Source organism: Burkholderia alba (assembly GCF_034721475.1).
In the GTDB taxonomy this organism is placed as follows: Bacteria; Pseudomonadota; Gammaproteobacteria; order Burkholderiales; family Burkholderiaceae; genus Burkholderia; species Burkholderia alba.
Map to the genome: position 1 here is coordinate 93,163 of NZ_JAWJWL010000002.1, position 54,607 is coordinate 147,769.

Annotated in this window: 59 protein-coding genes and 2 tRNA genes (1 of these 61 cut by a window edge); 35 read left to right on the forward strand and 26 right to left on the reverse strand. The window is 66.4% G+C overall.

Annotated elements, in window-relative coordinates; all coding sequences use genetic code 11:
- Positions 1 to 254: 254 nt before the first annotated feature.
- The 4 genes from aat to RZR99_RS02235 all read right to left on the reverse strand — a co-directional run bounded on the left by aat (position 255) and on the right by RZR99_RS02235 (position 2,963).
- Positions 255 to 1,022, reverse strand: coding sequence for a leucyl/phenylalanyl-tRNA--protein transferase (aat, locus tag RZR99_RS02220; protein ID WP_323118106.1), 768 nt, complete (start codon positions 1,020 to 1,022; stop codon positions 255 to 257).
- Positions 1,023 to 1,034: 12 nt separating this feature from the next.
- The gene (locus RZR99_RS02225; RefSeq protein WP_323118107.1) at positions 1,035 to 1,580 is read right to left on the reverse strand and encodes an NUDIX hydrolase; all 546 of its coding nucleotides are present in this window, start codon (positions 1,578 to 1,580) and stop codon (positions 1,035 to 1,037) included.
- Positions 1,581 to 1,693: 113 nt separating this feature from the next.
- Positions 1,694 to 2,557: a glycosyltransferase family 25 protein gene (locus RZR99_RS02230; protein ID WP_323118108.1), complete on the reverse strand. Its 864-nt coding sequence runs from the start codon at positions 2,555 to 2,557 to the stop codon at positions 1,694 to 1,696.
- A 329-nt stretch (positions 2,558 to 2,886) separates the two neighbouring features.
- A tRNA-Met gene (locus tag RZR99_RS02235) sits at positions 2,887 to 2,963 on the reverse strand.
- A 207-nt stretch (positions 2,964 to 3,170) separates the two neighbouring features.
- Between RZR99_RS02235 and RZR99_RS02240 the strand changes: the two genes are divergently transcribed.
- The 3 genes from RZR99_RS02240 to RZR99_RS02250 are packed head-to-tail and all read left to right on the forward strand — an operon-like array spanning position 3,171 to position 5,179.
- Positions 3,171 to 3,668, forward strand: coding sequence for a heme-degrading domain-containing protein (locus RZR99_RS02240; RefSeq protein ID WP_323118109.1), 498 nt, complete (start codon positions 3,171 to 3,173; stop codon positions 3,666 to 3,668).
- A 5-nt stretch (positions 3,669 to 3,673) separates the two neighbouring features.
- Positions 3,674 to 4,012 carry a DMT family transporter gene (locus RZR99_RS02245; RefSeq protein ID WP_323118110.1) on the forward strand — a complete coding sequence of 113 codons (339 nt, stop codon included), beginning with the start codon at positions 3,674 to 3,676 and terminating at the stop codon, positions 4,010 to 4,012.
- Positions 4,013 to 4,039: 27 nt separating this feature from the next.
- Complete coding sequence (locus RZR99_RS02250; RefSeq protein WP_323118111.1) at positions 4,040 to 5,179, forward strand: enoyl-CoA hydratase/isomerase family protein; 1,140 nt, start codon at positions 4,040 to 4,042, stop codon at positions 5,177 to 5,179.
- 61 nt (positions 5,180 to 5,240) lie between these two features.
- Here RZR99_RS02250 and RZR99_RS02255 read toward each other — a convergent pair whose 3' ends face one another.
- Entirely contained in the window at positions 5,241 to 5,669 is a 429-nt protein-coding gene (locus tag RZR99_RS02255) for a hypothetical protein (RefSeq protein ID WP_323118112.1), read from the reverse strand.
- A 354-nt stretch (positions 5,670 to 6,023) separates the two neighbouring features.
- Here RZR99_RS02255 and ssuD point away from each other — a divergent pair, with 354 nt between their 5' ends.
- From ssuD to RZR99_RS02285, 6 genes are all read left to right on the forward strand, one after another.
- Positions 6,024 to 7,181, forward strand: a complete 1,158-nt coding sequence (gene ssuD, locus RZR99_RS02260) for an FMNH2-dependent alkanesulfonate monooxygenase (RefSeq protein ID WP_323118113.1) — start codon at positions 6,024 to 6,026, stop codon at positions 7,179 to 7,181.
- A 15-nt stretch (positions 7,182 to 7,196) separates the two neighbouring features.
- Positions 7,197 to 8,012 carry an aliphatic sulfonate ABC transporter permease SsuC gene (gene ssuC / locus RZR99_RS02265; protein ID WP_323118114.1) on the forward strand — a complete coding sequence of 272 codons (816 nt, stop codon included), beginning with the start codon at positions 7,197 to 7,199 and terminating at the stop codon, positions 8,010 to 8,012.
- A complete protein-coding gene (locus RZR99_RS02270) occupies positions 8,009 to 8,977 on the forward strand; it encodes an ATP-binding cassette domain-containing protein (RefSeq protein ID WP_323118115.1) in 969 nt (322 codons plus the stop codon). The genes ssuC and RZR99_RS02270 overlap by 4 nt, the downstream gene beginning before the upstream one ends.
- 46 nt (positions 8,978 to 9,023) lie before the next feature.
- Positions 9,024 to 9,239 (forward strand): TOBE domain-containing protein, encoded by a 216-nt coding sequence (locus RZR99_RS02275; protein ID WP_252986520.1) that lies wholly within the window; start codon positions 9,024 to 9,026, stop codon positions 9,237 to 9,239.
- A gap of 107 nt (positions 9,240 to 9,346) precedes the next feature.
- On the forward strand, positions 9,347 to 9,544 hold the full coding sequence (locus RZR99_RS02280) for a hypothetical protein (protein WP_323118116.1): 198 nt from the start codon (positions 9,347 to 9,349) through the stop codon (positions 9,542 to 9,544).
- Positions 9,545 to 9,616: 72 nt separating this feature from the next.
- Positions 9,617 to 9,871 carry a hypothetical protein gene (locus RZR99_RS02285; protein ID WP_323118117.1) on the forward strand — a complete coding sequence of 85 codons (255 nt, stop codon included), beginning with the start codon at positions 9,617 to 9,619 and terminating at the stop codon, positions 9,869 to 9,871.
- A 497-nt stretch (positions 9,872 to 10,368) separates the two neighbouring features.
- Here the strand turns inward: RZR99_RS02285 and RZR99_RS02290 are convergent, their stop codons facing one another.
- From RZR99_RS02290 to RZR99_RS02305, 4 genes are all read right to left on the reverse strand, one after another.
- Positions 10,369 to 10,716: a hypothetical protein gene (locus RZR99_RS02290; protein WP_323118118.1), complete on the reverse strand. Its 348-nt coding sequence runs from the start codon at positions 10,714 to 10,716 to the stop codon at positions 10,369 to 10,371.
- Positions 10,717 to 11,174: 458 nt separating this feature from the next.
- On the reverse strand, positions 11,175 to 11,297 hold the full coding sequence (locus RZR99_RS02295; RefSeq protein WP_323118119.1) for a hypothetical protein: 123 nt from the start codon (positions 11,295 to 11,297) through the stop codon (positions 11,175 to 11,177).
- A gap of 563 nt (positions 11,298 to 11,860) precedes the next feature.
- A complete protein-coding gene (locus RZR99_RS02300; protein ID WP_323118120.1) occupies positions 11,861 to 13,153 on the reverse strand; it encodes an MFS transporter in 1,293 nt (430 codons plus the stop codon).
- 188 nt (positions 13,154 to 13,341) lie between these two features.
- Positions 13,342 to 14,235: a LysR substrate-binding domain-containing protein gene (locus tag RZR99_RS02305; RefSeq protein WP_323118121.1), complete on the reverse strand. Its 894-nt coding sequence runs from the start codon at positions 14,233 to 14,235 to the stop codon at positions 13,342 to 13,344.
- A gap of 565 nt (positions 14,236 to 14,800) precedes the next feature.
- On the opposite strand from RZR99_RS02305, the gene dusA reads away from it, so the two are divergent.
- From dusA to RZR99_RS02320, 3 genes are all read left to right on the forward strand, one after another.
- Positions 14,801 to 15,808: a tRNA dihydrouridine(20/20a) synthase DusA gene (gene dusA, locus RZR99_RS02310; protein WP_323118122.1), complete on the forward strand. Its 1,008-nt coding sequence runs from the start codon at positions 14,801 to 14,803 to the stop codon at positions 15,806 to 15,808.
- Between the two features lie 66 nt (positions 15,809 to 15,874).
- Positions 15,875 to 15,950: transfer RNA gene (locus RZR99_RS02315), tRNA-His, on the forward strand.
- 637 nt (positions 15,951 to 16,587) lie between these two features.
- Positions 16,588 to 17,100 (forward strand): cupin domain-containing protein, encoded by a 513-nt coding sequence (locus RZR99_RS02320; RefSeq protein ID WP_323118123.1) that lies wholly within the window; start codon positions 16,588 to 16,590, stop codon positions 17,098 to 17,100.
- A gap of 166 nt (positions 17,101 to 17,266) precedes the next feature.
- Here the strand turns inward: RZR99_RS02320 and RZR99_RS02325 are convergent, their stop codons facing one another.
- From RZR99_RS02325 to RZR99_RS02350, 6 genes are all read right to left on the reverse strand, one after another.
- A complete protein-coding gene (locus RZR99_RS02325) occupies positions 17,267 to 18,292 on the reverse strand; it encodes an aldo/keto reductase (protein WP_323118124.1) in 1,026 nt (341 codons plus the stop codon).
- A gap of 381 nt (positions 18,293 to 18,673) precedes the next feature.
- Positions 18,674 to 18,961 carry an SGNH/GDSL hydrolase family protein gene (locus RZR99_RS02330; RefSeq protein WP_323118125.1) on the reverse strand — a complete coding sequence of 96 codons (288 nt, stop codon included), beginning with the start codon at positions 18,959 to 18,961 and terminating at the stop codon, positions 18,674 to 18,676.
- The gene (locus RZR99_RS02335) at positions 18,910 to 19,596 is read right to left on the reverse strand and encodes an SGNH/GDSL hydrolase family protein (protein WP_323118126.1); all 687 of its coding nucleotides are present in this window, start codon (positions 19,594 to 19,596) and stop codon (positions 18,910 to 18,912) included. Before RZR99_RS02335 ends, RZR99_RS02330 begins: the two co-directional genes overlap by 52 nt.
- A gap of 272 nt (positions 19,597 to 19,868) precedes the next feature.
- Positions 19,869 to 20,171, reverse strand: a complete 303-nt coding sequence (locus RZR99_RS02340; protein ID WP_323118127.1) for a DUF3331 domain-containing protein — start codon at positions 20,169 to 20,171, stop codon at positions 19,869 to 19,871.
- A gap of 46 nt (positions 20,172 to 20,217) precedes the next feature.
- On the reverse strand, positions 20,218 to 21,513 hold the full coding sequence (locus tag RZR99_RS02345; RefSeq protein WP_323118128.1) for an NAD(P)/FAD-dependent oxidoreductase: 1,296 nt from the start codon (positions 21,511 to 21,513) through the stop codon (positions 20,218 to 20,220).
- Positions 21,514 to 21,545: 32 nt separating this feature from the next.
- Entirely contained in the window at positions 21,546 to 21,740 is a 195-nt protein-coding gene (locus RZR99_RS02350; protein ID WP_323118129.1) for a hypothetical protein, read from the reverse strand.
- Here RZR99_RS02350 and RZR99_RS02355 point away from each other — a divergent pair.
- Positions 21,739 to 22,323 (forward strand): TetR/AcrR family transcriptional regulator, encoded by a 585-nt coding sequence (locus RZR99_RS02355; protein ID WP_323118130.1) that lies wholly within the window; start codon positions 21,739 to 21,741, stop codon positions 22,321 to 22,323. The two genes, RZR99_RS02350 and RZR99_RS02355, sit on opposite strands and share 2 nt — an antisense overlap.
- Positions 22,324 to 22,381: 58 nt before the next feature.
- Here RZR99_RS02355 and RZR99_RS02360 read toward each other — a convergent pair whose 3' ends face one another.
- On the reverse strand, positions 22,382 to 22,576 hold the full coding sequence (locus tag RZR99_RS02360) for a DUF805 domain-containing protein (RefSeq protein ID WP_323118131.1): 195 nt from the start codon (positions 22,574 to 22,576) through the stop codon (positions 22,382 to 22,384).
- A gap of 76 nt (positions 22,577 to 22,652) precedes the next feature.
- A complete protein-coding gene (locus RZR99_RS02365; protein WP_323118132.1) occupies positions 22,653 to 22,994 on the reverse strand; it encodes a hypothetical protein in 342 nt (113 codons plus the stop codon).
- A gap of 436 nt (positions 22,995 to 23,430) precedes the next feature.
- Here RZR99_RS02365 and RZR99_RS02370 point away from each other — a divergent pair, with 436 nt between their 5' ends.
- The 3 genes from RZR99_RS02370 (at position 23,431) to RZR99_RS02380 (ending at position 25,553) form a co-directional block, all read left to right on the forward strand.
- Positions 23,431 to 24,405 carry a CPBP family intramembrane glutamic endopeptidase gene (locus RZR99_RS02370; RefSeq protein ID WP_323118133.1) on the forward strand — a complete coding sequence of 325 codons (975 nt, stop codon included), beginning with the start codon at positions 23,431 to 23,433 and terminating at the stop codon, positions 24,403 to 24,405.
- Positions 24,406 to 24,638: 233 nt separating this feature from the next.
- Positions 24,639 to 24,956 (forward strand): hypothetical protein, encoded by a 318-nt coding sequence (locus tag RZR99_RS02375; protein WP_323118134.1) that lies wholly within the window; start codon positions 24,639 to 24,641, stop codon positions 24,954 to 24,956.
- A 192-nt stretch (positions 24,957 to 25,148) separates the two neighbouring features.
- Entirely contained in the window at positions 25,149 to 25,553 is a 405-nt protein-coding gene (locus tag RZR99_RS02380) for a pyridoxamine 5'-phosphate oxidase family protein (RefSeq protein ID WP_323118135.1), read from the forward strand.
- A 92-nt stretch (positions 25,554 to 25,645) separates the two neighbouring features.
- On the opposite strand, the gene RZR99_RS02385 is transcribed toward RZR99_RS02380, so the two are convergent.
- Complete coding sequence (locus RZR99_RS02385) at positions 25,646 to 25,951, reverse strand: NIPSNAP family protein (RefSeq protein ID WP_323118136.1); 306 nt, start codon at positions 25,949 to 25,951, stop codon at positions 25,646 to 25,648.
- A gap of 269 nt (positions 25,952 to 26,220) precedes the next feature.
- On the opposite strand from RZR99_RS02385, the gene RZR99_RS02390 reads away from it, so the two are divergent.
- A complete protein-coding gene (locus RZR99_RS02390; protein WP_323118137.1) occupies positions 26,221 to 26,655 on the forward strand; it encodes a hypothetical protein in 435 nt (144 codons plus the stop codon).
- Positions 26,656 to 26,733: 78 nt separating this feature from the next.
- Here RZR99_RS02390 and RZR99_RS02395 read toward each other — a convergent pair whose 3' ends face one another.
- Positions 26,734 to 27,201, reverse strand: coding sequence for a winged helix-turn-helix transcriptional regulator (locus tag RZR99_RS02395; RefSeq protein WP_323118138.1), 468 nt, complete (start codon positions 27,199 to 27,201; stop codon positions 26,734 to 26,736).
- Between the two features lie 167 nt (positions 27,202 to 27,368).
- Here RZR99_RS02395 and RZR99_RS02400 point away from each other — a divergent pair, with 167 nt between their 5' ends.
- Together RZR99_RS02400 and RZR99_RS02405 are read left to right on the forward strand one after the other, a co-directional pair.
- A complete protein-coding gene (locus tag RZR99_RS02400; RefSeq protein ID WP_323118139.1) occupies positions 27,369 to 27,806 on the forward strand; it encodes a PaaI family thioesterase in 438 nt (145 codons plus the stop codon).
- A gap of 94 nt (positions 27,807 to 27,900) precedes the next feature.
- Positions 27,901 to 28,953, forward strand: coding sequence for an NADP(H)-dependent aldo-keto reductase (locus tag RZR99_RS02405; RefSeq protein WP_323118140.1), 1,053 nt, complete (start codon positions 27,901 to 27,903; stop codon positions 28,951 to 28,953).
- A 52-nt stretch (positions 28,954 to 29,005) separates the two neighbouring features.
- Here the strand turns inward: RZR99_RS02405 and RZR99_RS02410 are convergent, their stop codons facing one another.
- Together RZR99_RS02410 and RZR99_RS02415 are read right to left on the reverse strand one after the other, a co-directional pair.
- Positions 29,006 to 30,292 carry an MFS transporter gene (locus RZR99_RS02410; protein ID WP_323118141.1) on the reverse strand — a complete coding sequence of 429 codons (1,287 nt, stop codon included), beginning with the start codon at positions 30,290 to 30,292 and terminating at the stop codon, positions 29,006 to 29,008.
- 32 nt (positions 30,293 to 30,324) lie between these two features.
- Entirely contained in the window at positions 30,325 to 31,746 is a 1,422-nt protein-coding gene (locus RZR99_RS02415) for a M20 family metallopeptidase (RefSeq protein ID WP_323118142.1), read from the reverse strand.
- Between the two features lie 153 nt (positions 31,747 to 31,899).
- On the opposite strand from RZR99_RS02415, the gene RZR99_RS02420 reads away from it, so the two are divergent.
- The 3 genes from RZR99_RS02420 (at position 31,900) to RZR99_RS02430 (ending at position 34,642) form a co-directional block, all read left to right on the forward strand.
- A complete protein-coding gene (locus RZR99_RS02420) occupies positions 31,900 to 32,856 on the forward strand; it encodes a LysR family transcriptional regulator (protein WP_323118143.1) in 957 nt (318 codons plus the stop codon).
- 201 nt (positions 32,857 to 33,057) lie between these two features.
- Complete coding sequence (locus tag RZR99_RS02425) at positions 33,058 to 34,116, forward strand: permease (RefSeq protein WP_323118144.1); 1,059 nt, start codon at positions 33,058 to 33,060, stop codon at positions 34,114 to 34,116.
- A 103-nt stretch (positions 34,117 to 34,219) separates the two neighbouring features.
- Positions 34,220 to 34,642 carry a hypothetical protein gene (locus RZR99_RS02430; protein ID WP_323118145.1) on the forward strand — a complete coding sequence of 141 codons (423 nt, stop codon included), beginning with the start codon at positions 34,220 to 34,222 and terminating at the stop codon, positions 34,640 to 34,642.
- Between the two features lie 92 nt (positions 34,643 to 34,734).
- On the opposite strand, the gene RZR99_RS02435 is transcribed toward RZR99_RS02430, so the two are convergent.
- Both RZR99_RS02435 and nodI read right to left on the reverse strand, forming a co-directional pair.
- Positions 34,735 to 35,571: an ABC transporter permease gene (locus RZR99_RS02435; protein WP_323118146.1), complete on the reverse strand. Its 837-nt coding sequence runs from the start codon at positions 35,569 to 35,571 to the stop codon at positions 34,735 to 34,737.
- Positions 35,572 to 35,574: 3 nt separating this feature from the next.
- Positions 35,575 to 36,489 (reverse strand): nodulation factor ABC transporter ATP-binding protein NodI, encoded by a 915-nt coding sequence (gene nodI, locus RZR99_RS02440; protein WP_323118147.1) that lies wholly within the window; start codon positions 36,487 to 36,489, stop codon positions 35,575 to 35,577.
- Between the two features lie 228 nt (positions 36,490 to 36,717).
- Here nodI and RZR99_RS02445 point away from each other — a divergent pair, with 228 nt between their 5' ends.
- Entirely contained in the window at positions 36,718 to 37,206 is a 489-nt protein-coding gene (locus RZR99_RS02445) for a universal stress protein (RefSeq protein WP_323118148.1), read from the forward strand.
- 171 nt (positions 37,207 to 37,377) lie between these two features.
- Here the strand turns inward: RZR99_RS02445 and RZR99_RS02450 are convergent, their stop codons facing one another.
- From RZR99_RS02450 to lexA, 3 genes are read right to left on the reverse strand one after another with little or no spacing between them, the layout of a single operon-like run.
- Positions 37,378 to 38,034 (reverse strand): DUF2939 domain-containing protein, encoded by a 657-nt coding sequence (locus RZR99_RS02450; protein WP_323118149.1) that lies wholly within the window; start codon positions 38,032 to 38,034, stop codon positions 37,378 to 37,380.
- A gap of 28 nt (positions 38,035 to 38,062) precedes the next feature.
- Positions 38,063 to 38,404, reverse strand: a complete 342-nt coding sequence (locus RZR99_RS02455) for a hypothetical protein (protein WP_323118150.1) — start codon at positions 38,402 to 38,404, stop codon at positions 38,063 to 38,065.
- A 43-nt stretch (positions 38,405 to 38,447) separates the two neighbouring features.
- On the reverse strand, positions 38,448 to 39,095 hold the full coding sequence (lexA, locus tag RZR99_RS02460) for a transcriptional repressor LexA (protein ID WP_323118151.1): 648 nt from the start codon (positions 39,093 to 39,095) through the stop codon (positions 38,448 to 38,450).
- Between the two features lie 277 nt (positions 39,096 to 39,372).
- On the opposite strand from lexA, the gene RZR99_RS02465 reads away from it, so the two are divergent.
- From RZR99_RS02465 to RZR99_RS02520, 12 genes are all read left to right on the forward strand, one after another.
- Entirely contained in the window at positions 39,373 to 40,410 is a 1,038-nt protein-coding gene (locus RZR99_RS02465; protein WP_323118152.1) for a sulfate ABC transporter substrate-binding protein, read from the forward strand.
- Between the two features lie 122 nt (positions 40,411 to 40,532).
- The gene (gene cysT / locus RZR99_RS02470; RefSeq protein WP_323118153.1) at positions 40,533 to 41,429 is read left to right on the forward strand and encodes a sulfate ABC transporter permease subunit CysT; all 897 of its coding nucleotides are present in this window, start codon (positions 40,533 to 40,535) and stop codon (positions 41,427 to 41,429) included.
- Entirely contained in the window at positions 41,426 to 42,376 is a 951-nt protein-coding gene (cysW, locus tag RZR99_RS02475; protein ID WP_323118154.1) for a sulfate ABC transporter permease subunit CysW, read from the forward strand. Before cysT ends, cysW begins: the two co-directional genes overlap by 4 nt.
- Positions 42,377 to 42,389: 13 nt before the next feature.
- Positions 42,390 to 43,448, forward strand: coding sequence for a sulfate/molybdate ABC transporter ATP-binding protein (locus tag RZR99_RS02480; protein ID WP_323118155.1), 1,059 nt, complete (start codon positions 42,390 to 42,392; stop codon positions 43,446 to 43,448).
- 57 nt (positions 43,449 to 43,505) lie between these two features.
- Complete coding sequence (locus RZR99_RS02485) at positions 43,506 to 44,432, forward strand: CysB family HTH-type transcriptional regulator (RefSeq protein ID WP_323118156.1); 927 nt, start codon at positions 43,506 to 43,508, stop codon at positions 44,430 to 44,432.
- Between the two features lie 584 nt (positions 44,433 to 45,016).
- Positions 45,017 to 45,976, forward strand: a complete 960-nt coding sequence (locus tag RZR99_RS02490) for a sugar ABC transporter substrate-binding protein (protein WP_323118157.1) — start codon at positions 45,017 to 45,019, stop codon at positions 45,974 to 45,976.
- Between the two features lie 153 nt (positions 45,977 to 46,129).
- Positions 46,130 to 47,734, forward strand: a complete 1,605-nt coding sequence (locus RZR99_RS02495; protein WP_323118158.1) for a sugar ABC transporter ATP-binding protein — start codon at positions 46,130 to 46,132, stop codon at positions 47,732 to 47,734.
- The gene (locus RZR99_RS02500; RefSeq protein ID WP_323118159.1) at positions 47,731 to 48,744 is read left to right on the forward strand and encodes an ABC transporter permease; all 1,014 of its coding nucleotides are present in this window, start codon (positions 47,731 to 47,733) and stop codon (positions 48,742 to 48,744) included. The genes RZR99_RS02495 and RZR99_RS02500 overlap by 4 nt, the downstream gene beginning before the upstream one ends.
- Before the next feature lie 36 nt (positions 48,745 to 48,780).
- Positions 48,781 to 49,812, forward strand: coding sequence for a LacI family DNA-binding transcriptional regulator (locus tag RZR99_RS02505; protein ID WP_323118160.1), 1,032 nt, complete (start codon positions 48,781 to 48,783; stop codon positions 49,810 to 49,812).
- The gene (gene rbsK, locus RZR99_RS02510) at positions 49,809 to 50,753 is read left to right on the forward strand and encodes a ribokinase (RefSeq protein WP_323118161.1); all 945 of its coding nucleotides are present in this window, start codon (positions 49,809 to 49,811) and stop codon (positions 50,751 to 50,753) included. Before RZR99_RS02505 ends, rbsK begins: the two co-directional genes overlap by 4 nt.
- 209 nt (positions 50,754 to 50,962) lie before the next feature.
- A complete protein-coding gene (locus RZR99_RS02515) occupies positions 50,963 to 52,687 on the forward strand; it encodes a methyl-accepting chemotaxis protein (RefSeq protein ID WP_323118162.1) in 1,725 nt (574 codons plus the stop codon).
- A 568-nt stretch (positions 52,688 to 53,255) separates the two neighbouring features.
- On the forward strand, positions 53,256 to 54,607 hold the 5' portion of the coding sequence (locus RZR99_RS02520) for a PrkA family serine protein kinase (RefSeq protein WP_323118163.1). 571 nt of this gene lie beyond the right edge of the window; only the first 1,352 of its 1,923 coding nucleotides appear in the window; the start codon lies at positions 53,256 to 53,258; its stop codon lies beyond the right edge, outside the window.

A 54,607-nucleotide genomic window follows, 5' to 3' on the forward strand; every position in this document is an offset into this window, starting at 1 on the left:
GCCTGTACGTGGCGCCACACTCGACCGCGCCGGCAACGGCGCGGTCGAGTGCGGCGGACAGGGCGCGCAGGGAGCGGTGTGTTTCGCGTGTATCGCCCCGTGAGCCGGGCCCGTGCCGGGGCGATCGCACGAACGTCCGGGCCTCGCACGCCGGCCGGATGGAGCCGTGCCGCGCCGCGTGTCATGCAATCGGGACATCAAGCCTGATGCGGCGCCGGCCACATCGTGCGCGACAGGCGGCTCGCGGATTCGCGCTAGCGCCCGCCGGCGTTCTCCGACGCAACCGTATCCGCATGTCCGAGCAGGCCGGCCAGGGCGCCTTTGTCGAAACGCCACGGGATCGTCGGCTCGGCCACCGCGCGGCGCACGTGCGCGATGAACGCCTTGCGCGCGATTTCCCGGCCGCCGAGCGACGCCAGATGCGACGTGTTTTGCTGGCAGTCGATCATTTCCATCGCGTGCTCGCGAAGGTGTGCGACGAGCGTCGCGAGCGCGATTTTCGACGCATCGCTGATCTCCGCGAACATCGATTCGCCGAAGAACATCCGGCCGAACGAGACGCCGTACAGGCCGCCGACCCGTTCGCCGTCGAACCAGGTTTCGACGCTATGCGCGTCGCCGGTCCGGTACAGCGACGAATACGCGTCGATGATTTCGGCCGTGATCCAGGTGCCGCGCTGGCCGCGTCGCGGCGCCTGCGCGCAGGCGCGCATCACGCCGGCGAAATCATGGTCGACCCGGACTTCCCAGCGCGGTTCGCGCAATACCCTTTTCAGGGTTTTCCTGAGCGACGGCGACACCTTGAATTCGGCGGGCACGAGAATCATCCGCGGATCGGGGCTCCACCACAGCACGGGCTGGCCGTCCGAATACCACGGGAAGATGCCGCGATGGTAGGCGTCGATGAGACGCGACGGCAGCAGATCGGCGCTCGCGGCCAGCAGGCCGGGGGCGCCGCTCGACGGGCCGAGCGCGCGTTCGACCGGAGGGAAGGGATCGTCGGGACCGAGCCAGGGAACCATGCTGGCCGGCGCTCAACCGTTGCGCAGGGAGCGGAAGATGTCGCCCGTGTGTACCCCGTAGCTGCCGGTTTCGCGATCGGCGAAAAAGAAGCGCAGGGTCTGGCTGACCGTCGGGAACGCGATCTCGTCCCACGGAATGTCCGCCTCGTCGAACAGCCGCACCTCGAGGCTTTCCTCGCCGGCCTCGTACGACGGGTCGGTGAGCCGCGCGAGATAGAACAGATGCACCTGGTGCACGTGCGGCACGTTCAGCAGCGAGAACAGATTCTGCACCTCGACACGCGCGCCGGCTTCCTCGAGCGTTTCGCGCGCGGCCGCCTCCGCGGTGGTCTCGCCCATCTCCATGAATCCGGCGGGCAGCGTCCAGTAGCCGTAGCGCGGTTCGATCGCGCGCCGGCACAGCAGCACCTGATCGCCCCAGACGGGAACGGTGCCCACGACATTGCGCGGATTCTGATAATGAATCGTGCCGCAATGGTCGCAGACGAAGCGCTCGCGATTGTCGCCGGGCGGAATGCGCGCAATGACTTCGTGGCCGCAGACGGAGCAGAATTTCATAGGATGGGGAGGGTAAACAGTGATGCGAGTGTATCACCGGGGGCAGGCTTTCTCGAACGGCGATTCGTGCGCGCCCGGGCGCCGCCGCCGCCGGGTCCCGCGTGCGGCCGCGCTCATGTCATCGACCTGAAATGTTCGTAGACGCGCATCCCCAGGCGGTATTCCGACGATGCGCGCGCGGCGCCCAGCACCTGTTCGACCCGGGCGAGATCCAGCGCCGGATTGCCCGCGAAGACGATCCGCCGGAATACGCCGGCCCAGAAACACTCGTTCGGATCGATGACGGACGAATCGGCTTCGCTGCCGATCGTGGACTCGGCGGCGAGCCTCGGCGTCGCGAGAAAGGGCACGAAAATCCGGGCGTTCAGCTCGCCCGAGTGAATCCAGCCGTTGAACAGGGTGTCGACCGGTGTCGCCGGATCCTGCGCCGCCGCGAACAGTTTTCGCAGGGTTTGCTTGCCGGCCGGCGTCACCAGGTAGGCGGCCGCGCAGTACGCGTAGACGTCGCGCGCGTCGATCACGTCGACGGTCACGAGCTGGTGGCGATCGTGGCCGTCGAGGTCGGCCGCCGCGCGGTGCGCCATCCGGGATTCGGTCTTGGCGAGCAGCACCGGCGCGCTGTTCCAGTAGATGCAGCAGTCGAGGAACGCGATGTCGACGTCGGGCGAGTGCGTGACGAAATGCCCGATCGTGTCGGGCTGGATGATCGACGGAAAGTGCGGGCTGATCTCGACGTCGTCTTCGAGGACGACCGTGGCGGAATCGGGCGGCGCGTCGCCGATCGCGGTTTCGTGCGAGCGCCGGCATCCCCAGGTGCCGTTTTTGACCCGCGAGTCGAACGGGCCGCCGGTCAGCCCGTCGATGGCGGGCAAGCGCCGGATGAGGCCGGCGAGCCCCAGCCCGGACAACTGCGCGTCCATCAGCCGGCGGCGGTCGTGGCTTCGGTCGAGATTGATGTAGCAGCCGTCAAGTCTCACGCGATCGCTCGTTGAAATGGAGGTTTTTATGCGCGGGGCGGGGGCCGTGTCGGGGCAGATCGATGGCGACCTTTTCGCTTCCCGGCCACGCGTGGTCTCACGCTCGAAATTACCATTTCGCGATAACGGCTTGTAGAGGGCGGCAGCGGCTGACGACGTCGGGATTTGCCCCGATAGGCGGGGAGGCGCCGTTAGTGCTCGCGCGTGTTGCGCGCTTCGGCGCGGATGAGTTGCCACCTGTGCGGCGCGTCTCGAGAGGGGGCGGACCTGAAGGTTGCCGCAAAGCAAAAGGCCCGATCTCGGAAGAAATCGGGCCTTTCGGGAATGCTTGGTTGCGGGGGTAGGATTTGAACCTACGACCTTCGGGTTATGAGCCCGACGAGCTGCCAGACTGCTCCACCCCGCGTCCGTTGAAGAATTCAATTATACGAGATAACGAGGCGCGATGCAATCATCCGTCCCGAGGCGGAGCCCGGTGCGGGGCGATGCCGCGCCCGGCGGGGGCTGCGCTAGAATCGGACGGTTTCCCGCCGCCGTCAAACGGAGGGTGCCGTCGTGCGCAAACGCGAACCGGGCATCGCGGGCAGTCGTTCAACCCGATTACACAGGCTTCATGGACATCGCTCTCGATCTGCAAACGATCACCGTACAAGAACAGACCCTGGTGTTTCCGCACTTCGACGCCGCCCGCGCCTGGGCGCTCGGCTCGCAGTTGCATGAGCTGGCGCGCGAGCGCGGCCACGCGGTGGCGATCGACGTGCGCACGTTCGGCCAGCCGCTGTTTTACGCCGCGCTCGATGGCACGACGCCCGACAACGCCGACTGGGTGCGCCGCAAGAGCAACGTCGTCGCGCATTTCCGCCGCAGTTCGTACGCGATCGGCCTGCGCATGCAACAGGCGGGCGCGACGCTGGCCGACAAGCACGGCCTGCCGGTCGCGGAGTACGCGACCCACGGCGGCGCGTTTCCGCTGACCGTCTCCGGCGCGGGCGTGATCGGGGCGATCACCGTATCCGGGCTGCCGCAGCGGCTCGATCACGAACTCGTCGTCGAGGCGCTGTGCGCGCAGCTCGGCCACGGCTACGCCGCGCTGGCGCTGACGAGGAGCTGAAGACGATGCAACTTCCGGGTTATGCGTGGCTTGCGATCGCGATCGTCGCCGAGGTGATCGGCACGTCCGCGTTGCGCGCGGCCGAGGGGTTCACGCGGCTGTGGCCGACGCTGATCGTCGCCGTGGGCTACGGCACGGCATTCTATTGCCTGTCACTGACGCTGAAGAGCATGCCGGTCGGCATCGTCTATGCGATCTGGTCGGGTGCGGGGATCGTGCTCATCACGCTCGTCGCGATGGCGCTGTATCGGCAGGTGCCGGATCTGCCGGCGATCATCGGCCTCGCGCTGATCGTCGCGGGCGTGCTCGTTCTCAACCTTTTCTCGAAGATGCAGGCGCACTGAGCGGCGCCGGATATTTCCCCGTTCCCCATGACCGATTCCCTCGACGATGCCGCCCAAGCCGACGTGCGCGCCCATGTGGCGAACCGCATCGGCTTTCTCGAACTGAACCGGCCGAAGGCGCTCAATGCGCTGTCGGGCGGGATGATTCGCGCGCTGCACGCGGCGCTCGACGCGTGGCGCGACGATCCCGACGTGCTCGCCGTGGTCGTCCACAGTCCGCATCCGCGCGCGTTCTGCGCGGGCGGCGACGTGCGCTTCTTTCACGACGCCTACCAGCGCGGCGAGCACGATGCGATCGATGCGTTTTTCATCGCGGAGTATTCGTTGAATCACGCGATCTTCACGTACCCGAAGCCGTATATCGCGCTGATGCACGGCGTCGTGATGGGCGGGGGGATGGGCATTTCGCAGGCGGCGCGGCGCACGGGCGGCCTGCGTGTGGTGACCGGTTCGACCCGGATGGCGATGCCGGAAACGCGTATCGGGCTGTTTCCGGACGTCGGCATGGGCTGGTTTCTCGCCCGCCTGCCCGGCAGGCTCGGGCGCTATCTCGCGGTAACCGGCGCGACGCTCGACGCGGCCGATGCGCTGTATGCGGGGCTTGCCGACACCTACCTGCCCGACGCGGCGCTGCCCGCGCTGCTCGATGCGCTACATGCGGAGCCGTTCGCGGATGGCGCGGCGGTTACCGCACGGGTCGCCGCCGAGGCGCGCCCGCACTCGCCGGCAATGTCCCAGGACGATACCCGGCTCGCGGTCGCGCGCGCGTCGATCGACCGGCATTTCGCTCAGCCGGACATCGCCGCGATCCTGGCGTCGCTCGACGCCGAGCAGGATGGCGCCGCGCTCGAGATGTGGGTCGAGAAGACGCGCGAGACGATGCGCAAGCAACTGTCGCCGTTGTCGATGGCGGTGTCGCTGGAGGTGGTCGAGCGCGCGCGCGATGCGACGATGGCGGGATGCCTGCGCCGCGATCTCGATCTGACCCGGTCGACGTTCGCGCGCGGCGACGTGATCGAGGGCGTCCGGGCGTTGATCGTCGACAAGGATCATGCGCCGCAGTGGCGTTTCGGGACGGTCGCCGATGTCGAGCGGGAAGCGGTGCTGGCGATGTTCGACAGCCCGTGGCAGCCGGATAAGCATCCGCTGAGAGATTTGCGCGACTGACGTCGCGCGCGGGTGTCCGCCGCGCGCGATGCCGACGCGGCGGGTGAACCCCGCCCGCCCGTCATGCGTCGCCGTCGTCGTCCGACATGAAGGCACGCATGAACACCAGCGCGCCCCATCCCCAGATCGCATTCGCGACGAAGCCGACCACGAGCGGCGGCAGCATGTTGCCCGCCGGCCAGATGCCGCGCAGCGGGTCGATCAGGAACAGGCGCGCGGCCGTCAGCGCGATGCCGCCGAACATCAGCGACTGGATCCACGGCGCGCGCCGTTCGGGCGACACGCGCAGCAGCCACGCCATCAGGATCGCCCAGAACGCGCTCATGATCGCGTTGGCGACGAACTCGGGAATACCGAGGGGTACGAACGGATTGGTCGAGAAGCCGGTCAGTTCGATCAGGCCGGCCGTATGCAAAAGCGCGAGCGTCGCTTCGCGGAAGAACAGGGCGGCAAGAAAGCCGGAAAGAAACGGCAGGATCACTTTCTGCATCGAGAGCACCGCGAGAGGGCGCGGCCCCGGACGGGCCGCGCCGAATTAATTGGAATCTGGAGCGACATTATAGGGGGCCATGCCTTCATATTCGCTGCAGCAGCACGCTAATCACGAAAGCGGAAAAACTAAGCTCGAAAAAATCGTTCCTAAACGATACCGCCGACCCTAGACTGATTTCCCAGAGACGGCCCGGCCGTCCGCCGCGCGAAGGCGAGCTCGCCCGCCCCGCGGACCGATCCGGCGAGCGATTCCCAACTTATTCGCAAGCGAAGCGAACGCCGTGTCCGGCGGCGCTCGGGCTGTGTCGTCTTCGCCCATTTCTTTGCACGATCAGTCAGGCAGGAGCAGCAGATGAATGTGTTCTGGTTTATCCCCACGCACGGCGACAGCCGCTATCTCGGCACGGCGGAAGGCGCGCGCGCGGCGGACTACGACTATTTCAAACAGGTCGCCGTCGCGGCCGATACCCTCGGCTACGACGGCGTGCTGCTGCCGACCGGCCGCTCCTGCGAAGACGCTTGGGTGGTCGCGTCGAGCCTTATTCCGGCCACCAAGCGGCTCAAGTTCCTGGTGGCGATCCGCCCCGGCATCGCATCGCCGGGATTGTCCGCGCGGATGGCGTCGACGTTCGACCGCCTGTCGGACGGCCGGCTGCTGATCAACGTGGTGACGGGCGGCGACGCCGCCGAACTCGAAGGCGACGGGCTGTTCGCCGATCACGATACGCGCTACGAGATCACCGACGAATTCCTGCACATCTGGCGCAATCTGCTGAGCGCGTCGCACACCAACGACAGCATCGACTACACCGGCCGGCATCTGCAATCGAAGGGCGGCAAGCTGCTGTACCCGCCGGTCCAGCACCCGCATCCGCCGCTGTGGTTCGGCGGCTCGTCGCCGGCGGCGCACACCATCGCGGCCGATCATATCGACACCTACCTGACCTGGGGCGAGCCGCCCGAAGCGGTCGCGAAGAAGATCACGGACATCCGCGCGCGCGCGGCCGAACGGGGCCGCCGGATCAAGTTTGGCATCCGTCTGCACGTGATCGTGCGCGAGACCGAAGAGGAAGCGTGGCGCGATGCGGAGCGGCTCATCAGTCGCCTCGACGACGACACCGTGGCGCGCGCGCAGCAGGCTTTCTCGAAGATGGATTCGGAAGGGCAGCGCCGGATGGCCGCATTGCACGGCGGCAAGCGCGGCGGGCGCGCCGAGCTGGAAATCTATCCGAACCTGTGGGCGGGCGTCGGCCTGGTGCGCGGCGGCGCGGGCACCGCGCTGGTCGGTAGTCCGGAGCAAGTGGCGGAACGGATGCGCGAGTATGCGGCGCTCGGAATCGAGACCTTCATCCTGTCGGGCTACCCGCATCTCGAGGAATCGTATCGCTTCGCCGAACTGGTGTTCCCGCTGATCAAGGGGAATCAGGGCGCGCGCCGCACGGGCCCGCTGTCCGGGCCGTTCGGCGAGGTCGTCGGCAACAACTATCTGCCGAAAGCCAGCCAGAGCTGAGCGAAGGAGCGAAACATGGCCTCGACTCGCTTCAATCGTGCCGGCGCGGCATCCGCGATCCGCGCATGGCGAGCGCTCGCTCCGTGGCTCGTGCCGGTCGGACTGGTGCTGGCATGGGAACTGGCCGCGCGCGCGGGCGCGCTGTCGACCCGCGTGCTGCCCGAGCCGCTTGCCGTGGTGCGCGCGGCGTGGGCGCTGATCGAGTCCGGCGACATGTGGGCGAACGTGAAGGTGAGCACTTGGCGCGCGCTGTCCGGCTTCGTGGTCGGCGGGGGCGTCGGCCTCGTGCTCGGGCTTGCCACCGGACTGTCGAAATCGGCCGAGGTCGCGCTCGATTCGACCATCCAGATGGTTCGCAACATCCCCGCGCTCGCGATGATTCCGCTCGTGATCCTGTGGTTCGGCATTGACGAGAGCGCGAAGCTTTTTCTGGTCTCGCTCGGCGTGTTCTTTCCGGTCTACATCAACACCTACCACGGTATCCGCTCGGTCGACCCGAACCTGATCGAGATGGCGAAAAGCTACGGCGTCACGGGCTTCGCGCTGTATCGCGACGTGATCCTGCCGGGGGCGTTGCCGTCGATTCTCGTCGGCGTGCGGTTCGCGCTCGGGTTGATGTGGGTGATGCTGATCGTTGCGGAAACCATCTCCGCGCAATCCGGCATCGGCTACATGACGATGAATGCGCGCGAGTTCCTGCAAACCGACGTGGTGGTGGTGGGCATTCTGCTGTACGCGGTGCTCGGCAAGCTGGCCGACGTGATCGCGAAATGGCTCGAGCGGGTGACGCTGCGCTGGCACCCCGCGTATCAACCGGGAGCACAAGCATGACGGGCACGACGCTGGCCGCTTCGTTCGGCTCGATCGTAGGCGCCGACCTGGAAGCCGAACTGGCTCAGGCTCGCATCGCCGACGGCAACGCGAGCGAAGCGGCGGTTCTCGAACGCGATGCGGGCGCGCATGTGCTGCCGCTCGCGCGACGCCACGGCGCGGCGCGCACGGCCGACTCCGCGGTGCGGCTGCAGGGCGTCGGCAAGCATTACGGCGAACGCGCGGTGCTGACGGATGTCGACCTGTCGATCGAACGCGGCAGCTTCGTCGCGATCGTCGGCCGCAGCGGCTGCGGCAAATCCACGTTGCTGCGCCTGATCGCCGGACTCGAACGGCCGGGTGCCGGCACGCTCGTCAAGCAGACGGAGACGGGCGGTCCGCTCGATACCCGGATCATGTATCAGGACGCGCGGCTGCTGCCGTGGAAAACCGTGCTGCAGAACGTGATGCTCGGGCTGGGGCGCGGCGCGAAGGCGGCGGCGCGCGCGGTGCTCGACGAGGTGGGGCTGCTCGAACGCGCGAACGACTGGCCCGCGCAGCTGTCGGGCGGCCAGCGGCAGCGGGTTGCGCTGGCGCGCGCGCTCGTGCACCGGCCGCAGCTGCTGTTGCTCGACGAGCCGCTCGGCGCGCTCGACGCGCTGACGAGGATCGAAATGCATGCGCTGATCGAGCGCGTGTGGCGCGAGCATCGCTTCACGGCGCTGCTCGTCACGCACGATGTGCAGGAGGCGGTCGCGCTCGGCGACCGGATCCTGCTGATCGAGCAGGGCAGGATCGCGCTCGACCAGCCGGTGCCGCTCGACCGGCCGCGTTCGCGCGCGTCGAGCGGGTTCGCCGCGCTGGAAGACCGCGTGCTGCAACGGGTGCTGGCGAACGGCGCCCGCGCGGGCGCGGAACCCGGCGCCGAAGTCATGACCGGGGTGCGCGGACCTGAAGCCGCCGCCCGGATTCGCTGGGCGGTGTGACGCCGTCCATTCTCCTTTATCACTGAAATTTCGGAGCGATCCCCCGATGAGCATTACCGCTATCAATGTACGCAATCAATTCAAGGGCAAGGTGAAGGAAATCATTCGCGGACCGGTCGTATCCGAGGTCGATGTGGATACGCCGTTCGGCATCGTGACGTCCGTCATCACGACGCGCTCGGTTGACGAGCTGGAGTTGAAGGTGGGCGCGGAGGTGGTGGCGCTCGTGAAGTCGACCGAGGTGTCGATCGCGCGCCTCTGAGCGCGTCCGTCACGCGCTTGCGGCAGCGGGTCGTTCTGCGGGTTTTACTTTCTTTCCGGCGACTGGGAAGTGCTAGGATGAAATGAAACCGATGGCGGAGGCGGCCCATGTTTCCCACCCTCACTCCCGAGGCGATCGAAGCGCTGAAGTGGATCGATCAGTTCGGCGCCGGCCGGCCGCTGCCGGCCGGGTTCCGGATCGCCTTCGAGGCGCTGCTCAACGATGGCCTCGTCTACCAGAGCGGGCCGGATCGGGCCGACATCACCGACGACGGCAAGGCCTATTTATCTGAAGAATACGATTGATCCGCACGGCGCGGCGTGACGGCTGCGCCGCAGGCGTGCGTCGTCGGCCCGGTCAGGGCCGGAGGAGGCGGGATGGAACCGAAAGGGAGCGATATCGGCGACTTCGGCGAGTCCTACAAGGGCTACGACATCGAAGCGAAGACGGAGCAGGTCTGGGTCGGCGAGAAGGCTCATTACCGGGTGATGCAGGGCGATACGGTGATGATCGACTGGCGGCTCGTGCATGTGGACGGCCTGCTGCTGAACGAGCGCCGGGTGATCGAGCGCGTGCTCGGGATGGCGCGGACGGCCGTCGATCGTGAGTTGCTGGGGGCCGGGGTGATCTGACTGGGCGTCCCTGCGTTCGAAGGCCGGGCGCCGAGGTATCGTGCTGCCCCGGGGCGGCAGGAGGGCGTGCGTCGATCCCGGCTATCTTCGTAGTCCGCCCGAGGCGATCCCGGCGACGTGCGGGTGTCCGGCGGGGCGTGAATGCGTGCGACGAGCATCGCGGGAGGGCGTCGGTTTATCAAGACGCCGCGACGCCGTAGACGTGCTTCACCGGGGTAGCGGGTTCGCGTGCGCCGCTGCGCTTGGCGCTCTCCGCGTTCGCGCTGGGACGCTGCGCGGCACGGCTCGATTGACCATCGCGCTATCTGCGCGTACACCTCCGCGCCGAGATTGGTTCCGACCCTTCTCCTTCTCCTGCCGTTATTCGAGCGTCACTCGAGGCCGGCGATGAATCGGTCGCGACGGCCGATCCACTCCCCCGTTCACACTGCCTGCTCTGCTCGGAGCAGCGCGGATTCCCCGCGTATTGTCTCTGCCCGGGCCAGTCTTCGCGGAACTCACGCGTACTGGGTCATCAGCATCCAGGGCAGACCGTATCGGCCGCCGTTGTCGCATTCGTAGATGTCGAACAGGGAGCCCGTGAAGGTTCCGATCGGGTAGTCGTCATCGTCGGTTTCGACGATGGTCTGGCGCATCGTGCCGGGTATTTCCCCCCACAGGATGAGCCGGTCGTCCGCATCGAACAGCAGCGGCAAGCGAGCGCCCGTTTTCCTGTCGGCCAAGAGGCTGGCGATGTTCGAGCCTGCCTGGCGGCCGGCTTCCGTGGCGAGATCGTAGATCGATTCGGCGACGAAGATTTCCGACTCGTCGCCGAGCCAGAAAAAACGGATGTGTTGACTGTCCATATGTCTCTCTGTTTGAGGCTGCCCGCTCACGGGCCCGGCGGGCGGTATTCGTCCGTGCTGAAAAGCGGCCGATCGTGTCGGCCGCCGGCGAATCCCGCTACCGGAAGAAACCAAAAAACGGGGCGCTGACCGAGCCGCCCGCTAAATCGTCGCGCCTATCCGAGGGCCACTGCGCGGCGTTGAAACCCCTTTGCTCCCACTGCATCGCGATGTCGATCGATCCGATTCGCGGCATTGTTGCGTTCGACGAAATCCCGTATGGATTTCTTGATGATTCGGAATCCGAAATGGATAATCCGGTCATTGAAAAAATAAAATGTTTCAAACCGGGCTTAATCGCGTGTCGACCTGCGTATCGGCCCGCTGCATTCGCTCGCATCGTCGGCCCGGCACACGCACGGTCATGCCGAGCCGGTTCGCGCCATACTCTTCATCCCGTTTCCTTGCCCGCCGGTCACTCACTCCTCTTCATAGCGCACCACATACTTGCCGAGCGCCACGCCCACGAAGATCGCCAGAGCGGCCGCGAAGATACCCACTGCAAAACCGAAAAAGAAGGTTGTCACCTGATCGAATGACATCTCGGGTTTCCTCGGCGATGCGTTTCTCGCACCCCGGACATCGTTTCCCCATCGGGTGAATCGATGTCGTTGACCGAATCGCGGGTACCGCGGCCTCTTTCCCGAAGGCGAATCGTGCCGGGTCGGATGGGCCGGAATCGAATCGGGTGCGAGACCCGAACGGATCCGTCAGCGTTCGCGCCAGATCTGCCGGAACCGGCCGCGCATGACGGCGGTCTCGCGCCCTGCGTCGTGCTGCCGGCGTGACGGGGACGGCGTCGTGTTCCGGGACGGGATCGTGTTCGGTGGGGTGCTTCGCACGGCGTTCATGGTCAAGTAATGGCGAACGGGAAACCGGGAGTGCTGCTCGTTCGTCTGTTGCAACCTCGTGTCCTTGCTCGGTTACGTCGATATCGGCGCAGCCTCGGCTCTGGTCCGCCGGGAGGCGCCTGCGTCATGTCGGCATGTCCGTATCTATGTCGGGCGCATGCGTTGTCGGCTGCCCGTAAGCGGCCGACGGTGATACGGATGCCGCGAGCGGTTCGGGCTGCGCAAAGGCGCGCCGCGATCGCGTCGCTCGCGGCCTATCTGCTCGCGTAGGCGGGACGCCATGCCAGGGCGGCGATGAGACTGAGCACTGCCGTGACGATGACGTAGAACGCCGGTGCGAGATTGTTATGGGTGGTCGCGATGGCCCACGTGATGATCGTCGCCGAGAAGCCGCCGAAGGTGATCACCGCGAGGTTGTAGGCAATGGAGATGCCGGTCGACAGCACGCGCGTCGGGAACAGTTCGCTGATGGCTGCGAGAATCGGCCCCTCGTAGCACGCGATCACCAGCCCGAAGAACACCTGGAACGCGATCAGCGAACTCAGGCCCGGATGCGTGTTGATGTACGCGAACATCGGATAGGCGAAGATCGCGGCGGCGAGCACCGCTCCGACCAGAAAGCGGCGGCGCCCGTACAGATCGGAAAGATGGCCGACGATCGGCGTTCCGACGAGCACGATCGTCGCGCCGACGAGCACGGCGATGAAGCCGGCCGCCGATTCCAGTTTCAGGACCTTCACCGCGTAGGTCGGGATGTAGAACAGCAGGACGTACGAGCAGACGGTCCAGAAGATCACCAGGCCGAAACCGACGAAGACTTCCTTCGACATGCCGCGGACGATTTCCACCACGGGTGCCGACTCGCGCGCCAGACGGTCCGGCGCGTCCGATTCCGTCAGGCTGCTGCGGATGTACATCCCGACGGGGCCGAGCAGCAGGCCGAGCAGGAACGGAATTCGCCAGCCCCAGGACTCGATTTGGGCCGGCGTCAGATGATTCACGATGAAGGTGCCCAGCGCGGCGCTCAGGATGATCGCGAAACCGATGCTGGCTTGAATCCAGCTCGTGTAATACCCGCGGCGCTCCGTCGGGACGCGATCCATCAGGTAGGCCGTCGCGCCGCCCATTTCGCCGCCGGCGGAAAAACCTTGCAGCAGACGAGCGAGCACGATGATCGCGGGGGCGGCGAGCCCGGCCTGTTCGTAGGTGGGCGCGAAGCCGATGAGCGCGGTGCCGATCGTCATCAGCAGGATCGTGATCGCGAGCGCGGTCTTGCGTCCGGCCTTGTCGGCGAGGCCTCCCAGCACGATGCCGCCGACGGGGCGCATGAAGAAACCGACGCCGATCGTCGAGACGGACAGCAGCAGCGAGATATTGTCGTCCCCGGTCGGGAAGAAAAGCTTCGCGATGATGATCGAGAAAAAGCTGTACGAGATGAAATCGAACCACTCGAAGCCGTTGCCGATAATGACTGCGATGACAGCCCGTTTCCTGGTGGTTTCATCGCTGACGGCGAAGTCGTTCAGCAGCATCGATTCATTTGACATACCCGAATCCCGTTTAGACGATCGATATTGTGGGTCACCTGCTCTCCCAGGTATCTGGTGCTGCGATGGTAGGGTATTTGGGGGATTCCCTACCCAGAAATATTTTCCGTTCACTCTGACAAAATGGAATGCATGCGTGCGAAGCATGCATGCATATCGGGCATTAATTCGACGTGGGGCGAATTTTTCTACGCCAGACTCGCCAGAATCCACTCTTTAAAGGTTTTGACGGCGATGGTTTCGCGTCGATCGGTCGGCCAGAGCACGTGGTATGCGCCGCCGAACGAAGCAGTGGCATCGGAGGCACGGGCGAGTTCGCCCGCGTCGACGAGAGGCGTCACCATCTTGTCCCATCCGAGGATGATGCCTTGCCCGTGCAGCGCCAGATTGAGCAGGAGCGGATAGCTGTTGGCGGTGATGGTTTTCTTCGGCCGGACCGCCTCCGCGCCGGTCAGGCGCAGCCAGTCGTGCCAGTTCATCCACTGGCGCTGCTGCTCGTCGGCGACCAGCATGGTTTTCTCGATTAACTCGTCCGGCATTAACAGCTGTCCGCCGAGATAGCCGGGCGAGCAATATGCGCCGACTATTTCGTCGATGATTTTCGTGCCGGTCATACCTGCCGGCATGACATCGCGGATGTAATAAATGCCAATGTCGAATTCAGCGGTGCTGAGATTGACGAGTCCATCCCGAACGAGGATGCGGACTGAAATTTCCGGATGCTTTGAGCAGAAATCCGAAACTCTCTTCGTCAGGAAGAGGTCGGCGGTGCCGGCCGCGCACGCGATCGTCAAGCCATTGGGCCCGGAGTCTTTCATGAGCGACGAAGTATATTCGGCGCAATCGATCAGCAACTCATGGGTTCGCTGCGCATATTTCTGTCCGGCGATGGTCAGTCGCAGCGTTTTCGCGTCGCGAATGAACAGCGTGGTTCCGAGAAACCGCTCCAGTTTCACGACCTGCTTGCTGACTGCGCCCTGCGTGACGTTGAGTTCCTCGGCCGCGCGCGTGAAGTTGCCGAGCCTCGCGGCGGCATCGAAGAAGACCAGGCATTGAAGCGGGGGAAGGGGGTGAATCCGCATTTCTGTATTTCCACAATGGCGCTGAATCCTCCGATGATGCCGTCGCGATGCGGCGGAGCGTGATTCTGCGATTCAAATATCGAGTGTCCACCGGGCTATTTCCGGTACCGCGGCGCTGCCGGGACGCCCGCCGGACGCCTGGTCCGCGGGCCAGGCGGCGGCCCGCAAGCGTGAGAGACGCGCTTGCCGTGAGCGTCGTGTTCCCGGGGAGCCGTGACTTCCTTCATCGGCCGACGGGATTGCAACTTCGGCTTCGGGCCATCCGGGCACCCGCGAGCGCGGCGGAGGGCGGGTTGGACGACCCGCTCTTCGGGGCATTCTGCCATGTCTTGGTCGGGAGCCTTGTCTTCATTCGTATTTGACTGAGGGGCACGTGGGCTGTGCGGAGGCAATCGTGATCGACGACGCAACCGCTCCCTTGCGACGGATCCAAACGGTGTAGCCTATACTTCGGTCCTCGCATTTTCCCGGCGCCATCGCGCCTATCGTCTCGATACGACAGGAAATGACTCCACATGATGCGGGTCGCATCATCGCTCAAATCATTGAATCAAAAGAGTTTTGAATGAAATCAACGCCTCGTCGCGTGTCGGTCGCTCCCATGATGGACTGGACCGACCGCCATTGCCGCTCGTTGCATCGGGCAATTTCGCACCATACGTGGCTGTACACGGAAATGGTGACGACGGGGGCGCTGATCCACGGCGATGTCGCGCGCCATCTCGCGTTCACCGCGGCCGAGGCCCCCGTGGCGTTGCAACTCGGCGGCAGCGAGCGGGACGACCTCGCGCGTTCGGCGAAGCTCGGCGAGCAATGGGGGTATGACGAAATCAACCTGAACTGCGGCTGTCCTTCCGAGCGGGTGCAGCGCGGCGCATTCGGCGCGTGCCTGATGAACGAGCCGCAACTCGTCGCCGATTGCGTGAAGGCCATGCGGGATGCGGTTTCGGTACCGGTGACCGTCAAGCATCGCATCGGTGTCGATGCGGTTGAAGACTACGCTTTCGTGCGGGACTTCGTGGGTACCGTTGCCGGCGCGGGGTGCGACGTGTTTGTCGTGCATGCGCGCAATGCGATTCTGAAAGGGCTGTCGCCTAAAGAAAACCGCGAGATCCCGCCGCTCAAATACGAGTACGCGTATCAGTTGAAGCGCGATTTCCCGGATCTCGAGATCATCATCAACGGCGGTATCACGACGCTGGATGAAGTGGAGCAGCATCTTCGGCACGTCGACGGCGTGATGCTCGGGCGGGAGGCCTATCACAACCCGTATGTGCTCGCGGAGGTCGACGCGCGCTTCTACGGCGCTACCGCCGTTGCGCCGAGCCGGGAGGAAGTGGAAGCGCGCCTGATCGAATATTGCGCGGCGGAGCTCAAGCGCGGGACCTACCTGGGCGCGATCGTGCGGCACGCGCTCGGCTTGTATCGCGGCGTCGCCGGCGCGCGAGGCTGGCGACGCGTGCTGTCGGACAGCAAGCAACTTGCGCGCGGAGATCTGGCGATCTTCGACGAAGCCCGGGCTCACCTGATGCGCTCCGAAGAAAATTTTGAAAAAGGGGCTGTACAAGATTAAATAAGCTTCGTATAATCTCGCTTCTTCGTCGGCAAGCCAGATCTGGTGAGTCGAAAGAAGTTAGTGGTGGCTGTAGCTCAGTTGGTAGAGTCCAGGATTGTGATTCCTGTCGTCGTGGGTTCGAGTCCCATCAGCCACCCCAGAGAATTTCCGAGCGCATCAACGCTTTAGCGAACGGCACTGAGATTTGATCCAGTGCCGTTTTTGCTTTGTAATTCACACAATGGGGATGACATACCCTTTCGCTTCGCGATTTTGTTTCGATCCTAGACGCGTGCCGTAGTCGCCGGGTTGTCGAATCAGGATTGCAGTGCTCGCACTTCCTGGTCATTAAAAGTCACTCGGCTGGGCACGTAGCTTTACGCTTGCTGCATCCGTCGCGACAAGTAATCCGGCGCATCCGGAACCGTCGATGACCAGCAGGGTCATCGGCCGACCTTCAGACTTCGCGCCTCGTTCATCATCGACCCCGCTTCACGGTTGGCATCTCATCGTTGCGAATGACGAGGTATTCCCGTAGCAAAGTTCGCTGCAGCCACGATTTCTCGCTTGCCGCATTGGAGATCGAGCGGTTGTTATCGCGGTAATCGGGAAGCCAGTTCGAATCCGTCGCCATCGCGCTCCAAGCCAAACCACATCAGGCCGACCGATCCGCCACAACGCTGACCCGCCCATATCCGCCCCCATCTGCCCGTCCCCACCTGATATATAGTCCGACCATACGTTCAACGCAGGCCGCGCGGCACGGCGAACGTGCGTGAAACTCAAGGAGAGTCACGATGACGGGAGACGGCGTCAACCGACGCGAAATGCTGGCGCTGCTGGCAGGGATGGCCCCTTTGCTGCTCGCTGGAGCCGCCGAGGCCAGTCCGATCGATACCATCCAGACCCGGTATACCTTGCCCGGGGACATCACATTCACTCCGCAGGCCGGCGCGCCGCCCGGAAGCGTCGAGAACGCGGCGCTTTACGGCAGCCCGGCCGGGGAGGGCATCTACTACACGCTGATTCGCTGGTATCCCGGCTACATGAGCGCGCCGCACAGCTATGCGTCGGATCGCTTATGCGTGGTGGTGTCCGGTACCTGGTGGATCAACAGCGGCGCAGACTTCGACCCCGGGCATACGGTGCCGGTACCGGCCGGTACGTTCGTCCGCCGCGTGGCGCGAACGTGGCATTACGACGGCGTCCGTCGCGGGGAAGCCGAGCCGGTACTCATCGCCATTTGCGGGATCGGCCCGGTGGATATCCGGCTGGCGGAATCCGACAAACCGCTCGTTCGCGCCGTGTAGCCGCACGCGCCGTACCGCGCGAGCCGCGTGAGGTGGGACCGTCCGCCTTGTCGCAGCGAGGCGTTGATCGCCCAACGGCAAACGCACCGTCGACGCATATCGCGGTATATGCGGAGGCCCCGATGCACGCTGCCGTTTCGCGGCCAGTATCGGCAGCCGACACGGCTTACACCGGAGGCGGATTGCGCTCCGCGAAGCCCTCCTGGTGCCAGTATGGATAGGCCGGGCGCACCTTGCTTGCGTCATCGAGCTTCGCGACCTGCTCGTGCGTCAGGTTCCAGCCGACCGCCCCGAGGTTCTGACGAAGCTGTTCTTCGTTGCGTGCGCCGATCAGCACGGTCGACACGGTGGGGCGCTGCAGCAGCCAGTTCAGCGCGATTTGCGGAATCGTCTTGCCCGTCTCCGCGGCGATCTCATCCAGTGCGTCGATCACGCGATAGAGGGACTCCTCCGGTACCGGCGGCCCGATGTCCGCGGTCTTGTGCAGCCGGCTGAGCGACGGCAGCGGCTGGCCGCGGCGGATCTTGCCGGTCAGGCGCCCCCAGCCGAGCGGACTCCAGACCACCGCGCCGATGCCCTGGTCGAGGCCGAGCGGCATGAGCTCCCACTCGTAATCGCGGCCGATCAGCGAGTAATACGTCTGGTTCGCGACGTAGCGCGGATATCCGTAGCGGTCCGCGACTTCGAGCGATTTCATGAGATGCCAGCCGGAAAAATTCGACACGCCGGTATAGCGGATCTTGCCTGCGCGCACGAGGTCGTCGAGAGTCGACAACACTTCCTGCACGGGCGTTCTCGCGTCGAAGCCGTGTAGCTGGAACAGATCGATGTAGTCCGTTTGCAGACGTTTCAGCGCGGCATCGATCGACTTGATCAGGTGATGCCGCGACGAGCCGACGCTGTTCGGCGCGTCGTCGAAACGGAAAGTCGCCTTGGTCGAAATCAGCGCCTTGTCGCGGCGGCCTTTGAGTGCTTCGCCGAGAATCGACTCGGATGCTCCGCTCGAATAGATGTCGGCGCTGTCGAACAGCGTCACGCCCGCGTCGAGGCAGATGTCGACCAGCCTGCGCGCCTCGGCGACGTCCGTCTCGCCCCAGGCCTTGAACAGTTCACCCTTGCCGCCGAATGTGCCGGTGCCGAAGCTGAGCACCGGAACCTTGAATCCTGATGCACCGAGATGTCGATATTCCATGTCCGTTCTCGAGGGCGTGGAGGAGGAAGGGCGAACGCGATGCGCTCGCCGATCCCGTCAAGACGCGCGGGACCGGCGGCGACGCGAATCGGCTGCGCTGGCCCATGCTTGGCGATGCAATCGGAGCAGCGCCGGGTCGTCAGGCTACTGCAATTCCGGGATGCGTGCTCGCCGCCGCGCGGATTCATCGGCCGCCGTTTCGGCGTTTCGGCGTTTCGGCGTATGCGACGTACGTCGCGGCAGGGTCGGAGAACGCGGTCGCAAACGGCTCGCGAGGATTCGGTTTTCATGCGACCGTATTGCTCCGGACTTCCGAGGGCGACCCTCAGCCGAGATCCATGCGGCTCATGCCCGCCCCCATCCGGCAGACATTCCCGGACGTCAGTCCATCCGGCATCCGGCGGAGAAGGGTCCGCCGGGTCCAAACGCGAGGTTGGCGAACCGTTCGCCCATGCGGCGATGCGCGGCGCCATCCGGATGAATCTGATCGGGAAGCGGCGGATCGGCGAAATCCTGTCGTTCGTAGAGATCCAGGCCGTCGAGATCGTGCAGTTGCGGGTCGTCCGCCGCGCGTTGTCGAACGACGCGATGCAATTCGTCGCGGATGAGGGACAGCGTCAGCTTTCCTGCCTGGCGCTCGGCCGGATCGCCCGTCGCCCGAAACGACACCCTCCCTTCGGACCGCGCGCCGACGTCGAAGGCGCCGGGGCCGGGCGTGTCTTCGTGAATCGGACAGTAGAGCGGCGAGACGACCCGCAGCGGCACGCTCGGAGACCCTCTCGGAGGGTATCGAGGAAGCCGTGCACGGCGGGCGTGAAGGCGCGCAATCGCATCAGATCCGTGTTGACCAGGTTGATGCCGATTTTGATGCTGATCAGGTCGGCTGGCGTATCGCGCATCGTTCGGGCGGTGAAAGGGTCGAGCGGTGCGCTGCCGCCGAAGCCGAGATTGATCAGATCCACGTCGCCCAGCGACGCGGCTAGCGCCGGCCAGATCGAGGTGGGGCTGTCGCCGTTGGAGCCGTGGCTGATGGCGCTGCCGTGGTGCAGCCCGACCCGCCGGCCGCTGTCGGTCACGGGCTCGATGCGCGCATTGGTGCGCAGCCCGATGAGTTCCGTGCTTTCGTTGTACGGCAGCCAGATCTCGACCTGCTTGTCGTGGCCGGGCAGGTTGTCGAACCGGAGCGTACTGACCGGACCCGGCTGTTTCGACATCGCGCCGGTGCCCATGTCGGTCGTCACGACATCGGCGTGGGTTGCGCTGGTCCGATGAACGAGGCGGCCGTCGACGAGCAGGTCGTACACGCCGGCCGCGCGGGGCGGGATGCCGGCATACACATACCGCGTCGCGGCGACGTCGAGTTCGATACGGGTCGCTTGGGTGCGAAATACGAGCCGTACGCCGCAGGGTTGCGATTCGGCCCTCGCCAGTTGCGGATCGGCGCATTGGGCGCGGGCGCGGGCGGGCCGGCGGCGCCGGGCGGCGATCGCGACGTCCGCTTCCGGGTCGGGCGTGATTCGAGGATCGAGCAGCCGGCCCGGCGGACGTGGCGGGATCGCATGCGATGTCTCCGCCGTCACGGCCGGATCGCGTCCTCGCGGATGGTAACGCCTGCATTGCTCGCATATCTGCGTCCGTCCGGCCGATACACGGCGTCTCCCTTCCGTACGGGTTGTCCCGATACCGCGCAGACCCCATTCCGTCCGGCGATAACGAGGCGCCAGAGCTGATCCGCGTAGTGGCATTTGCCGGGTTGGAGCCAGCGTATCCGCATGCTCGTGTCGTTGCGCTCGAGGATCCACACATGCGCATCGTGTTGGGCCAGGAACAGATAAGCGTCGGTCTCGGTGGTGCGCAAAGTCGGGATGAGGTAAAGCATGAGGTGCTCGCTTTCTGAAGCAAGGGTGCGCGGGATGCCGCGCCGGTCACGTGATCCGGATGCTGGGCTGGACCGCCCGGTTGATTCGCTCCGCCGCCCACAGCAGCGTTGCCTTGCCGAATCCGTGAAGCGCCTGCTGATGCTGCCGGTACAGCATCGCGTGGCTGAACTGCGCGAAGCGCCCGCGGATGAATCCGCCGCGGAAGAAACCGAAGCTGCCCAGCGTGCCGAACGCGTTGTAGTCGCTCAGCGAAACGAGCGAACCGAAATCGCGGAACGAGAAAGGCGCGGCCGTGCCGCCGGCGAGCCAGCCCGGCAATGTGCGAGCCAGATGTTCCGCTTGCTGCGTGGCGACCTGCGCGGTCGGCGGCAACGCCCGTTCGCCGCCTGACGGCGTCAGGCTCGCGCAATCGCCGAGCGCGAAGATCCGGTCGTCCCGCCGTGTCTGGAGGGTGGGGCGGATGAGGAGTTGATTCGAACGCGTCGCTTCGAGCCCGTCGAGCCGGCCGAGACAGTCCGGGGCTTTCACGCCGGCGGCCCAGACCATCAGGTCGGCCGCGACGAAGCTGCCGTCCGCGCGGCGGAACCCGCCGGGCTCCGCCGCGGTGACGCGGGTGGCGGTCTGGACGTCGAAGCCGATCTGCCTGAGCTGCCGTTCGCTCAACGTCGAGACGGACGGCGGAAAGGCCGCCAGTATGCGCGGGCTGCTCTCCAGCAACGAAAGATGCAGCCGTTCCCGCACCGTGGGGTCTCCGTAGCCCGACGCGATGTCGAGCAGCCGGCTCAATTCGGCGGAGAGTTCGACCCCCGTCGCGCCGGCGCCGACGATCGCCACGCGCAACGCTTCGTCCTGGACGACGCTGCGAAAAATGCGGGTGCGCAGCGCGACATTGAACGTTTCCGCCTGCGCCTGGCTGTCGATGAAATGGCAATGCTCGTTCACACCGGGTACGCCGAAATCATTGGCGCGGCTGCCGAGCGCGAGCACCAGCACGTCGTATTCGACGCTGCGCGGCCCCAGTATCGACTCGCCGTCCGGGGTCCGAAGCGCTGCAAGCTGCACGGCGCGGCGCTCGCGATCCAGTCCGCACATCTCGCCCGGCTGGAAGCTGAACCCGTGCTCGCGGGCATGCGCGAGATAGATGACCTGCTGTTGCTGCACGTCCCGGGTACCGGCCGCGATGGTATGCAGCATCGGCTTCCAGATGTAGGTGGGGCTCCGGTCGATCAGCGTGACGGCGGCGCGGCCCGCACGTCCCAGTGTGTCGCCGAGCCGCGTGGCCAGCAGCAAGCCGGCGATTCCTCCGCCGACGATCACGATCCGGGGTGTGGATGAGGTCATGGATAAATTAATTAATCGAACGATGAATTAATTTATGATAAGGGCAGCGAACGAGCGCTGTCAAACGTCGCCGCGGGCAGTCGGGACGATGCGCCGTACGCGTCGGTTACACTTTCCGCCGGATTGACCGCATTTGAACCCGAATCGAACATGACGACATCTGATCCCCGCTCCACGTTGCCCGTCAGGCAGAAACGCCCGCCCGGGCGCCCTGCGTGCAGCGCCATGAGCGGTTCCGACGCGTTGCTGAAGAGCGCCCGGCTGGCGTTTGCGCGCAGTGGATTCGAGGCGACGAGCGTGCGTGAAATCGCCCGGCGCGCGGACGTCAATCCGGCTTTGGTGGCTCATCACTTCGGTTCGAAGGAGGAGCTGTGGCTCGCGGTGGTCGATCAGATCGCGGAGCGCACCGCTTTGCTGCGCGAGCTGACCGGCGCGCTGCGCTCATCCGGGCTGGCGCCGCGCCGGCGGGTCGAGCAGGCGCTGGTCCTCTTTGTCGACGAGGTGTTCTCGGAACCGGATATCGGGATGTTCTTCTCGACCGCGGCGACCGAGCAGGGTGAGCGGCTGAACGTGCTGGTCGACCGCCTGGTGCGCCCCTATCACGAAGTATTCGTGCCGCTGCTGGCGGATGCGATGGATGCGGGCGAACTGCTTCGCAACGATCCCACGGTTGTATTCGCGATGCTGACCAACGCGGTCAGCAAGACCGTTGCGTATCGCCACGTGCTGTCGGCGTTCTCGCCCATCATCGAGCAGTCGGAGACGTTCAAGCGCGCGGTGATCGATGCGGCATTCAACATGCTGCATTGACCGGCGACGACGCGTGCCGATCGGCCGCTGCCGCGGCGGCAGCGGCATGCAGGCACGCTCAGCCGCGGTCCACCGCCGGCCATTTCACGAACGCGAATACCCATAGCATGATGAAGTTCAGCACGGGCACGAACGCGGTCAGGATCCACCACCCGGAAAAGCCGGCATGCCGGATGATCCGTACGTACGGGTAAATGACCAGCGCTACGATCGCTACCGTGATGATCCAATGTACGCCGCTGAGATGTTCCATGGTCTGTCCTCTAGGGTGGAGGGGTTGATCGACTTCAGGAGACTACGGTGACGCACGACACCCCGGCGGATCGGCTTCAGTTCACCGCGGGGACTCTTGCACTTTCCGCCCGGCACACGCCTTTCATGCTCGCATAGATCTGCTGCGCGCTGGCGCGGCCCTGGTAGGTGGTATCGATACCTTCGTGCAGGCGCTGCTTGTCATCGTCGGGGGCGCGCATCGGGGTGATGACCGCGTCCAGCCGCGCATGGGCTTCGCTGACGGGAACGCCGTTGTCGCGCCACGTCGCGGCGGACGAGGCGGTTTGCGCGATGAGATAGCATTTCTGCTGTTGCGACATGAGCGCCAGCGCGGGCCCCATGCTGTCGTATTTCTGTGTCGCACACCCCGTCAGCAGCGCCGCGCCGATCAGCGCCACGCAATACCGTCTTCTCATTGTGATTCCCCGAATGTTCGTCGTGCCTGCCGATTGTTTCTGCTGAATCGACGCGGGCCTCCACTGTGCTCGACCGGTCGGTGATTCAGTTTTCGCTGCTTGCCGCGCAAAGCGTAGCACACGGTATGCGCGCGGACGCGCAGGCGCGAGGAGGGTGCGCGCGATGGTCGGCGCACCGGAAGCGAACCCGGGGTGCAAGCCGGCTTTGCTTCGCGAGGCGACCGAGTCGATCCCGGATTGACATGTCGCCGCGGCCGGCTGGCCGTCCGGATTCGAATGCGGGATGGGGGCGTGAGCGGGTCTGCCCGGAATGATTTCGCCGTGGCAGAATTCGCGATCCGCTGCATGCCGGATCGCTGCCGCGACCGGTATCGCCGCCCTTCAAACGCGCTGCGATGCGCATCGACCGGGAGCTGACTTGGACAAGAATGTCAGTGAGTGTGCGTCGTCCGACACCCCTTCATCGTCATCCGGGCGCACCAGGCTGCGCCGTCTGTTCGTCGGGCGCGACGGGCTTCGGGCGGGTTGGGGCGCGCTGCTGTTCGTTCTGATATTCGCGGGTGTTGCGGCCGGCATGCTGTTCGTGTCGCACCGGCTATGGCCGTTGCCGGAGGGCGACCAGGCGCTGTCGCTTGCCGGCGCCGCCGCGATGGAGTGCGTGCAGCTGGGCGCGGTGGCGATCGCGACGGCGGCGCTCGCGGCCATCGAGCGTCGACCGCTGTTCTCATTCGGCCTGCAGGGCGACGCCCGCGCGAGGCGTTTCATCGGCGGAGTGGTCTGCGGCATCGTTGCGATTTCCGTGCTGGTGCTGACGCTGCGGCAAGCCGGGTTCCTGCATCTCGACGCGCCGACGCTGCAAGGCGGACGGGCAGTCGGAGCCGGGGTGATCTGGGCGGTGATCTTCCTGATGACGGGGTTGTTCGAGGAAACGCTGCTGCGCGGCTATCTGCAATACACGCTGACACGCTGGCTCGGGTTCTGGTGGGGGGCGCTGCTGCTGTCCGCGCTGTTCGGTGCGATGCACGGCATCGGTCCCGGCGAGACGCCCGTCGGGCTGGTCGTCGCGATGCTGTTCGGCCTGGTTTTCTGCCTGTCGCTCTGGTACACCGGTTCGCTTTGGTGGGCGATCGGCTTTCATGCGGCGTGGGATTGGGGCGAATCGTTCCTGTATGGCGCATCGGACAGCGGCCGGCTGGTGCAGGACGTGCTGTTCACCTCGCATCCTGCCGGAAACGCGTTGATGAGCGGCGGCGTCACCGGACCCGAAGGCAGCGTGCTGGTGTTCGCCGTGCTGGCGATCGTCGCGATTGTCATCCGGCTCTGGTGGCGGCGCGGTGAGGCTTCGCCTTTCGCGCGACGCGGCCGGCTGGCCGGCGGCGATCCCGCGCAATGAATGATCGGGTGGATCGGGAGCCGGTGCGATACCGGTCGGTGCGACATTCGTGCTGAAAGCATGTGCGGCGTTCGTCGACTCGATGCCGCTCGCCTGGGCTGGAAGTCGGCAGCGCTGAGGATGTACCGCGTTGCAGGAGGTGCGCAAGTGCGAGCAGCTGCAATGCGCTGCCGCAGGCCCAGGTCCGCTCGGACGAGGGGTACTGTCCCGTGGCAAGGGGCAGGCGTGTTCCGGTGTTGCGTTGCGAGGGTGTTGCGGCGCGGCAGCATGCTTCGCGATTCGCGCTCGACCGCTTTCGCCAAATCTCCGTGGCTTTGATCCGCTTCGTGCTCGCCACGGCGCGGATCGATGCTCGCTGCACCGCCGCTCATGGTCCGGTAGTGATGTACCGCGGCATGCCACGCTCCGACGCGTCCGGCGTCGTTGCGCAATCACCCTGGAAAAGCGAAAGCCCCAAACCGCTCGCGCAGCCGGGGCTTTCTTTGCATCGGATCCTTTGGCACGAGGAGAAGATGCGATTTCAGTATATCCGCCACGGCGCCTACGCATAGGCGTTTAATTGTGAATAATTGTATCGATTGGTCCGCGTCGGAGTGAGGCCGACCGCCCGTGCCGAGTCGCGTGCCGGCCGGTGCGGTGTCGGGCGAGTCCGGCTGGGCGTCTGCCGGGCAGTTATCCGCCGACGTCCCTGACCGCGGCGGTCGACTCCAGGGGGTGTCATGAGCCTCTTCAATCGAACTGCGATGCTGGACTACTTGCGCGCGCAGCGTCTGGCCGTGATCAGCACCGTCAATCGCGACGGCGCGCCCGAGGGCGCGCTGATCGGTGTCGCCGTTACGGACCGCTTCGAGCGGATCTTCGATACGACCTCCGCTACGCGCAAGCACGTGAATCTGCTGGTGCGGCCCCGCGTCGCGATGACGTTCTCGGGGCCGGGCGAACGGACCGTGCAGTACGAGGGCATCGCGTTTCCGGTGTCGGTCGGGGATCCTTCGGACGAAACGTACCGCGAAGTGTATTACGCCGCCTGGCCGGACGGCCGCGGCCGACTGCGCTGGCCTCGGCTCGTGTACTGGCGTGTGGAGCCGCGCTGGGCGCGCTACTCGCGCTTCGACGGCGAGCCCGAGACGGTGGCGTTCGTGTGGTGATCGCACGCGTTCGACGAGTGCGGACAGGGGCTGCCGCGTCTCCGGGAAACAGCGGCCAGCGTGGCCGCTTTCGATGAGTTCGTCCCGGACCGCTACGCGAAAACCGGCCGGAAGAAGCTCCGTTCGTAGCTGTCGAAGCATCGCGTTTCCTCCGCGTATCTGAATGCGGCGATGCAGTCCGGATCGGCTTTCGAGCGTTCCCGGTAGATCTCGTAGGTCGCGAGGCTCGGGAACGAGAACAAAGCCAGCGCGACATTGCTGGCGCCTTCCGACGGCATGAAATAACCATGATGCCGGCCGCCGAATTTCTCGACGAGCGGAATCCACATCCTGCCGTAGGTCTCGAATTCGGCGAGTTTCGCGGGATTGACGATGTAGCGGAGATAGCAGGTGATCATGGGAGGGCTCCGGTTTGGATTCCGCAAGACTATAGAGTGCGGCGGCGCCGGGTCAATCGCGCAGGCGAGGCGACGGGGTGCGAAACCTCGCGGACGAAGGTGCGCAAACAGGCGGTCGCTCAAGTATTGCGCCCGCAGGCCGTAATTCACGATGGGCGCCGGGTCTGCATGGATGCCGGCCGGGTCATCATGTCCATTCAACAATCCATATACGATCCGCGTCGGCGGGATGACGCCGGGTCGACCAGTCGAACCAAAGGGGCAGCAGCATGACGATTCAACCGATTACCGGCGCATCCGGCGCGGGCTATTCGACGGCGGCGAATCCGCCGGCAACGACGAGCGGGAGCGGGACACAGGGCGGCTCGGGCGGCGCCGCCAGTTCGGACAGCACGACCGGCCCGAGTGGTACGCCGTCGAGCGGCAAGGCGCCGATGGCCGCCGCGGGCAGTCTCGGCGAGAGCGGCGGCTCGCAGGCCAGCCCCGGAATGTCGCAACTGCAGGACACCATCAAACGGCTGCAACAGCAGATCGAGGCGCTTCAACAGCAGATGGCGCAGGCGCGCAGCGATACGGAGCGCCAGGCGCTCATGGCGCAGATGCAGGTGATCCAGGCGGCGTTGCAGCAGGCGGCGGCGTCGCTCGTCGCGCTGATGAGCAAGCAGGCGAGCGCCTCGTCGGGCGGGGTCGACATCCAGGCCTGAGGCCTGTCATGCGGAGGGCGAGCGGCGTAGCGGACTCGCCCCCCGCCTCCGGGCGGGCGACGCCGCGGCGGTGCGGCCTCAGTCGGCCTCCGCGGTTTGCCATCGCGGACCGGGCAGCGGCTCGACCTCGCGCGGCTTGAGCGTTTCGCCGCATTCCGAACACACCATCACCGGTTGCATCACGTGGCCGCAGGTTCGATGCCGCAGGACCACGGGCGGCCCTTCGCCGTCGTCTTTCCAGCGGTCGCCCCATGCCGTGAGCGCGAGCAGGACCGGATACAGATCGCGGCCCTTCTCCGACAGCCGGTATTCGAATCGCGGCGGCCGATCCTGATAGGCGAGCCGGATGAACACCCCCTCGTCGACGAGGCGGGCAAGCCGCTCCGCCAATACATGCCGGGTGATACCGAGCTGTGACTGGAACGCATCGAAGCGGCGCACGCCCCAGAATGCGTTGCGCAGGATCAGCATGGTCCAGCGATCGCCCAGCACCGCGAGCGTGCGCGCCACCGAACACGGTATCGAGCCGACGTCATCCCATTTCATGGTCAAGTCTCGCTGAAAGATCGGAAGAAAAGTGGGTTCGATTATAGAACGGACCCTCGAGCGGATTGCACGATCTGCATTGACAGCGTCGCCGCCCATGTCAATAATAAGTTCCAATTTGGAACTTACAATGTTTTTCCCCAAGTGCGGTTGCCAGGAGCATTCAGATGAATCCGCTTTCGATGTCGGGTATTGAACTGTTGCGTGCCGCAGCTGCCGGCGAGGTGCCGCGCGCGTCGATTTCCGAAACCATACCGATGCAGCCCGATACGGTCGAGGTCGGCTACGTGAAAATGACCGCGCGCGCCGACGAGCGCCATCTCAATCCGCTGGGCGGCGTGCATGGCGGCTTCGCGGCAACCGTGCTGGACTCGGTCACCGGTTGCGCGGTGCACACGATGCTGGACGCGGGCGTCGGGTACGGCACGATCGACCTGCATGTGAAGATGCTGCGTCCGGTGCCGCGCGGCGTCGATCTGATCGCGGAAGGGCGCGTGATTCATCTGTCGAAGAGCCTGGGGGTGGCCGAAGGCACGTTGAAGACGCCGGACGACAAGATCGTCGCGCACGCGTCGGCGACCTGCCTGATCCAGCGTCCGGCGTGACGCCGGAACGGCCGCGGTGTCCGGGCCGGCTCCGAGCGCTTCGCCGCACTGTGTTAGGGTCCGGTCTTTCACCCGCAGAGACAGGAACCGCAGCATGGAATACCGCACACTTGGCGATTCGGACATCGAAGTCAGCCTGATCGGCCTGGGCACGATGACGTGGGGCGAGCAGAACAGCGAAAGCGATGCGCACGCGCAGCTCGACTACGCGGTGGGCCAGGGCGTGACGCTGATCGACGCCGCCGAAATGTACCCGGTGCCGCCCAGGCCCGAAACGCAGGGGCGCACCGAAGCGTATCTCGGCAGTTGGCTCGCGCAGCATCCCGGATTGCGCGCCGGGCTGACGATCGCGACGAAGATCGCGGGCCCCGCGCGCCAGCCGCACAATCCGCGGCACCTGCGCGGCGAAGGCAACCAGTACGACCGGAAGAACCTGACGGAAGCGCTCGACGGCAGCCTCAAGCGGCTCCGGACCGACTACGTCGACCTCTACCAGCTGCACTGGCCGGATCGCAGCACCACGACGTTCGGCCGGCCCGCGTATCCGTGGATCGACGATGCGTATACGGTGCCCATCGAGGAAACGCTCGCGGTGCTCGCCGAGTTCGTGAAGGCGGGCAAGGTGCGGCATATCGGCGTGTCGAACGAAACGCCGTGGGGCGTTGCGCAATTCCTGCAGGCGGCGCAACGGCTCGGCCTGCCGCGCATCGTCAGTATCCAGAATCCGTACAGCCTGCTGAACCGGTCGTTCGAAAACGGTCTGTCGGAATTCAGCCATCGCGAGCGGGTCGGCCTGCTTGCCTATTCGCCGCTCGCGTTCGGCTGGCTGTCCGGCAAATACGAGGGCGGCGCGCGGCCGGCGGGCGCGCGCATCACGCTGTACGAACGCTTCCAGCGCTACAGCAAGCCGCAGGCGGTGCAAGCCACGTCGCGCTATGTCGAACTGGCGAAACGGCATGGTCTGTCGCCCGCGCAGTTCGCGCTGGCGTTCGTCAACAGCCGGCCGTTCGTCACGAGCAACCTGATCGGCGCCACGTCGCTCGAGCAATTGAAGGAGAACCTCGGCAGCGCCGACGTGAAGCTCGCGCCGGAGGTGCTCGCGGAAATCGACGCGCTGCACGCGCTGCAGCCGAATCCCGCGCCGTAACCGCGGCGGCAACGCCGGCCGCCGCGTCGCCGCCCATGGCCGGCGGCGCGGCTCAGCGAAGCCCGAGCCGTTTGCGTACCGTATACAGCGCGAACAGGCTCAGCACCGCGCAGAACATCAGATAGAGGCCGGGCGACAGCCGGTTGCCCGTCAGCGCGATCAGCCAGGTGATCACGAACGGCGCGAAGCCGCCGAACACCGTCACGCCGACGTTGTAGCTCACCGCGAGGCCCGTCGCGCGGGTCTGGGTCGGAAAGATCTCCGCCATCAACGCGGGCAGCGCGCCGCAATACATCGCTTTCAACGCACCGATCCAGATCAGCGCGCCGAGCATCGACGCGAAGGTCGCATGGCGCGTGAGCATCGCGAACAGCGGTAGCACTGTGACGAGCATCAGCAGCGCGGCCGCCGCCATCACGCGCACCCGTCCGACCGAATCCGACCAGTGGCCGACGAGCGGCGTCAGCAGTGTCAGCACGATTCCGGTGGCGAGCGTCGCGGCAAAGCCCGTCGACGCCGGCAGCCCGAGCTGCTTGATCGCGTAGGTCGGCATGTAGAGCACCATGTAGTTCGCCGCGGTCGACATCACGAGCGCACCGGTCGAGAGCAGCGCGCGCACCTTCTGCGTGCCGAGCAGCTCGCGCACCGGCGTGGCGGTGCGCGCTTGTGTGCGGAACTCTGCACCTTCGTCCACGTAGCGGCGGATATACAGCCCGATCGGCCCGATCGCCAGCCCGAACAGGAACGGAATGCGCCAGCCCCACGATTCGAGCTGCGCGGTCGTGAGCGTGGTCGTCAGCAGCGCGCCGAAGCCGGATGCGAGCAGCGTCGCGAGCCCCTGGCTCGCGAACTGCCAGCTCGACATGAAGCCGCGCCGCTGCGGCGCGTGCTCGACGAGAAACGCGGTCGAGCTGGCGAACTCGCCGCCCGCCGAGAAGCCCTGCAGCAGCCGCGACAGCATGATGCCGATCGGCGCGAGGATGCCGATCGACGCGTAGGTCGGCATCGCGGCGATCAGCAGCGTGCCGGCCATCATCAGGCTGATCGACAGCAGCAGCGACGCCTTGCGGCCCGCACGGTCGGCGTAGGCGCCGAGCACGAAGCCGCCGATCGGCCGGATCAGGTAGGACAGCCCGAAGGTGCCGAGCGTGAGCAGCAGCGAGGTCGCCTCGCTCGTGGCCGGAAAGAACAGTTTGGCGATCGTCACGGCGAAGAAGCCGTAGACGATCAGGTCGAACCATTCGAGCGCATTGCCGATCGACGCGGCAAGAATGATGCGGCGGATCCGCGCGGCATCGAGCGGGACGGGCGGCGCGGCAGGCAACGTGGAGATGTTCATCGTGACGGTCGGGTCGGGGTGGCGGGGGCGTGTCAGGCGTGCGCGGTGTCGGTCGGCGTCGTGTCGGCGCGGTCGCGCGGCGGGTGGCCGGCGAGATCCCAGAACAGTCCCGCCATGATCTGCAGGCCCTCGCGCACGACGGGCGCGAGCAGGTGCTCGTCCGGCGCGTGCTGTGCGCAGGCCGGATACGAATGCGGAATCCACAGCGTCGGCAGGCCGAGGGTGTGCGCGAACACGTCGTTCGGCAGCGTGCCGCCGAGATTCGGCAGCACGGCGGTTCGTTTGCCGGTGGTCCGCTCCAGCGAGCCGATCGCCCAGCGCACCCACGCGTCGTCGGGCGACAGGCGGGTCGCGGGCGCGCCGCGTTCGACGTCGATCCCGATCTGCTCGAAGCCGTGCGCATCGAGATGCGCGCGCAGATGCGCGGCGAGCCGGGTCCAGTCGGTACCGACCACGAAGCGCAGCTGGCAATGCGCGAACGCGTGACTCGGGATCGCATTGACCGGATGCTCCGGGTTGCCGGATTTCATCGCGAGCACCTCGACAGTGTTCCAGCCGAACACGCGCTCGGCGGGGCTGAGGCCGGGTTCGCCCCATTGCGGGTCGAGCGCCGGATCGCCGGGCCCGCCGCCGACCTCGAGGTCGGCGAGTGCGGCGCGGACCGCGGCGGGGATCGGCGGCGGCCGCAGGCCGTCGACGCGGATCGCGCCGCGCGCGTCGACGATGCTCGCCAGCGCATGCGACAGCACGATGGCCGGGTTGCGCAGCAGGCCGCCCCAGTTGCCCGAGTGATGCGCGCCGTCGCGCAGGGTGAGCGACAGCCTGAAATTCACCGCGCCGCGCGAACCGAGGAAGACGGTCGGCCGTTCGGCCGACAGGCGCGGGCCGTCCGATGCGATCAGCACGTCGGCGGCCAACTCGTCGCGCCGTGCGGCGCACAGCGCGGCGAGGCCGGGAGACCCGGTTTCCTCGCCCATCTCGATCAGCAGTTTCGCGTTGAAGCCGAGCCGGCCGCCGCGCGCGTGCAGCACGCTGGCGAGCGCGGCGAGGTTGATCGAATGCTGTCCCTTGTTGTCGGCGGTACCGCGGCCGTACCAGCGATCGCCTTCCGGCGTGACGGTCCACGGCGCGAGCGGCGCGCGCCATTGCGCGTCGTAGCCGCGCACGACGTCGCCGTGTCCGTAGATCAGCACGGTCGGCAGCGCGTCGCTCTCGTGGCGCGTCGCGATCAGGAACGGCCCGGCGCCCGGCACCGGGTTGTCGACGATGCGCGTCGCGAAACCCAGCCCGGCGGCCGACGGCACCAGTTCGTCGCTGAGATAGCCGCGCAGCGCATCGGCCTGGCCGGCCTCCTGGCTTTCGGTGCGGAAGGCGACCCGGCGGGTCAGGTCGGCGAGGAAGGCGCCGGAATCGAAGTGTTCGGCAGCGTGATGCAGGGCGGCGGTGCGGCTCAAGAGGGGCTCCTGGCGGATCGAGGGGGCGGGCGGATAGGCCAGCGTGCGGTCGATTCTAGGAAGCCGTTTTTTTTGTCACAATGATCGAATTTCGAAGCAATCTTTGCCGAAAAGGCAAAGCAGAACCGGCCTTCCGGGCCACGGATCCTGACGATGAATCCTTTCCTGCACGGCATCGCGCTGCGCTATTTCGTGGAAGTGGCGCGCACGGGTTCGATCAGCGACGCGTCGGCGCGCCTGCACGTCGCCGTATCCGCCATCAGTCGCCAGATCGCCAAGCTCGAGAGCGAGCTGGGCGCGCCGCTGTTCGAACGCCGGCCGCGCGGCATGGTGCTGTCGGAGGCGGGCGAGCGGCTGCTGAGGTTCGCGCAGCGCAGCCTGCTCGAGGCCGAGCACGTGATGAAGGAGATCGGCGGCCTCGATGCGCTGCACGGCAGCCTGCTGAAAATCGCCTGCTCGAAAGGCTTCGCGATCGACTTTCTGCCGAGCGCGATGGCGAGCTTCCGGGAACGGCACCCGGGCGTCGATTTCGCGCTGTGGGTCGGCTCCCCCGTCGAGGCGACGCGCCGGGTGCGGGACGGCGACGCGGACCTCGCGCTCACGTTCAGCCTCGCGCCGGAAAAAGGGGTGCGGGTCGAGCATACCGAGCGCGCGCCGATTCTCGCGTTCATGACCCGGAATCATCCGCTCGCCGCGCGCCCGGCGGTATCGCTCGCGGATCTGGCGCCTTATCCGCTTGCGCTGCCGGATGTGGGCTCGACGACGGTGCGCCAGTTGATCGACATCGTCTGCGCGCTGGACGGGCTGCTGCTCGCGCCCGTGCTGACGACCAACGATACGACGGCGACCTACCGTTTCGCGCAGCGCTCGGGCGCGGTGATGCTCGCGGGCCTGATTTCGGTGCGCGACCTGTACGAGGCGGACGGCTTCGTTGCCGTGCCGCTGTCGAATCCGCAGCTGTGCGAACGCAGCATCCAGGTCCAGACGATGGCGGGGCGCGACTTGCCGGCGTCGGTACGCGCGTTTCGCGACCACGTGATCGCCGCGATCGCCGCGCCGGATGCGCCGGCGAAGCGGCGAACGGTATCAACCCGCCGCCGCGTGAGATAATCTCGCGATCCGCACCATTGACGCTCGAGGCCTGTTCGTACGAATCGGGCCTTTTGTGTTTGGTTTGCCGCGAGCGCGGCCGCGCACCGGCGCTTGGATTGCCGTAGGCGGCGGGCCGTTGCCGGGACGGCGCCGCGTCTCGGCGCGCCCACGCATCCGGCGGCATCCGCATCGGCTTAACCTGTATCCGTACCCATAAAAATGAACGTGACCCGAACTCATCCTCATCCGGCGCTCGGCTGGGTGACCTTCGTGCTGATTGCCGTTGCGGGGCTCTTCTACGTCAAATGGTTTCCGTACTATCACAAGGCGTTGACGGCTGCCGAGCACCATTCGATCGGCCAGTCGATCCTGATGGGCGCGGCGGCGCATCCGCCGGCCCCGTCGCTGCAGGCGGCGCTCGATTACGCGTGGGCCTACGGCAAGGCGATCTGGCAGGCGATGGTGCTGGGCCTGCTGCTCGGCTCGGCGGTGCAGGCGCTGCTGCCCGCGCACTGGGTCGCGCGTGCGCTGGGCAAGACCGGCTTCGGCAGCGTGGCGGCAGGCGGTCTGCTGTCGCTGCCGGGCATGATGTGTACCTGCTGCGCGGCGCCCGTGGTCGCCGGCCTGCGCGAGCGCCACGCGTCGCCCGGCGGCGCGGTGGCGTTCTGGCTCGGCAACACGGTGCTCAATCCGGCCGCGCTGGTGTTCATGGGTTTCGTGCTCGGCTGGCACTGGACCGCGCTGCGGCTCGTGCTGGGCGTCGCGATGGTGTTCGGCGTCGGCTATCTGCTGAACCGGCTGGCCGCGCCGCAGACGCGCCCGATCGATGACGCGCTGCTCGCGCAGCTCGCGGCCGACCAGGCCGCCGCCGGCAACGCCTTCACGCGCTGGATCAGGATTTTCAGCCGGATGACCGTACGCCTCGTGCCGGAGTATCTGGTGCTCGTGCTGCTGCTCGGCGCCGCGCGCGCGTGGCTCTTTCCCCACATCGGCCCCGAGATCGGCAACCAGTTGATCTGGATCGTCGCATTCGCGGTGGCGGGCATGCTGTTCGTGATCCCGACCGCCGGCGAGGTGCCGATCATCCAGGCGATGCTGTCGCTCGGCATGGGTGTCGGGCCGGCCGCGGCGTTGCTGATGACGCTGCCGCCGATCAGCGTGCCGTCGCTGGCGATGCTCGCGCGCTCGTTCAAGCCGTCGATGCTGACGCTCGTCGCGGTGCTGGTGGTGGGATTCGGCATCGTGAGCGGACTGGCCGCCGTGGCGCTCGGTTTCTGAGCGCCGGGGCCGGCGCGGGGCGGCATGCCTGCGCCGGCCGATACCTAGAGCCGGCATCGGATCCGAAGCCGGCCATTCATTTCAGAAGCAATCAGGAAAACGCATGACGCAACACAAGGTACACCCCAAACTCGAACAGGCGCTCACCCGCGGCGATCTGGCGATCCGCCAGGCCAACTCGGCGCGCGCGACGGCCGTGCTGAACGCGCTCGGCAAGATGATCGTGGAGGCGTCGGCGACGATCGGCGTCGAGGCGAGCATCGACATTCCGCAAGGCGAACGCGTCTACGATCCCGTCAACGGCCTGTGGCCGCAGAAGATGCTGGTGTCGTTCGACGGCCCGATCGACGAGGCCGACCCGGAGGAACTGCGCTCGGTGTACCTGGTCGCCGACGATCCGGTCACGATGTTCCGCGTCGAATGGCATCGCGCCGACGGCAAGCAGGGACGCCACGAAGGCGGTCCGCTCGCGACCGTGGCGTTCCTGACGGATGTCGACATTCCGTGGAGCGACGACGACGAGTGACGCCCGCGCGTGCGCCGGACGGCGCGTGCATCGCGGTCGGGATTCGATGACGCACCGGCGCGGGCTTCGGCCCGCGCCGGTGCGTTCGCGCGTCAGCGCATCATGCGGCGCTTGAAGAGCCGCGCGCAGATCAGGAAGCCGACCGCCGCGTAGGCGGCGAGCACCGCGACGTGGAACCCCACGTCGGCGGCCGGGCGGCCGAGCATCGCCGGACGGATCAGGTCGACCGCGTTGGCGAGCGGCAGTGCGTAGGCCACGTGCTGCGCGAAGGGCGGCAACTGCGTGACCGGGAAGAACACGCCCGACAGCAGCAGCATCGGCGTCATCGCGAGCGTCTGGTAGAACATGAAGAAATCGTAGGACGACGCCAGCGCGGTGACGATCATCGCGAGACTCGCGAACGCGAGGCCGGCAAGCACGATGACGGGCAGCGCCAGCAGCATCGACGGGAACTGCGCGTAGCCGAGCAGCCCGGCCACCAGCATGATCGCGCTGCTCGACAGCACGGCCTTGCTGGCCGCCCAGACGATTTCCCCGAGCACGATGTCGCCGAGCGACAGCGGCGTATGCATGATCGCTTCCCAGGTGCGCTGCACGTGCATCCGCGAGAAGCCCGAATACATCGATTCGAAACTGGCGGACATCATCACGCTCGAGCCGACCGTGCCGGCGGCCAGGAACGCGATATACGACACGCCGTCGACGTGCCCGACCATCAGCCCGAGCCCGAGGCCCAGGCCGAACAGATAGATCATCGGGTCGGCGAGATTGCCGAGCATCGACGCGACCGCGAGTTTCTTCCACACCAGATAGTTGCGTCGCCAGACCGCCATCCAGTTCGTCGCGTTAGACGGCAACGCGAGCGCGAAACGGGATTCGGCGCGGCGCGGCGGCGTGTCGGCGGGCGGCGAGTAGTGGCGCGTATCCATCGTTCAATCCTGCATTTCGCGGCCGGTCAGCCGCAGAAAGACGTCTTCGAGATTCGCGGGCCGGTGCAGATAGCGCAGCCCCGGGCGGCCCTTCAGCCGGGCGTTGATCGGCTCCGGATCGCCGACGTAGCAGAACAGCGTCTCGCCGCTGATCTCGGTGCGCACGGCGAGCGGCGCGAGTTCGTCGCGCAGCCGGGCGGGATCGGGGCCGTAGATCTCGATCACGTCGCAGCCGATCTCCGATTCGATCAGCGCGCGCGGCGCACCCTCGGCGATCTTGCGGCCTTCCTCGATCACGCACAGTCGATCGCACAGTCGCTCGGCTTCTTCCATGAAGTGCGTCGTCAGCAGGATGGTTTTGCCGCGCGCGAGCAGCGAGCGCAGCCGTTCCCACATCAGATGGCGCGCCTGCGGATCGAGGCCGGTCGTGGGCTCGTCGAGCACCAGCACGTCGGGATCGTTGACGAGCGCGCGCGCGAGCGTCAGACGCCGCTTCATTCCGCCGGACAACTCGCCGACCTTCGCATCGGCCTTGTTTTCGAGCTTCGCGAATTCGAGCAGCGGGGCGACGAGCGCGCGTGCGTCTTGCGCGGACAGCCCGAAGTAGCGGCTGAACACGAGCAGGTTCTCGCGCACTGTGAAATCGGGATCGAGATTGTCGAACTGCGGCACGACGCCGACGCGCTGCCGCGCATGGCGGGCGCGCGCCGGAATCGGCTCGCCGCAGAGCGTGATCGCGCCGGCGTCCGGATAGGCGATGCCGAGCAGCATTCTGAGCGTGGTGGTCTTGCCCGCGCCGTTGGGCCCGAGCAGGCCGAAGCATTCGCCGGGTTGCACGCGAAACGACAATCCATTGACGACGAGGCGGTCGCCATAGCGTTTCTCAACTTCCTGCAGATCGATCGGTGCGACGGACATGGGTGAGCGGACACGGTTGGAATCGGCGACACAAGCCGGCCATTCTAGTGCATCGGCTGCGCGGTTTCAGGGCCGGCGCGGCGGGATGGTGCGGGATGCGCGGACTTCGTGCATTGCATCATCGCGGATTCGCAGGGCCGGACCCATCAGCGTTTTCCATCCTTGCATATGGAAGTGCGGCGCACCATGATTGAGTCGTAGGCGGCGTTGTCGCAACTGGGAGGCACTATGGCTAGCTACAAGAAAATTTTGCTGTGTTACGACGGAAGCCTCGAAGGCCGCAAGGCGCTGCGCTGTGGCGCCGATCTGGCGCTGGAGCTGAAAGCCGAGACGCATCTGCTGTCGGTGGTCGACATGCGCTCGAGTATCGCGCAGAGCGCGGGCCTGCTCACGGACGTCGCATGCGGCCGCTTCGAGGAATCGGCGCGGGAAATCCTCCAGGAGGGGGTGAACTGGCTGACGGAGCGGGGCGTACACGCCGAGGGCCATTTCGCGTTCGGCTACCCGATCGAGGAGATCGCCAATCTGGCGACCCAGCTCGGTGTGGATCTCGTGGTGGTGGGACACCGTTGCCGCAGCGGCCTGTCTCGCTGGTGGATGGGCTCGGGCAATACGCAATTGCTCGACCGCATCTCGTGCAGCATCTTGGTCGCCTGTTCGTCACCGGCGGAGCAGCGCGCGGAGAGTGCGAAGGAAGCGGCCGCGGCCGGTCATTAAGCCGTGAACGACGGATGGTGCGGAGCCGGCGTGTCGCGGCCCGGGCGAGCAGCGCGCCGATCGCGTAAATTGAACCGGTTCCGGACTTGATCCCGATGGCCCGTGCCTGACGCGGGCCGGCGATGGCTCGCCACGTCGCCGGCCGCCGTCATGCGTGAGCGGCCGCCCATCTCAGTGCTGTTGCAGGTCGACTGCCGACAGCTTCCACATGAAGAGCCCGCTGCGATGAAAGATCGCTGCATAGCGGGTGCCGCCGGCGTTGCGTTGATACGTCACAACGAACTCATCGATATTCCGGTAACCGGCGCTGGTTTGCGGCGACGTGTTCCGCGTAGCGTCGTCGTCGCCCGGCTGCGAACTGGCGGGTGCTGTGGAGGCGGCGGCCGGCGGCGAGTCCGCCGGCGGACTCGCTTGCGCGGGCGCGCCGGCGCCGAGCTTGGGCGGCTGTTCGCCGGGCTGGCCGCGCGGCGGCATGCCGCTGATCAGTGCGGCGACGCCGTCGGGCGTCGCATAGGCATCGACGAGCGGTCCGATCAGCGCGGAGCCGATCAGCGCACCGATGATGGAGAGCGGATTGTCGCGCTGCTGCGCATCGATTCGCCGCATCAACTCCTCGGTGACCTGCTGCTTGAGGCTTGTCCTGAGCGCGGGGAAATCGACATATGCGCTGATGGCTTGCGCGTCGCGCGCATCGACCGCCTGCTTCAGACGCTTGAGCGCGAGGTACGGTGACGCGTAGGCATAGAGGATGGCCGCGATGACGGCTGCGATCAGCGCGGTAATCAGAATCGGTTTGAGCCGGCTGGGCCGGCTCGCAGGCAAGTTCAAACGGCCTCCATCAAGAACGGTTCCGTAGTCAGAGACCCTGTTGGACAGTGGAACGTTCCTCGGCGATGCAGCGATCGATCATCCGGCAGACCGCGTCGATGGTTCCGATCATGATCAGCCGAGAGGGGCCGTGATACACCCGTACCGGCGCCCGGCGAGCCGGCTCCGCATGATGGAGCGCGGCATTCAGCGAGACGCGCGCGAAGGCGGGCATCGCGGACAGCAGCAGCGACGCTTGCTCGGGCTGCTGCTCCGGTTCGGCCGCGCTGGCGGGATGAGCGGCGGCGAGCGGCGCGCACGGCATGCGGCCGCGAAGATGGCGCAGACGGCCGAATTGGCGGAAAGGCAGCAGACGGGCAAGGCGTTCCATGGTGTTCTCCAGATCCAGGCGGACAGGCGGATATAACCGGCGGTTAGAGTTCGCCCGAGCGAATCAGCCCGACGGCGATGCCTTCGAGCGCGAATTCGGCGCTCCCGGCTTTGACAAAGATGTTTTCGTAGTCGGGGTTCTCGGCGATCAGTTCGAGTCCGCCCGGGCGGCGCATCAGGCGCTTCACCGTGACGTCGTCGCCCAGCCGCGCAACGATGATCTGGCCGTCCTTCGCCTCGGTCCGCTTCTGTACGGCGAGCAGGTCGCCGTCGAGGATGCCGGCGTCGCGCATCGACAGCCCGCGTACCTTCAGCAGGTAGTCGGGCTTGCTCGAAAACAACGCGGGGTCGCACGCGTAATGCTGCGAAATATGTTCCTGCGCGAGGATCGGGCTACCGGCGGCGACGCGCCCGACGAGCGGCAGCGACAACTGCATCAGCCCCGCGTGCGGCAGCGTGAATTGATACGGCGTGTCTTCGATGCCGAGCAGGCGGATGCCGCGCGACGCGCCCGCGGCCAGCTCGATCACGCCCTTGCGCGCCAGCGCGCGCAGGTGTTCCTCGGCGGCATTCGGCGAGCTGAAACCCAGCTCGGCGGCGATCTCCGCGCGGGTGGGCGGGTAGCCGGAGCGCTCGATCGCGCGACGGATCAAGTCGAATACTTGCTGCTGGCGGGCGGTGAGTTTGATCATGGCATGACTGTATGGATAGACAGTGAGCTGTATTTTTATACAGTGTTCGTCGAAATTCAAGTGTTACTTGAAGTTCGTCGCTATCGCGACGATTCCGGCGCGACTCCGCGCCGCCGGAACGCCGCTCCGTCCGCCCGAACCGCACACCCCGCCTTCGTTACCACTTTTGAGTATTAAAAAATGAATAACGATTATTTTTAATGATGAAAGCTGTTCGCTAGACTGGCCCGACATCTCAATAAGCAACCGAACCCACCACACACCTGGAGAACCAAGGATGGTCAAGCGCAACACGGGGCTAGCCAGCGGCGCACGCCGCCTGATTGCAACACTCGCGCTCGGCGCGGCGACAGCGCTCGGCGTCGTGTCGCACGCGATGGCGGACACCACGTTCCTGAACGTGTCGTACGACCCGACCCGCGAGCTGTATCAGGACTTCAACCAGGCGTTCGGCAAGGAGTGGAAGGCGAAGACGGGGGAAACGGTCAACTTCAAGCAGTCGCACGGCGGCTCGGGCGCGCAGGCGCGCTCGGTCCTCGACGGGCTGCAGGCCGACGTGGTGACCCTCGCGCTCGCGTACGACATCGACGCGCTCGCGAACAAGGGGCTGATCAACAAGGACTGGCAGAAGCGCTTGCCGGACAACGCGTCGCCGTACACGTCGACGATCGTGTTCCTGGTGCGCAAGGGCAATCCGAAGGGCATCAAGGACTGGGACGACCTGGTGAAGCCGGGCGTGTCGATCGTCACGCCGAACCCGAAGACGTCGGGCGGCGCGCGCTGGAACTACCTGGCCGCGTGGGCGTATGCGCAGCACAAGCCGGGCGGCAACGAGCAGACGGCGAAGGATTTCATCACGAAGCTCTACAAGAACGCCGGCGTGCTCGATTCGGGCGCGCGCGGCGCGACCACGAGCTTCGTGCAGCGCGGCATCGGCGACGTGCTGATCGCGTGGGAGAACGAGGCGTTCCTGTCGCTGAAGGAATTCGGCCCCGACAAGTTCGAAATCGTGGTGCCGTCGGTGAGCATCCTCGCCGAGCCGCCCGTCGCGGTGGTCGACAAGGTGGTCGACAAGAAGGGCACCCGCAAGCTTGCCGACGCATATCTGAACTTCCTGTACAGCCCGCAGGGCCAGGAAATCGCGGCGCGCAACTATTACCGGCCGCGTTCGAAGGACGTGCCGGCCGCGCTGACGAAGCAGTTTCCCAAGCTGAAGCTGTACACGGTCGACGATACGTTCGGCGGATGGACCAACGCGCAGAAGACGCACTTCGCCGACGGCGGCGTGTTCGATTCGATCTACAAGCCGCAATAAGAAGCGGCACCGGCGGCAGGCTGTCGCCGCCGGCATAACACGACACGGCCAACAGGCGCGCCCGCACGGCGCGCCTGTTGGCCGATGAATCCCATGTGCATCACCCTGGAAGAGCAATTCGCATGACGACGTTCACCTTCCGCAAGCCGAGCGCGCTGCCCGGATTCGGCGTGACGCTCGGCATCACGGTGGCCTATCTGAGCCTCGTGGTGCTGATCCCGCTTGCCGCCACCTTTCTGAAAACCGCGACGCTCACGTGGGACCAGTTCGTTGCCGCGACCACCTCGCCGCGCGTGCTCGCGTCCTACCGGCTGACCTTCAGCGCGGCGCTGGGCGGCGCGCTGATCAACGCGGTGTTCGGTTTCCTGGTCGCGTGGGTGCTGGTGCGCTACACGTTTCCGTTCAAGCGGATCGTCGACGCGATCGTCGACCTGCCGTTCGCGCTGCCGACCTCGGTCGCGGGCATCTCGCTCGCGGCCGTGTACGCGACCAACGGCTGGATCGGCCAGTATCTCGCGCCGTTCGGCATCAAGATCGCGTTCACGCCGTTCGGCGTGCTGGTCGCGCTGACCTTCATCGGCCTGCCGTTCGTGGTGCGCACCGTGCAGCCGGTGCTCGAGGATTTCGAGCGCGAGCTGGAGGAGGCGGCCGCGTGCCTCGGCGCATCGCGCTGGCTCACCTTCCGCCGCGTCGTGCTGCCCGCCGTGCTGCCCGCGCTGCTGACGGGCTTCGCGCTCGCGTTCGCGCGCGCGCTCGGGGAGTACGGTTCGGTGATCTTCATCGCCGGCAACGTGCCGATGAAATCGGAGATCACGTCGCTGCTGATCATCACGAAGCTGGAGCAGTACGACTATGCCGGCGCGACGGCGATCGCCGTCGTGATGCTGGTGGTGTCGTTCCTGATGCTGCTGCTGATCAACACGGTGCAGTGGTACCTGCAGCGCCGCACGAGCCGCGGCGCGAGCGGCCCGGCGCCGGTTGTCGCGGCGGGCGCCGTCGCCGGCGGAGGTGCGCAATGAGCCGGGAGACGACCGCCGTGCTGCCATCCCCTTCGCCCGGCCCCGCGCCCGGCGAGCTCGCCCGCGGCCGGCTCGATCCGGTCAGCGAGCCGCGCGCGGTGCGCTGGCTGCTGACGGGCATCGCGCTGGTGTTCCTCGCGCTGTTCCTCGTCGTGCCGCTCGCCGCGGTATTCGTCGAGGCGCTGCGCAAGGGCGTGGGTTTCTACGTCGAATCGCTCGCCGATCCGGATGCGTGGTCGGCGATCAAGCTGACCGTGACGGTCGCGCTGATCGCGGTGCCGCTCAACCTCGTGTTCGGCGTGTGCGCGTCGTGGGCGATCGCGAAGTTCGAATTCAAGGGCAAGGCGCTGCTGACGACGCTGATCGACCTGCCGTTCTCGGTGTCGCCGGTGATTTCCGGGCTGGTCTACGTGCTGCTGTTCGGTGCGCAGGGCTGGCTCGGCCCGTGGCTGCAGGATCATGACGTCCAGATCATCTTCGCGGTGCCGGGCATCGTGCTCGCGACGATCTTCGTCACGTTCCCGTTCGTCGCGCGCGAGCTGATTCCGCTGATGCAGGCGCAGGGCACCGACGAGGAGGAGGCGGCGCGCGTGCTCGGCGCGTCGGGCTGGCAGATCTTCCGCCGCGTGACGCTGCCCAACGTCAAATGGGGGCTGCTGTACGGCGTGATTCTGTGCAATGCCCGCGCGATGGGTGAATTCGGCGCGGTGTCGGTGGTGTCGGGCCATATCCGCGGCCAGACCGACACGATGCCGCTGCATGTCGAGATTCTCTACAACGAATACAACTTCTCCGCCGCCTTCGCGGTCGCGTCGGTGCTGGCGCTGCTCGCGCTCGTCACGCTGGCGCTCAAGCTGCTGGCCGAACGCCACCTGTCGGCCGAACTCGCGGGCGCGCGCGACAGCGCGCCCGCGACCGCGACCGCCGTCGCATCGTCGAAATCGTAAAGAGGCACACAAGATGGGCATCATCGTTCGTAATCTGCAAAAACGCTTCGGCGATTTCACCGCGCTCGACAACGTGTCGCTGGATTTTCCGCCGGGCGAGCTGGTCGCGCTGCTCGGACCGTCCGGCTGCGGCAAGACCACGCTGCTGCGCGTGATTGCCGGGCTCGAATACGCGGACGGCGGGCAAGTCGTGCTGCAAGGCCAGGACGTGGCACAGGTCGGCGCGCGCGAGCGCCAGGTCGGCTTCGTGTTCCAGCACTACGCGCTGTTCCGGCACATGACCGTGTTCGAGAACGTCGCGTTCGGCCTGCGCGTGAAGCCGCGCAAGGAGCGGCCGTCGGAGGCGGCGATCCGCGACAAGGTGCACGATCTGCTGAAGCTGGTGCAGCTCGACTGGCTCGCGCAGCGCTATCCTTCCGAGTTGTCGGGTGGCCAGCGGCAGCGGATCGCGCTGGCGCGGGCGCTCGCGGTCGAGCCGAAGGTGCTGCTGCTCGACGAGCCGTTCGGCGCGCTCGACGCGAAGGTGCGCAAGGAATTGCGCAGCTGGCTGCGGCGCCTGCACGACGACCTGCATATCTCGACGATCTTCGTCACGCACGACCAGGAAGAGGCGCTCGAGGTGGCGGACCGGATCGTCGTGCTGAATCACGGCCGGGTGGAGCAGGTCGGCAGCCCGCAGGACGTCTACGATCACCCGCAGAGCGCGTTCGTCTACGAATTCCTCGGCGCGGCGAACCGGCTGCCCGGCACGGTGAGCGGGCAGGGCTTCGTGGCCGAAGGCGCGGCGCAGGCGCTCGCGGTCGACGCCGATTTCGCCGGACCGGCGCTGGCGTACGTGCGGCCGCACGACCTGCAACTGGTCGCGCGGGCCGACGCGCGCCGCGACGGCATCGAGGTGGACGTGCGCCGGGTCGTGCCGCTCGGCGGCTCGGTGCGGGTGGAGCTGGAGGCGCGCGCGGGCGGCGTGCTCGAGGCGGAACTCGACCGCGACGCATGGCGGTCGCTGGCATTGAGCGTGGGCGACGGCGCGACGGCCGTGCCGCGCTCGGTGCGCGTGTTTCCGGCGCCGTGATACCCGCGCGCCGCAGAGATTTCAGACCAACAAAGACATAGCCTAAGAGGCATACCCATGAACTTCCAGCAATTGCGCTTCGTGCGCGAGGCCGTGCGCCAGAACATGAACCTGACCGAAGTCGCGAACGTGCTGTATACGTCGCAGTCGGGCGTGTCGAAGCAGATCAAGGATCTCGAGGACGAACTCGGCGTCGACATCTTCATCCGGCGCGGCAAGCGGCTGACGGGCCTGACCGAGCCGGGCAAGGCGGTGCACCAGCTGATCGAGCGGATGCTGCTCGACGCGGAGAACCTACGCCGGGTCGCGCGCCAGTACGCGGACCAGGACAGCGGCCATCTGGTGGTCGCGACCACCCACACGCAGGCGCGCTATGCGCTGCCGAAAGTGATCCGCCAGTTCACCGACGTGTACCCGAAGGTGCATCTGGCGCTGCGCCAGGGCAGCCCGCAGCAGATCGCGCAGATGATCTTGAACGGCGAAGCGGATCTGGGCATCTCGACCGAGGCGCTCGACCGCTATCCGGACATCGTCACGTTCCCGTGCTACTCGTGGCATCACGTGGTGGTGGTGCCGAAGGGGCATCCGCTGGTCGGGCGCGAGGCGCTCTCGCTCGACGACATCGCCGAATATCCGATCATCACCTACGACCAGGACTTCACCGGCCGCTCGCATATCGATCAGGCGTTCGCGCAGGCGGGGGCGGTGCCCGACGTCGTGCTGACCGCGATCGACGCCGACGTGATCAAGACCTACGTCGAGCTGGGGATGGGGATCGGGGTGGTCGCCGCGATGGCGTACGACGCGCAGCGCGACACCGGACTGGTGGCGCTCGACACCCAGCATCTGTTCGAAGCCAGCACCACCCGGGTCGGCCTGCGCAAGGGCGCGTTCCTGCGCGCGTACGCGTACCGGCTCATCGAGATGTTCGCGCCGCACCTGACCGAGGCGGAAATCGCCGCGCAATTGCGGGAAGCCGTCTGAACGGACGCGCCGGCCGGGGCATGGCGCCGCAGGCGGTGTGATGGTGTGGAGCGCCGTCTGCGAAGGAATCGCGTCGCGAAACGGACTATCCGGACGCGGCGCCGCGCGCGGCGGGCAAGATACCGGCGCAGTCGAATCGCCGGGGCGCGGCTCACGTGCGGTGTCTTCGCCGATCCGGCCGGCCGCCGCCGCTCGCCACGGCGCTGCGATTGTTGCCGCGGCGGCTTGAAAGGGCGGCCGCGTCAGACATCGGCAACCGTGCGCGGAAGAACCCTGCGCGCTGACGCTCAAGCCTGCCGGGCGGCCCTCCGGCGTCTCCATGCACCTCCGAATAAACCCTTAAATCACGCCGATTTCGTTGCGCGCAACGCGATAAAAGTCCAGCATAGGCGCTTCCCGAGATCAACGAGAAGGACCGGGATGCGCGGCTCGCGCAGCCAATCTCACGTTGTCGACCTTTTCCGCAGGAACTCCACAGTGAATCCGAAGCAAAAAAGGTCACCATCGGGCTGCGTTGCGCAAACGTTTGCTCAACATTAAAACGACACCCGGTTCCGCCGGGCAACCATAGCTAGGAGAGTTGCATGGATTTCGCTATCCGCCGTCGCGTACTGGCCGCCACGATCGTTTGCGTGGCCGCCGCCGTCACGCCGTTTTCCGCCGCGCACGCGCAGGGCGCGGGCAAGCCGAAAGTCGCGCTCGTCATGAAATCGCTCGCCAACGAGTTCTTCCTGACGATGGAGACCGGCGCGAAGGACTACCAGAAACACAATGCCAGCCAGTTCGACCTGATCACGAACGGGATCAAGGACGAAACCGACACCGCGAACCAGATCAGGATCGTCGAGCAGATGATCGTGTCGAAGGTCGACGCGATCGTGCTGGCGCCCGCCGATTCGAAGGCGCTGGTGCCGGTCGTCAAGAAGGCCGTCGATGCCGGCATCATCGTCGTCAACATCGACAATCGCCTCGATCCCGACGTGCTCAAGTCGAAGAACCTGAACGTGCCGTTCGTCGGCCCCGACAACCGCAAGGGCGCGAAGAAAGTCGGCGACTTCCTCGCGCAGAAGCTGAAGGCGGGCGACCAGGTCGGCATCATCGAAGGCGTGTCGACCACCACCAACGCGCAGCAGCGCACGGCCGGCTTCCAGGATGCGATGAAGGCCGCCGGCGCGAAGGTCGTGTCGGTGCAGTCGGGCGAATGGGAAATCGACAAGGGCAACGCGGTCGCGTCCGCGATGCTCAACGAGTACCCGAACCTGAAGGCGCTGCTCGCGGGCAACGACAACATGGCGATCGGCGCCGTGTCCGCCGTGCGCGCGGCCGGCAAGCAGGGCAAGGTGTACGTGGTCGGCTACGACAACATCAACGCGATCAAGCCGATGCTGCAGGACGGCCGCGTGCTCGCGACCGCCGATCAGTACGCGGCGAAGCAGGCCGTGTTCGGCATCGACACAGCGCTCAAGGCGCTCGCCGAGCACAAGAAGCAGTCGGAGATGTCGGGCGTCGTCGAGACGCCGGTCGATCTCGTGACCCGGAAGTAAGCGGGGGCGGCGCCGCGCAGCCGCGCGCGCCGCTCAAGATCGACGCCGGACGGCCGTTATCCGAAGTGAGCGTAACGACGGCCGCCTCGCGTCCCCCGTCCTTGCATCGAGGCGCGGCAGCGCAGCAAGCGTGAACCGCGAAACAGGATCGCGATGGATTCGACCGTAGCAGATTCAATATCCACGACCCCCGTGCTGACCGTCACCGGGATCGGCAAGACCTATGTCGAGCCGGTTCTGGCGGACGTCGCGCTGTCGCTCTATCCGGGCGAGGTGCTGGCGCTGACGGGGGAGAACGGCGCAGGCAAGAGCACGCTCTCGAAGATCGTGGGCGGCCTCGTCGCGCCGACCGCCGGCGCGATGCAGCTCGGCGGCGCGCCGTATGCGCCCGCGAGCCGCACCCAGGCGGAAGCGCTCGGCGTGCGGATGGTGATGCAGGAACTCAACCTGCTGCCGACCCTCACCGTCGCCGAAAATCTTTTCCTCAACCGCCTGCCCCGGACCTTCGGCGTGATCGACCGCCGCCGTCTGCGCGACGACGCGCGCGCTGCGATGGCCCAGGTCGGGCTCGACGCGATCGACCCCGACACGCCGGTCGGCGCGCTGGGCATCGGCCATCAGCAGATGGTCGAGATCGCCCGCAACCTGATCGGCGACTGCCGGTTGCTGATCCTCGACGAGCCCACCGCGATGCTGACCGCGCGCGAGGTCGAACTGCTGTTCGAGCAGATCGACCGGCTGAAGGCGCGCGGCGTCGCGCTCGTCTACATCTCCCACCGGCTCGAGGAACTGGCGCGGGTGGCGGAGCGGGTGGCCGTTTTGCGCGACGGCAAGCTGGTCCACGTCGACCGGATGGGTAATCTGTCGACCGACCGGCTGGTCGCGCTGATGGTCGGCCGCGACATCGGCGAGCGGATCGATCTCGGCGAGCGCCGGATCGGCGCGCCTTGCCTGAAGGTCGAGGGGATGACGCGCGGCCAGGCGGTGCGCGACGTGTCGTTCGACGTGCGCGCGGGCGAGATCTTCGGCATCTCCGGGCTGATCGGCGCGGGCCGCACCGAGCTGCTGCGGCTCATCTACGGCGCGGATGCGGCCGAGCGCGGGACCGTGTCGGTCGGCACGCCGCCGCGTCCGGTGAGGATCGGCTCGCCCGTCGATGCGGTCCGGCACGGCATCGCGCTGATCACCGAGGACCGCAAGGGCGAAGGGCTGCTGCTGCCGCAGTCGATCACGGCGAACGTGTCGCTCGGGCACCTGACGCGCGTCGCGCGCGGCGGGGTCGTCGACACGCGGCGCGAAACGGCGCTCGCGCAGCAGCAGATCGATGCGATGCGGATTCGCGCGCACAGTCCGGCGCAGCCGGTCGGCGAGCTGTCGGGCGGCAATCAGCAGAAGGTCGTGATCGGCCGCTGGCTGGCGCGCGACATGGCGGTGCTGCTGTTCGACGAGCCGACCCGCGGGATCGACGTCGGCGCGAAATTCGACATCTATGCGCTGATGGGCGCGCTGGCGCGCGAAGGCCGCGCGCTCGTCGTGGTGTCCAGCGATCTGCGCGAGCTGATGCTGATCTGCGACCGGATCGGCGTGATGTCGGCCGGGCAGATGAGCGCGGTGTTCGAGCGCGGCAACTGGACGCAGGACGCGCTGCTGGCCGCCGCGTTCGCCGGCTACGCGCGCCGCGACGCGCAACTGCACGCCCTCGGCGCCACCCAGCCTGCCCCGAGCGCAGGGGCTTCCGTTACAGGACATTCGTCATGAATCAACCTCCCGTGTCCGGCCGCGACGTCGGCGCTCCGTCGCCCGCTCCGGCCGCCGCGAAGCGGCCGTCGCTCGCCCGCTCCGCATTCTCCAACTATCTCGGGCTGGCCGGCGCGCTGGTCGCGATGATCGCGCTGTTCTCGACGCTCAGCTCGCATTTCTTCACCTACGACACCTTCAGCACGATCGCCAACCAGATTCCCGACCTGGTCGTGATGTCGGTCGGCATGACCTTCATCCTGATCATCGCCGGCATAGACTTGTCGGTCGGCTCGGTGCTCGCGCTCGCGGCATCGGTCGTCAGCGTCGCCGCGCTGAAGTGGCAGTGGGGGCCGCTGCCCGCCGCGCTGCTCGGCATGGCGGCCGCGGCGGCGGCCGGCACGCTGACGGGCGCGGTGACGGTCGGCTGGCGGATTCCGTCGTTCATCGTGTCGCTCGGCGTGCTCGAGGCGGCGCGCGGGCTCGCGTACCAGCTCACGAATTCGCGCACCGCGTACATCGGCGACGCGTTCGATTTCCTGTCGAATCCGATCGCGCTCGGGATTTCGCCCGCGTTCCTGATCGCGGTCGCGGTGATGATCGCCGCGCAGTTCGTGCTCACGCGCACGGTGTTCGGCCGCTATCTGATCGGCATCGGGACCAACGAGGAAGCGGTGCGACTTGCCGGGGTTAACCCGCGCCCGTATAAAATCCTCGTGTTTGCGCTGATGGGCGCGCTGGCCGGACTGGCCGCGCTCTTTCAGATTTCGCGGCTCGAGGCCGCCGATCCCAATGCGGGCGTCGGTCTCGAACTGCAGGTGATCGCGGCGGTCGTGATCGGCGGCACGAGCCTGATGGGCGGGCGCGGATCGGTGATCAGCACGTTTTTCGGCGTGTTGATCATCTCGGTGCTGGCGGCCGGGCTCGCGCAGATCGGCGCGAACGAGCCGACCAAACGCATCATCACCGGCGCGGTGATCGTCGTGGCGGTCGTGCTCGACACCTATCGCAGCCGGCGCGCTCGCACCTAGCGCGCGGGAAGAACAACAAACCAGAGAGAAACGGGAATGGCGACGATCAAGGATGTGGCGGCCATCGCCGGCGTGTCGTTCACCACGGTATCGCACGTGGTGAACAACTCGCGGCCGGTGTCGGCCGACGTGCGGGCGAAAGTCGAGCGGGCGATCCGCCAGCTCAACTACGTGCCGTCGGCGGTGGCGCGCTCGCTGAAGGCGAGGGCGACGGCCACTATCGGCCTCGTGGTGCCGAACAGCACCAATCCGTATTTCGCGGAGCTGGCGCGCGGCATCGAGGACCAGTGCGCGCTGAGCGGCTATTGCGTGTTTTTCTGCAATTCGGACGACGATCCCGCGAAGCAGCGCAACTACCTGCGCGTGCTGCAGGAAAAGCGCATCGACGGGCTGATCATCGCGTCGGCGGGCGACGACGCGGTACTGGCGCATACGCTCGCCGGTTCGCGCGAACCGCTGGTGGTCGTCGACCGCAACATCGAAGGGCTCGCGGCCGATCTGGTGCAGATCGACCACGAGCGGGGCGCGTACCTCGCGACGCGCCATCTGCTGGAGCTGGGCCACGCGAAGATCGGCTGCATCACCGGGCCGGTCGCGACCGCCGTGAGCGCGATGCGCGTGCACGGTTTCATCCGCGCGATGGCCGAGCGCGGCATCGACATCGTGCCGGGCGCGATCGCCGAAAGCGATTTTTCCTGCGTGGGCGGCTATCATGCCGCCGCGCGCCTGTTCGACTCGGTGCGGCCGAGCGCGATCTTCGCGGGCAACGACCTGATGGGCATCGGCGCGCTGCGGGCGGCGGCCGAGCGCGGCATTCGCGTGCCGGCCGACTGTTCGATCATCGGCTTCGACGACATCGAACTGTCCCGGTACACGTATCCGGCGCTGTCGACGGTCGGCCAGTCGGTGCGCGCGCTGGGTGAAATGGCCGCGCAGACGCTGATCGAGCGCATCAGCGGCGGCGCGTCGACGGGGCCGAAGCGGCGGCGCGTGGTGTCGCCGCGATTGGTATTGCGGGAATCGACCGCTGTGTATGTGGAGCCGGCGGCGTCCGGATATGGTGCATGACTGAAGTGAAGAACGATACGGCGCCGCGCGGCGCCGGCCGGGTGCTGGTCGTCGGCAGTCTGAACATGGATCTGGTGATGCGTTCGCCGCGGCTGCCGAAGCCGGGCGAAACGCTGGCGGGCCGTAGTTTCGCGCAGGCGGCGGGCGGCAAGGGCGGCAACCAGGCCGTCGCGGCGGCGCGCCTCGGCGCGCGGGTGGCGATGCTCGGCTGCGTCGGCGCCGACGCGCATGGCGACGCGCTGAGAGCCGGGCTCGAAGCCGAGCGGATCGACTGCGCGGCGCTCGCCACCAGCCCGAGCGCGGCGACGGGCGTCGCGCTGATCGTCGTCGACGATGCCAGCCAGAACACGATCGTGATCGCCGCGGGCGGCAACGGCGAACTGGCGCCGGAGGCGGTCGCGCGGCACGAAGCGGCCTTCGCGGCCGCCGACGTGCTGATCTGCCAGCTGGAAACCCCGCTCGACACTGTCAAGGCGGCGCTCGACGCCGGCCGCCGGCTCGGCAAGACCGTCGTGCTGAACCCGGCGCCCGCCGTCGAGCCGTTGCCGGCCGACTGGCTGCCGCTGATCGACTACCTGATTCCCAACGAAGTCGAGGCCGCCGCGCTGACGGGGCTGCCGGTGCGCAACCCCGCCGATGCCGAGACGGCCGCGCGGGCGCTGCAGGCGGCGGGCGCGCGCAACGTGCTGATCACGCTCGGCGGCCAGGGCGCGCTCGCGCTGACGGCCGACGGCGCCGCGCGTCATTACGCCGCGCCGCAGGTCGAGCCGGTCGACACCACGGCGGCGGGCGACACCTTCATCGGCGGCTTCGCCGCGCGGATCGCGGCGGGCGACGACCCGGAGCGGGCGATCCGCTTCGCGCAGCGGGCCGCCGCGCTGTCGGTCACGCGCGCGGGCGCGCAGCCGTCGATTCCGACGCTCGCCGAACTCGGCGCGTGATCCGGGCCGCCGCACCGCAATCGAAAGCAGATAGAAAGATATTGTTTCGATTGGCGGTTCGGTGGCGTGAATTATTATTCATACGGTTAAAAATCGCATTAAGTCTTCCTGTTTAGCGCCGTAAACGCAACTAGTGAAGCGTTTGCTTCCGCGTGACGGGCCGGACATGCCGGCCTGTCGCGTCCACACGATGCGCCACAGGAAAACACATGCTGAAGAACTTGACGATCAGGGCGCGTATCGGCGTGACCATGGCGTTCCTTTCGGGCCTCCTTTGCGTGCTGGGCGCATTGGGCCTGATCGGGATGAGCCGGGCCAACGACGCCAATCGCGATACCTTCACGAATCAGATGCCGAGCGCGGTCGACATCGCGGTCGCGGAACTGTTCGCCGCGCGCGAGCGGCTGGCGCTCGACCGCGCCGCGCTGCTCGCGGGTACGCCCGAGGTGGCGGCAACGCTCGACCGCGCGCGCCAGATGCGCGCGATTTCCGATGCATGGTGGAAGAAATATCTCGATCTGCCGCGCGACGCGGACGAAGATCGTCTCGCGCAGGAGGTCGTCGCGAAGCGGCAGATCGCACAGCAGGCGTTCGACGCGTTCGGCCCGATCGTCGTCGCGAACGATCGAGACAAGATCGTCGACGGCGCGAAAAACCTGCAGGTCGTGTTCAACGATCTCGCGATCGCGGACGAGGCGCTGCGCAATCTCCAGTTCAGCCAGGCGGAAAGCGGCTTCAGGCACGCGCAGAGCGTGTTCGAGACCACCCGCGTGGTGACCCTCGCGGCGCTCGTCGTGGGCCTCGCCGCGGCGCTCTTTTCGTATCTGACGCTGCGCCGGGCGATCACGGGGCCGCTCGCCGACGCGCTCGGTCATTTCGATGCGATCGCGGCGGGCGAGCTGCGCCGCCCGATCGTCGTGCGCAACCGCGACGAGATGGGCCTGTTGCTCGAAGGTCTCGCGAAGATGCAGGCGAGCCTAGTCGAGACGGTGCGCTCGGTGCGCTCCGGCAGCGAATCGATCGCGACGGCGGCCAAGCAGATCGCGGCGGGCAACGTCGACCTGTCGTCGCGCACGGAGGAGCAGGCGGCGGCGCTGCAGGAGACCGCGTCGAGCATGGAGGAGCTGACGAGCACCGTGAAGCAGAACGCCGACAACGCGCGCCAGGCGAGCGCGCTCGCCGCGAACGCCTCGGAGATCGCCAACAAGGGCAATACGGTGGTGGCGCAGGTGGTCGGCACGATGGGCGACATCAACCACAGCTCCACGAAGATCGCGGATATCATCGCGATCATCGAGGGGATCGCGTTCCAGACCAACATCCTCGCGCTGAACGCGGCCGTCGAGGCCGCCCGCGCGGGCGAGGAAGGGCGCGGCTTCGCAGTGGTGGCGGGCGAGGTGCGCAGTCTCGCGCAACGTTCGTCGGCCGCGGCGAAGGAGATCAAGGAATTGATCGACACCTCGGTCGAACGCGTGCGCAGCGGCTCGACGCTGGTCGACGAGGCCGGGCGCACGATGAGCGAGGTGATCGGCGCCGTGCAGCGCGTGACCGACATCATGGGTGAAATCGCGGCCGCGTCCGAGGAGCAGAGCAGCGGTATCGACCAGGTCGCGCGCGCGGTCACGCAGATGGACGAAGTGACGCAGCAGAACGCGGCGCTCGTCGAAGAGGCCGCCGCCGCCGCGCAGTCGCTCGAGGAGCAAGCGGCGCGGCTGCGCGCGACGGTCGCGGTGTTCCAGGTCGGCGAGACTGCCGCGCCGCGTCATCACGCGGCGCCCGTGCGCACGGCGCCCGCCATGTCCGCTCCGTCCGTGCCGCGCGCCGCGCAGCCGGTCGCCATGCCGCCCGTGCCGGCCGCCGCGGCGCACGACACGCGAACCTCGGCGCCGCGCGTCGCGCAGACGGCGGGCGGCGACGACTGGGAAACCTTCTGATCGCGCGCATCTATCCCCAATTCGCTGTCACAGACACAAACGCCCGCTTGCAGCGGGCGTTTGTGTCTGTGCGGCGTCGCGAGTCGCGGTTCGTTGCCCCGATCGTGACGCGGGCGCTGAACAATGCCGTCCATCCCGGCGCGCGCGGCTCTCGACCCTGTCGACGGCGCAGGTATCCGCACGGCGTGCGACGCGCGCTGCGGGTATGCACGTAAGGGTGAAGCGGCAAAAAAAAATTGTAACGAAGGGTTCCCTCTGTCGTCGCAAGCGTCGTGTCGCGCGTATATGGAAGGAAGAGGAGAAGCGTGGCGGTAGTGTTGCGCGACTGTCCAATGGACAAGACGATTCGCTGCCCGAAGAGAGAGTCCCGGCGCTGCTTTGCGCAGATCGGGATGAAGATTGTAGGGCAGCAAAAAATGCTTTCCAAGCCACGTTTCCAGCGATACTCAAAAGCACCACGTAGTTCGTGAAAAAAAAAGCAAATGGGTTTAGGATGAAATCGAACGGTCCTGCTTCAGCGTGATCTTACGAAGGCAAGATCGTCTTCAGACTCAGGCGAGGAGGTAGCATGGATATTTACAGCAGCTTCGCGAACCGCTTCGAAAAAACGCGAGAAGAAGAACTCTCGCTTGAGGAGTATCTCGCGCTCTGCAAGAACGATCCATCAGCGTACGCCGCGGCAGGCGAACGCATGCTGGAAGCCATCGGGGAACCGGAGCAGGTCGATACGCGCAACGATCCGCGCTTGTCGCGCATCTTTGCAAATAAGGTCATTAAGGTCTATCCCGCGTTCCGCGAATTCTACGGAATGGAGGAAGTGATCGAGCAGGTCGTCGCGTACTTCCGTCATGCCGCGCAAGGGCTCGAGGAAAAGAAGCAGATCCTGTATCTGCTGGGCCCGGTGGGCGGCGGCAAGTCGTCGATCGCCGAACGCCTGAAGCAACTGATGGAGCGCGTGCCGTTCTATTCGCTGAAGGGCTCGCCCGTCAACGAATCGCCGCTCGGCCTGTTCGACTACGACGAGGACGGCCCGATTCTGGAGGAACAGTACGGCATCCCGCGCCGCTACCTGAAGAGCATCCTGAGTCCGTGGGCGGTCAAGCGCCTGCACGAATACAACGGCGACATCCGCCAGTTCCGCGTGGTGCGCCGCTATCCGTCGATCCTGCGGCAGATCGGCATCGCGAAGACCGAACCGGGCGACGAGAACAACCAGGACATTTCGTCGCTGGTCGGCAAGGTCGACATCCGCAAGCTCGAACAGTATGCGCAGGACGACGCCGACGCGTACAGCTATTCAGGCGGCTTGTGCCTGGCGAACCAGGGGCTGCTCGAATTCGTCGAAATGTTCAAGGCGCCGATCAAGGTGCTGCATCCGCTCCTCACCGCGACGCAGGAAGGCAACTTCAAGGGCACCGAAGGGTTCGGCGCGATTCCGTTCGACGGCATCATCCTCGCGCACTCGAACGAGTCGGAGTGGAAGGCGTTCCGCAACAACCGCAACAACGAGGCGTTGCTCGACCGGATCTTCGTCGTCAAGGTGCCGTATTGCCTGCGCTCGTCGGAAGAGATCCGCATCTACGAGAAGCTGATCCGCAATTCGTCGCTGGCGGAAGCCGTGTGCGCGCCGGGCACGCTCAAGATGATGGCGCAATTCTCGGTGCTCACGCGGCTGCACGAGCCGGAAAACTCGAGCCTGTTCTCGAAGATGCAGGTGTACGACGGCGAGAACCTGAAGGACACCGACCCGAAGGCGAAGTCGTACCAGGAGTACCGCGATTTCGCGGGGGTCGACGAAGGCATGACCGGCGTGTCGACGCGGTTCGCGTTCAAGATCCTGTCGCGCGTGTTCAACTTCGACTCGGCCGAGGTCGCCGCCAACCCGGTGCACCTGATGTACGTGCTCGAGCAGCAGATCGA

Bases quoted from the DNA above. Each gene is read 5' to 3' on its own strand.
- aat (WP_323118106.1), bottom strand. From the start codon at position 1,022: ATGGTTCCCTGGCTCGGTCCCGACGATCCCTTCCCTCCGGTCGAACGC.
- RZR99_RS02250 (WP_323118111.1), top strand. From the start codon at position 4,040: ATGACCGATTCCCTCGACGATGCCGCCCAAGCCGACGTGCGCGCCCAT.
- RZR99_RS02515 (WP_323118162.1), top strand. From the start codon at position 50,963: ATGCTGAAGAACTTGACGATCAGGGCGCGTATCGGCGTGACCATGGCG.
- rbsK (WP_323118161.1), top strand. From the start codon at position 49,809: ATGACTGAAGTGAAGAACGATACGGCGCCGCGCGGCGCCGGCCGGGTG.
- RZR99_RS02355 (WP_323118130.1), top strand. From the start codon at position 21,739: ATGAGCGGTTCCGACGCGTTGCTGAAGAGCGCCCGGCTGGCGTTTGCG.
- ssuD (WP_323118113.1), top strand. From the start codon at position 6,024: ATGAATGTGTTCTGGTTTATCCCCACGCACGGCGACAGCCGCTATCTC.
- RZR99_RS02305 (WP_323118121.1), bottom strand. From the start codon at position 14,235: ATGCGGATTCACCCCCTTCCCCCGCTTCAATGCCTGGTCTTCTTCGAT.
- RZR99_RS02245 (WP_323118110.1), top strand. From the start codon at position 3,674: ATGCAACTTCCGGGTTATGCGTGGCTTGCGATCGCGATCGTCGCCGAG.
- RZR99_RS02345 (WP_323118128.1), bottom strand. From the start codon at position 21,513: ATGACCTCATCCACACCCCGGATCGTGATCGTCGGCGGAGGAATCGCC.
- ssuC (WP_323118114.1), top strand. From the start codon at position 7,197: ATGGCCTCGACTCGCTTCAATCGTGCCGGCGCGGCATCCGCGATCCGC.
- RZR99_RS02270 (WP_323118115.1), top strand. From the start codon at position 8,009: ATGACGGGCACGACGCTGGCCGCTTCGTTCGGCTCGATCGTAGGCGCC.
- RZR99_RS02390 (WP_323118137.1), top strand. From the start codon at position 26,221: ATGACGATTCAACCGATTACCGGCGCATCCGGCGCGGGCTATTCGACG.
- RZR99_RS02295 (WP_323118119.1), bottom strand. From the start codon at position 11,297: ATGTCATTCGATCAGGTGACAACCTTCTTTTTCGGTTTTGCAGTGGGT.
- RZR99_RS02425 (WP_323118144.1), top strand. From the start codon at position 33,058: ATGAACGTGACCCGAACTCATCCTCATCCGGCGCTCGGCTGGGTGACC.
- RZR99_RS02500 (WP_323118159.1), top strand. From the start codon at position 47,731: ATGAATCAACCTCCCGTGTCCGGCCGCGACGTCGGCGCTCCGTCGCCC.
- RZR99_RS02480 (WP_323118155.1), top strand. From the start codon at position 42,390: ATGGGCATCATCGTTCGTAATCTGCAAAAACGCTTCGGCGATTTCACC.
- dusA (WP_323118122.1), top strand. From the start codon at position 14,801: ATGAAATCAACGCCTCGTCGCGTGTCGGTCGCTCCCATGATGGACTGG.
- RZR99_RS02225 (WP_323118107.1), bottom strand. From the start codon at position 1,580: ATGAAATTCTGCTCCGTCTGCGGCCACGAAGTCATTGCGCGCATTCCG.
- cysW (WP_323118154.1), top strand. From the start codon at position 41,426: ATGAGCCGGGAGACGACCGCCGTGCTGCCATCCCCTTCGCCCGGCCCC.
- RZR99_RS02445 (WP_323118148.1), top strand. From the start codon at position 36,718: ATGGCTAGCTACAAGAAAATTTTGCTGTGTTACGACGGAAGCCTCGAA.
- RZR99_RS02395 (WP_323118138.1), bottom strand. From the start codon at position 27,201: ATGAAATGGGATGACGTCGGCTCGATACCGTGTTCGGTGGCGCGCACG.
- RZR99_RS02495 (WP_323118158.1), top strand. From the start codon at position 46,130: ATGGATTCGACCGTAGCAGATTCAATATCCACGACCCCCGTGCTGACC.
- RZR99_RS02300 (WP_323118120.1), bottom strand. From the start codon at position 13,153: ATGTCAAATGAATCGATGCTGCTGAACGACTTCGCCGTCAGCGATGAA.
- RZR99_RS02280 (WP_323118116.1), top strand. From the start codon at position 9,347: ATGTTTCCCACCCTCACTCCCGAGGCGATCGAAGCGCTGAAGTGGATC.
- RZR99_RS02465 (WP_323118152.1), top strand. From the start codon at position 39,373: ATGGTCAAGCGCAACACGGGGCTAGCCAGCGGCGCACGCCGCCTGATT.
- RZR99_RS02485 (WP_323118156.1), top strand. From the start codon at position 43,506: ATGAACTTCCAGCAATTGCGCTTCGTGCGCGAGGCCGTGCGCCAGAAC.
- RZR99_RS02320 (WP_323118123.1), top strand. From the start codon at position 16,588: ATGACGGGAGACGGCGTCAACCGACGCGAAATGCTGGCGCTGCTGGCA.
- RZR99_RS02490 (WP_323118157.1), top strand. From the start codon at position 45,017: ATGGATTTCGCTATCCGCCGTCGCGTACTGGCCGCCACGATCGTTTGC.
- RZR99_RS02240 (WP_323118109.1), top strand. From the start codon at position 3,171: ATGGACATCGCTCTCGATCTGCAAACGATCACCGTACAAGAACAGACC.
- RZR99_RS02410 (WP_323118141.1), bottom strand. From the start codon at position 30,292: ATGAACATCTCCACGTTGCCTGCCGCGCCGCCCGTCCCGCTCGATGCC.
- cysT (WP_323118153.1), top strand. From the start codon at position 40,533: ATGACGACGTTCACCTTCCGCAAGCCGAGCGCGCTGCCCGGATTCGGC.
- RZR99_RS02405 (WP_323118140.1), top strand. From the start codon at position 27,901: ATGGAATACCGCACACTTGGCGATTCGGACATCGAAGTCAGCCTGATC.
- RZR99_RS02430 (WP_323118145.1), top strand. From the start codon at position 34,220: ATGACGCAACACAAGGTACACCCCAAACTCGAACAGGCGCTCACCCGC.
- RZR99_RS02435 (WP_323118146.1), bottom strand. From the start codon at position 35,571: ATGGATACGCGCCACTACTCGCCGCCCGCCGACACGCCGCCGCGCCGC.
- RZR99_RS02275 (WP_252986520.1), top strand. From the start codon at position 9,024: ATGAGCATTACCGCTATCAATGTACGCAATCAATTCAAGGGCAAGGTG.
- RZR99_RS02420 (WP_323118143.1), top strand. From the start codon at position 31,900: ATGAATCCTTTCCTGCACGGCATCGCGCTGCGCTATTTCGTGGAAGTG.
- RZR99_RS02505 (WP_323118160.1), top strand. From the start codon at position 48,781: ATGGCGACGATCAAGGATGTGGCGGCCATCGCCGGCGTGTCGTTCACC.
- RZR99_RS02350 (WP_323118129.1), bottom strand. From the start codon at position 21,740: ATGGCGCTGCACGCAGGGCGCCCGGGCGGGCGTTTCTGCCTGACGGGC.
- RZR99_RS02325 (WP_323118124.1), bottom strand. From the start codon at position 18,292: ATGGAATATCGACATCTCGGTGCATCAGGATTCAAGGTTCCGGTGCTC.
- lexA (WP_323118151.1), bottom strand. From the start codon at position 39,095: ATGATCAAACTCACCGCCCGCCAGCAGCAAGTATTCGACTTGATCCGT.
- RZR99_RS02400 (WP_323118139.1), top strand. From the start codon at position 27,369: ATGAATCCGCTTTCGATGTCGGGTATTGAACTGTTGCGTGCCGCAGCT.
- RZR99_RS02380 (WP_323118135.1), top strand. From the start codon at position 25,149: ATGCTGGACTACTTGCGCGCGCAGCGTCTGGCCGTGATCAGCACCGTC.
- nodI (WP_323118147.1), bottom strand. From the start codon at position 36,489: ATGTCCGTCGCACCGATCGATCTGCAGGAAGTTGAGAAACGCTATGGC.
- RZR99_RS02255 (WP_323118112.1), bottom strand. From the start codon at position 5,669: ATGCAGAAAGTGATCCTGCCGTTTCTTTCCGGCTTTCTTGCCGCCCTG.
- RZR99_RS02455 (WP_323118150.1), bottom strand. From the start codon at position 38,404: ATGGAACGCCTTGCCCGTCTGCTGCCTTTCCGCCAATTCGGCCGTCTG.
- RZR99_RS02340 (WP_323118127.1), bottom strand. From the start codon at position 20,171: ATGCTTTACCTCATCCCGACTTTGCGCACCACCGAGACCGACGCTTAT.
- RZR99_RS02290 (WP_323118118.1), bottom strand. From the start codon at position 10,716: ATGGACAGTCAACACATCCGTTTTTTCTGGCTCGGCGACGAGTCGGAA.
- RZR99_RS02385 (WP_323118136.1), bottom strand. From the start codon at position 25,951: ATGATCACCTGCTATCTCCGCTACATCGTCAATCCCGCGAAACTCGCC.
- RZR99_RS02360 (WP_323118131.1), bottom strand. From the start codon at position 22,576: ATGGAACATCTCAGCGGCGTACATTGGATCATCACGGTAGCGATCGTA.
- RZR99_RS02285 (WP_323118117.1), top strand. From the start codon at position 9,617: ATGGAACCGAAAGGGAGCGATATCGGCGACTTCGGCGAGTCCTACAAG.